Source organism: Paenibacillus jamilae, assembly GCF_050482105.1.
Taxonomy (GTDB): domain Bacteria; phylum Bacillota; class Bacilli; order Paenibacillales; family Paenibacillaceae; genus Paenibacillus; species Paenibacillus jamilae_B.
On record NZ_JBCNHI010000018.1, the window covers coordinates 633,363 to 691,033 of the forward strand.

Sequence of the window (57,671 nt, forward strand, 5' to 3'; positions counted from 1 at the left end):
TACTGAATTACACATGTACTTTACTAATTTGATCTCTCAGCTTGTCCGCAGATTGAATCAACCTTGCACGTTCTTCGTCATTGAGCGGAAGATCCAAAATTTCACGCACTCCATTGTGATCGACGATACTCGGTACACCTAAATAAACGTCAGATACACCGTTATAATCTTCCAGCAGAGTGGACACATTAAGTACCGACCCCTCGTCCCCAAGGATAGCCGCTACGATGCGGTCGAGAGCCAGCCCAATGGCATAAGATGTTGCGCCTTTGGCATCTATAATTTCATAGGCAGCATTTTTTGTATTTTCAAAAATTTCATTTTTCGTTTCTTCGCCAAGTTCCAGTGGTGTTCCAGCAACGTTAGCTGTGCTCCATACAGGTAATTCGGAATCACCGTGTTCACCAATAATGTGAGCGTGGATGCTTCGTGGGTCGATCCCCTTTTCCTTACCGATCAGATAGCGGAAGCGTGCGCTGTCCAGCAATGTACCCGATCCAATAACTCTGCTTGAAGGCCATCCACTGCGTTTCCAAGAGATGTAGGAGAGAATATCCACTGGGTTGGTTGCGATCAACAAAATGCCATGGTTATTAACTTTGACGATATTATCAATAATACTTTCGAAAATTTCGGCATTACGCTTGAGCAGATCGATGCGCGTCTCTCCAGGTTTTTGTGAAGCGCCTGCCGTAACAATGATGATATCTGCATCACGACAGTCTTCATAATCACCCGCCCACACTTTTACACCGCCGAGAAAGGGAAGCCCATGATTCATATCGAGCATTTCCCCCTTCGCCTTCTTGACGTTAACATCAATAAAGACAAGTTCTGACATGCGTTGGCGCAGCAGTAGAGTATAGCCAGTTGTTGTGCCGACCGCTCCCATGCCGACAATAGCCACTCTACTTCGTTTGTAAGGTTTTAAGCTCATTAAATCCTCATCTCCTTCTCGGGTTGTATACCTTTTCATTTTGGCATATTACTTCAAAATTTATCTTTCCAACTTAGTGTACCGTATATAATTACCCACCGTAAAGAAATATGACATTTTTCCTTGACTTCAAAGGCGAGCTCGCTAATAATTAATCGAGCAATAGGAACATGCACTAAAGCGTTGCAGTACCGATATTGACGTAAGAAATTATGGAAAGAGGATTAGAAATATGGACTTATTTCGAAAAAAAACCGGATTGCTCCCACATGAGGAAAGCGGATCTACAGGTCGCTTAAAGAGAACCATGGGACCTTTTGATCTCACCATGCTAGGAGTGGGGTGCATCATCGGAACAGGGATTTTTGTTATTACTGGCAAGGCAGCAGCAGAAAATGCTGGTCCCGGCTTAATGCTTTCTTTTGTTATTGCAGGGATTGCCTGCGTATTGGCAGCCTTGTGTTATGCAGAGCTTTCATCTACAGTTCCCGCAGCTGGGAGCGCTTATGCATATAGTTATATTGTGTTTGGAGAAGTTCTGGCCTGGGTACTGGGGTGGGACTTGATTTTGGAATATGGAGTGGCGGCCGCCTCTGTAAGTAGTGGCTGGTCTGCTTACTTTCAAGGCTTACTGGCCGGATTTGATATACATCTACCGTTAGCTTTAACTGCAGCCTTTGATCAGGCCAAGGGGACCATCATTGATCTACCAGCCGTGTGCATTATCATGCTCATTACACTGCTACTAAGTCTTGGAGCCAAGGAAACAGTCCGATTCAATTTCATCATGGTTTGTGTTAAAGTCGGAGTTGTACTGCTATTTATCGGGATTGGAATCTTTTATGTTAAGCCTGCCAACTGGACACCATTTTTGCCTTATGGATTTTCTGGTGTTTTGAGTGCTGCGGCAATCGTATTTTTCGCTTACCTGGGTTTCGATGCTATCTCAACTGCAGCCGAAGAGGTACGTAATCCGCAGCGGAACATGCCCATCGGTATTATTTCCTCTCTAGCAATCTGTACGATATTGTATATTGCCGTTTCGATTGTGCTGACAGGAATGGTGCCTTATACACAATTGGGCGTTAGTGATCCGGTTGCGTTTGCTCTCCGCTTTATTCATCAGGATTTCGTAGCCGGATTAATTTCAGTCGGTGCGATTGCGGGGATGACGACCGTTTTACTGGTGCTGTTATACGGGCAGACACGATTAATTTTTTCCATGTCACGTGATGGTCTTTTACCCGTTTTTTTATCTAAGGTAAATGCCAAGACTCAAACACCGATTCGAAGCACATGGCTGGTGGGCAGCATTATCGCGTTGGCAAGTGGTTTGTTCCCGTTACATGCACTGACCAACCTGACGAGTATTGGAACCCTGTTCGCTTTTGCTGTAGTTTCGGTTGGGGTCATCGTTTTGCGTAAGACACGCCCAGAATTGAAAAGAGGGTTTACGGTACCATGGGTTCCGTTACTCCCGCTACTGAGTGCTTTGGTTTGCATCGGACTGATGCTTCAGCTTCATATCAGCACATGGATTGGATTTATCGTGTGGCTTTTGCTTGGACTGCTGATTTATTTCTTCTATGGGTATCACAAAAGTTTGTTGAACCATAAAGCCTAAACAATATGAGTATAAAAAAGCCGGTATCCTTCACTTTTGTGAAGGAGCCGGTTTTTTTTGTCATTACGCGAAAAGTGTCACATAGGGGTGTTTATGGTATAATTCTGTTTCAGATAAGCTTTTGGCACGTGATTACCGCATGCCATCGAGGGAGGATTTTGATATGAAACTGCGCTGGCGTGCGCTCTTGGGAGGAGTAGTGCTGTTGACGGGCATCTTGTTAACTGCTTGTACTGCTGAACCCCAAAAAACTGTAACTAAACCTCCGATTGAGGAACCAGATGACCAGGGACAGACGATGACTATTAATCCGCCAGTGGCCCCGAAGGAGGGCGATCCAAACGCCAAATATGTAGTACAGACACGAATTGCGGATTTTCATTTAATCGATAACAATAAAGGGTTGGTTTGGGGAGTTACCCGTAATGAGCTTCGACTGTATTATACTCATGATGGCGGAAAAACATGGAATAATATTTCTCCCTCCGAAAACGTCCAATTTCAAGACAAGCTTGAATATGGCAAGGATATTAGCTTCACGGATTCCCGTCACGGTTGGGTTGTCCGTCAAAATCTCGACCAAACAGCAACAGTCATTCTAAGAACGGCAGATGGCGGACAGAGCTGGGATGTTTCAGCGTTACCAAGCGGAGATCATGTAAGCTCGATTCAATATGTAAATCCAACTACAGGCTGGATTATGGCTTATACAAAACTGAATGAGCAGGATCAACAAAAAATGTTGTATCACACCACGGACGGAGGAGCTACCTGGAATAAAGTTGCGCAAAGTTCCGGTATGACATCCTACAAATCAGGCTCCGGTTTACCCGATCAGGGCAGTGTAGCGGGAATGAGCTTTTCTTCCAACAATCAAGGCTTTGTGGCGATCAATCTGGACAGTAGGGTGAAATTGTATAAAACTCCGAATCAAGGGAAAACGTGGACTCCGGTAGCTAACAGTCTGCAGGGGTGCCCTCAGGCCAAGGCAGAAGCACAGCAGTCCCTTGAAGGTAACAGTTCCTCATATTGGATTCCGATTCTCTGCTATGGGGATAAAGGTACAAAATACAACGGACTGTTTACGAATAATACAGGAACACAATGGAACAATGTGCCTTTGGGTCTGAGTAGCAATAGTAATTCTATAACTCCTGGACGTACCTTTCTCAGTGATAAGGAAGGCTGGGTCATAACCGAAAACGGTATGAGCCGTACAATGGATGGAGGCAAGACGTGGATAAGTCTCAAAGGCAACAAAGTGTTGCCTTCGAAGCTAAAAGACTACCCGCGATCAGTCAAGCTTCGCTTTGCTTCTTCATCGGTAGGTTGGCTGCTTTTGGAACGGCTCGACGACAAGAAATCATTGCTATTAAAGACAACGGATGGCGGATTAAACTGGAAAATTTTATAATTTCAATAAAGGATCTTGCCCTGGGATGGTTCCCAGGGCGTTTTATTTTTAAAAAATTTAAATTTTATACGACAACATGTGAAAAAAATCACAAACTAACAGATGAGCCACTGTTATACTAAACCTGTAAACAACGATAGGAGTGATAATCATGAGAGCGAATCAGGATCATATGTTAACCCAATACTACCTTCAATTTTGCTACACTTGTCAAGATGCCTATGGTTGCACAACTGAAGAGGACTGCAAGCAATGCGCAGAGCGTTACGCCCAAGAAGAAGATCATGAAGTTCTGGATGAAACACAACGTTATCTCCAGCTTGTACATGTGTAAATCAATGAGTTATTCTGATATCGCCATATCTTGAGCCTCCCGGACCTATTCCGTGGAGGCTCTTGGCGTTCTTGAGGGTTGCTATCAAATTTGGGCGGCAACATACATATACTATTATAGAAGGCTTGAAGCAGGTCAGGATGCCTGGTGGTTTCCCTATGGAACCTGGCGGAGAGGAGTGCGGTGCATGGGATTTGAGTCATTATGGATGTTCGATTGGCTGGGTACGGTATTGCCCGTATTTTTCGTAGTTGTGTTGGGTATTGTCGTGTTGTCTGCGGGCAAGGAAGTCATGGAATGGAACCGGAACAAACGGCAGCCAGTTTTGACGGTGGGTTCCCGGATTACAGCCAGAAGGACACATCTCCAGCAGAGGCGCCAGGAGGAACAAGGAACTCGTACTTATACTTTCTATTATGTAACCTTTGAAGTGGAGAGCGGCGACAGGATGGAGTTCAAGGTATCTGGGGAAGAATATGGTCAATGCGCTGAAGGGGATGAGGGACGACTTACTTTTCAAGGTACAAAATATATTGGGTTTCAGCGTCTTAATCGCTATAGCTTGGAGCAGGTTAAAATGTAGCAGTCAAAATGTCAAAGGTCATTTAACAGCCTTCTGCGAGGAACCAGGGTAGGAGGCTGTGAATGTTTCTTGTACGGCACATTTTGGTACATATATACTAAAACAGAGTAGTTCAGAGGAGGAATGAATCGTGTTATTTGAAGGACAAGTTGTTATTGTAACAGGAGCGGCGCATGGCATTGGGAAAGAGGTCGCTTTGACCTACGCTGCTCAGGGTGCCAGAGTCGTGTTTGCTGACCACAATGAGGAAGAGGGCGCCGCAGCTGCTGCAGCAGCCCGGAACGAGGGCTATCAGGCCATTTTTATTCCTTGTGATGTGCGTAAGGAAGAAGACATAGTAGCACTGATCCGTGCTACAGAAGAAGAATACGGTACGATTCATACGTTGATTAACAATGCAGGCGTATCCAAATGGAAATCTCCATATGAGTTAACAGTAGCAGAATGGGATGACATTCTGAATACCAACGTACGCAGCTGTTTTATTGCAACCAGGGAAGCGGCTAAGGTAATGAAGCGAAACGCAGAAGGGGGCTCAGTGGTTAATATGACCTCTACACGAGCTTTCATGTCAGAGCCGGACACGGAAGCCTACGCGGCATCCAAAGGAGCCATAGCCGCCCTTACACACGCGATGGCCATATCGCTAGGAAAGGATCGGATTCAGGTTAATTGTATTAGTCCAGGGTGGATTGAAACCGGAGATTATGAGCAATTGCGTGCGGAAGACCATCAGCAGCATCCGGCTGGAAGAGTAGGGACCCCTAAAGATATCGCACGTGCCTGTTTGTATCTGACACAACCTGGAAATGATTTTGTGACAGGTACGAATTTAGTGGTCGATGGTGGCATGACGCGTAAGATGATCTATGAGCCATGATAAAAGCTTAAATGAGTAGTCCCAATCGGGGGCTACTTTTTTTATTTTCTGGACTGTCACCTATTGGGCATTTGTACCATAAGATAGGGTATGTGAAGGAGAAGCAAGGAGGGGACGCGGTGGCTGTAATCAAGACCAACTCAGAGGATGTAAGGACCCTCGCCCGGCTGATGCGGGCTGAGGCTGAGGGTGAAGGCGAGATGGGGATGCTCATGGTTGGCAATGTCGGAGTGAACCGGATTTTAGCCAATTGCCTGGATTTCCAAGGGATACGCCTCATGAATGACATGGTGTTTCAAAGCCCCGGAGGTTTTGAAGCTACACAGAAAGGGTATTTTTATCAGAGGGCCCGTGATCGGGACATTCGACTTGCCCAGCGTGTAATCAATGGTGAGAAAATACGTCCGGCATCCAATGCATTGTGGTTTTTCAGACCGGCTGGAGATTGTCCGGATACCTGGTATAACCAGACTAATACCGGACGCTTTAAAGCCCACTGCTTTTTTAGCCCGACTGAACAGGACTGTCCTAATGTATATTAGACACCTTTCAGAATGGCTTGAAGAATCAAAATTAAAACCATTTATAGGAGGAATTTAAATGATTTCACAGCAAGCTTACCGTCCCGTATCTTATGCTTCCAGCAATGGATATCCCGAATGGCCAAGAGGGATGGCTCCAAGCGGAACCATGCAACCTATGACTGGCTTTCCGCCTTCAGTAAGTAGTGGCAGCGCCATGACACCAACGGGTACGGTAGTTCAGGTTCAGACTCCGCAATACGAGCAATCATACATCGAAAATATTTTACGCTTGAACTTGGGCAAAACGGGAACTTTCTATATGACCTATGAAAATAACCGCGAATGGAATGCGAAAATATTCAAAGGTATTCTGGAAGCAGCAGGTCGGGATCACATTATTATTAGTGATCCGGCAACAGGCAAGCGGACCATTTTATTGATGCTAAACCTGGACTATGCAACTTTTGATGAGCCGTTGTTGTACCAATATCCCGGCGTCATCGGGAACCCGGGCGGATCCCCGGTTCGCTGATGCCTTCATATATATGATTTTACATCCTCTGCCAGACGGCAGGGGATGTATTTTGTTTATATTCTTTCTCAAATATAGTTGCTTTCTTGGTGGTAAGAGGCGAAAACGAGAGCTTTCTGACCTAAATGATAGGCGAGTTGATTTTTCTGACATTGCTTGTGGTTTGACTGTATAGAGTATAGTTATATAATTAAATATAAGCTGATGAATGATTGAATCATTTATGCGGAATATGGCTTATGAAGGCCGGAAGGGGTGAATGTGTTGGGAAGTTGACGCTGCTTATGATGTGTTATCGTTCTGTCTATGATGAAACTATCCGAAGGAGGTGCGCCTGTCTGCCGTAATGACGGCTGATGGGGAGCATATTGAGTGACCCTTTACCGAGTATGTTTAACTTATTTATTGTTTTTGCATTAGTATTATTGAATGGTTTTTTTGTATCTGCGGAATTTGCCATGGTGAAGGTTAGAGGCAGCCGTATAGAAACTTTGGTGGAGGCGGGCAATAAAAAGGCCGTATACGCCGCCAATATGATACGCAATTTGGACGCTTACTTGTCTGCCTGCCAATTGGGTATTACCTTAGCATCGTTGGGACTGGGATGGATCGGAGAGCCGGCCATCGCACATTTGATCGAACCTGTATTTACAGCCGCTGGCTTAGGAGCGGTATACGTGCACGGTACTGCCGTGGTCATTGCATTTATTGTCATTACGATTTTGCATATTGTGCTGGGTGAATTGGCACCCAAAACGATAGCTATTCGTAAATCTGAGACTATTACGCTGTACTCGGCCATGCTGATGACTTGGTTTTACAAGCTGATGTATCCATTCATATGGGCGTTGAATGGAATGGCGAACAGCCTGCTGCGTTTATTCCGTCTGGAGCCGGTATCTGAATACGATGATTCCGCGCATACAGGGGATGAAATACGCATTCTGATGAAAGAAAGCAATAAGAGCGGACTAATTGATAATACGGAATTGGCGCTTGTTGATAATATATTTGATTTTGCCGACACGACCGCCAGGGAAATCATGATTCCGCGCACGGAGATGATCTGTTTATACAGTAATGAGTCCACAGAAGAAAATCTCGCGATCGCAACGGAAAGCATGAGAACCCGTTATCCAATCTGCGCCGAAGATAAGGACCATATTATTGGCTTTATCCATATTAAAGATCTTCTACGTGCGAACACGCTGGATACCCGTACAATGATACGACCGATTCTTGCTGTTCCTGAATCAACGCAAATTAGTGATCTGCTCAAACGCATGCAACGTAGCAAGACACAAATTGCAATTTTGATTGATGAATACGGTGGTACATCGGGTATGGTAACACTGGAAGATATTATGGAGGAAATCGTCGGTGAAATTCAGGATGAGTTCGATCAGGAACGTCCGAGTTGTGAACAGATTAATGACGAGGAATTTTCCATTGACGGTATGTTATTAATTGATGAAGTGAACGATCGTTTTGGACTGGATCTTGATCATGAGGATTATGACACCGTGGGGGGCTGGCTATACTCGCATGTCGAAGTTATTCCTCCACAACCAGGTCAGTCTGTAGTGTTTGAAGGATGTATGTTCATTGTAGAAGAAGTTGAAAACAAGCGGATTTCACGTATTCGGCTAATTAAACAGCCTATCGTCGTGGAGGAAGCAGGAGTCTCATAATAAAATAAATAGAGCAAGCGACCTTCAATGATGTGGGGTCGCTTTTTATTTTGTCTTCTTTACATAAAGAATATGAATTGATATGATATTCATGTTATTGTCAACCTTATTGAACTTCACCAAGTTGACAATAGATGAAATTTCCTTAAAGCTGATCATCTTGTCTGGTTACATAAACATTTAAATGAGGGAGGATAAAGTATGAATTTATTCAAAAAGGAAGTAGATTGGGGCTTATTAGCTGAGAAAGCGATCCGTTTCAGCAATCTGACGCTGGAAGAAGGCATGGCGATACTGGAAGCGGACGATGTGGAATTATTACCGATTATGCAAGCTGCATTTCAGGTGCGGCACCATTTTTACGGAAAAAAAGTAAAGCTCAATATGATTATGAACGCCAAAAGTGGTCTGTGCCCAGAGGATTGTGGTTATTGCTCGCAATCCATCGTTTCCACGGCACCTGTCAGCAAGTATAGTATGCTGGACAAGGAATCGCTATTGGCTGGAGCGAGGGAAGCCATGGCACGAAAAGCAGGGACATATTGCATTGTTGCTTCTGGCAAAGGTCCGACAGATCGTGAGCTGGATCAGGTAGTCGATGCTGTGCAAGAAATTAGTCGTACCATGCCGCTCAAAATTTGCGCTTGTTTGGGAATTCTCAAGGAAGATCAAGCACGGCGATTAGCAGATGCCGGAGTACACCGTTACAATCATAATTTAAATACAAGCAAGGCTAACTATCCCTCGATTACGACTACACATACATATGACCAACGCATCGAAACTGTGAAAATGGCTCAATCACACGGGATGTCTCCATGCTCTGGCGTTATTATCGGTATGGGGGAGACGAATGAGGAAATCGTTCAAATGGCTTTTGCTCTCCGAGAGTTAGATGCCGACTCGATTCCGGTTAATTTCCTGAATCCAATCCCGGGAACCCCACTAGAAGAAGCACAGCGAATCTCGCCGATTCAAGCTTTGAAGGTGCTGGCACTGTTCCGATTCATCTGTCCATCTAAAGAATTACGCGTCGCAGGCGGAAGGGAATTAAATCTGCGCTCATTACAACCGTTATGCCTGTATGCAGCAAATTCGATTTTTGTAGGAGATTATTTAACGACCGAAGGCCAAGAGGTAACCGCTGATCATCAAATGATAGAAGATCTTGGCTTTGAAATTGAGATGTGTGCCCTTTCAGCGGTATAATAGGGATTGTACAAACATGGAAGGGAGAGTCGAACAATGAGCGAAAAAGTATTTATTAGTCCAGGTAAATATGTGCAAGGGAAAAACGTGATTGATAAAACAGGTGAATATGTTAAGCCTTTAGGCCATATAGCCTTGGTTATTGCGGACAAGCTGGTTTGGGAAATTGCAGCCGATCGAGTAGTCAAAAGTCTGGAACAGGCTGATATTACTGCAGTAAAGGTTGAGTTTCAAGGGGAAGCATCCAAGAATGAAGTCAATCGTATTGCTGATCAGGGACGAAGTGCCCAAGTTGATATTGTCATTGGTGTAGGTGGCGGCAAAACGCTGGATACCGCTAAAGCTGTTAATGAGCTACTTGGCTCCTCAGTTGTGATTGTTCCAACGACCGCCTCTACAGATGCACCCACCAGTGCACTATCTGTTTTGTACACGGATGAGGGTGCATTTGATACGTATTCCTTTTTCAGTAAAAATCCGAGCTTAATCTTGGTTGATACGAAAGTCATATCTCAAGCACCGCCTCTGTTCCTCTCCTCAGGCATTGCAGATGCCATGGCAACGTGGATTGAAGCTCGCGCAGTCATTGAAGCACGTGCTACAACTATGGCCGGCGGCTTGCCAACCTTGGCGGCAGAAGCCATTGCGTCCAAGTGCGAGGAAGTGCTTTTCGATTACGGACTGCAAGCTTATGAATCTGTGAAACGCAAAGTCGTTACACCGGCGCTTAAAGCGGTAGTGGAAGCCAATACGCTACTAAGCGGTCTGGGCTTTGAAAGTGGTGGCTTGGCGGGCGCACATGCCATTCACAATGGCTTTACCGTACTGGAGGGAGACATTCATCATCTGACGCATGGCCAAAAAGTAGCCTTTGGCACCTTAGTACAGCTTGCCTTGGAAAAAAGACCATTGACTGAGGTGGAGCGGTATATTGATTTTTATTTAAAACTGGAACTACCTGTTACGCTGGAAGACATTAAGCTGCAGGAAGCCTCCCGGGAGGATTTGTATCGTGTAGCTCAGGCTGCTACCAAAGAAGGCGAAACCGCTCACAATTTACCATTTGCTGTTACAGCGGATGATGTACTTGATGCCATTTTAGCGGCTGACCAGTACTCAGTTGCCTACAAGGCTAAAATTGGACATAGAAACTAACCTATACAAAGAAATAGTAGATTCTGAGGTCGCTGATTAGCGGCCTTTTTCCCATTATTTAACTTGCGGCTTATGATATGATTTTCATGGTACATAATTAGGAAATGCCGGGAGTAAATTTATGGCTCCCCTAAAATTTGAAAGGGGTTTAGCGATGCCAAAATGGAATGTAGAAGATCAGGGTATTCAATATAGTATTGAGTACAAGCGCGGCTTTACCGGAGGAAAAATCATTGTGAATGGTAGCGAGCAGAAGGTGAAAAGCCAGAACGCATTTTTGAACTTGATCGATTTTCCGATTAGATTGAAGGAGAAAGCTGTAAATGTTGTGGTCATTGGCAATAAAGCAGATTTAGCTGTGGACGGAGTATACCTTGGGTCCAATCAGCCTTATGTTCCAGTAAGTAAAGCTCCGGGCTGGAGCTGGGCCTTTGTCGTAATTAGTTTGGTTATAGGGTGGTTGTTTGCAGGCATCTTTGGTCTGTTTTTGGGGATATTAGGCAGTATGTTTTATGTGAAATCTTCTTTATCCTTACATCAAACCATTAATCGAAGAGTTGTAAGCTGCTTTATTGTCTTCTTCATCATTAGTGTTGTACAAATCGTATTTGGACTTGCAGCGAATTATTGGATTAATACACTGTAAATGTATGTAGCATAACTTAAAAGGAAGAAGCAAGAAGGCTCTCCCGCATAAAGCGACGAGAGCCTTTTTTGCCGTGTTAGATTGCCCAATTACCTTTGCGGAAGATCGGTTCCTCGGTACCGTCTTCGGTAACGCCGTTGATATCCATTTCACCTGAACCAATCATAAAGTCGACGTGAGTCAGACTCGAGTTCAGGCCATTGGCAGCCAACTGCTCCTGATTCATATCCTTACCACCTTTAAGGTTGAATGCATAGGCATTACCGATAGCCAGGTGATTAGAGGCATTTTCATCAAACAATGTATTGTAGAATAAAATATTTTTGTCAGAGATGGGTGACTTGTGAGGCACGAGTGCGACCTCGCCCAGGTAGTGTGAGCCTTCGTCCATTTCTACGAGATGCTGGAGTGTCTCCAAGCCGGTTTCGGCCTGTACATCGACAATACGTCCATTTTCAAAGGTCAGTGAGAAGTTGTCGATAATATTGCCACTGTAGCTGAGTGGCTTAGTGCTGCTGACTTTACCGTTTACTCCTGTTTTAAGTGGAGCAGTAAATACTTCCTCCGTAGGCATATTGGCTACAAAAGTATGTCCCTGTTGGTTGACGCTTTCCGCTGCTACCCACAGATGGTCTTTTGCCAGTTCGATAGTGAGGTCTGTCCCAGGAGCCAGATAATGCAGCTTTTTATAGCGTTTGGAGTTCAAAATATCAGCTTTGCTTGAAAGGGTTTCTAAATGCTCATTCCACGCCTCCACAGGGTTGTCCAGATCCACACGTACAGTGCTGAAAATGGCTTCCCACAGTTTATCCATTTGCTCGGAAGCTGGCAGATTAGGGAACACTTTGGCCGCCCATTCTGCTGAAGGATAAGCAATCAGAGACCAGCTGAATTTGTCAGCCATTTGGTATTCACGGTATTGGCGTAATTCATGTGAACGCACGCGCTGAGCAGCCGTAATTCTGCTGGACGGAATCCCTTGGAGCAAATCTGGATTCTCGGCAATAACATGAAGTACCGCAGCGCCATTTTCGACCTCTTCAGTCATTTCAGCTGCGTACCATTTGGGAGCAATATTAAAAGTTTCATCAGGAGCTAGTTCATACTGTAATCGGGTAACCGTTTCATCACTCCATTTTACTTTAACCAGCTTGGCTCCGACAGTATATGCTGATTTAACGATAAGTCGTACGAGCTCGGCGGACAAGATTGGTGCATGAACGATAAGTGTCTGCCCAGGTTGGACATTGGCGCCCACTCGAACGGCTAACTCCGCATATTTCTGCAATTTTTGTTGAAAATCTGACATGTAACTTTCCTCCATTTCACGAAAAAGCTTCAAATAAGAATAGGGTAACTTGCACAGTTTTTTTGCAAATTCCACACATAGCTTATATATTGTACAATGTAACGAAAAGGTTCACAAATCAGTTTTGGTACTTTTTAGTGAAAATGAAAGGGCGGATAAATAAATGACAGAGGAAAATTCTTCTCAGGAATTGAAGGAAGTACATATTCAGCAGGCACAAATGACAAGAGATGAGAATGGTGCATATTTAGGCCAAGTGGTATTTGGAGTGGACGGACAGAGTTCTATTTATGAAATTACCTTCCACAGTAAAAAGGGAAAGGAATGGGATTATAGTCTCCATTTTGCTGGAGAGCCGCGCTTGGAAGAAGAAATGCTACAGATGGATAGCTGGATTGAAGAGAACGATGATCTTTTCTACTATTTGCTGGATGCGGCATGGAGTAAATTACCCGAGTAATGTAAACATGGTCTATTTTCGTGACAAGCGGATTATATTTAGCAGTGTCCGCATAATCTGCTGACATGGGGGAAGCCTATAGGTCGAGTATAACAGGAAATTCCATGTGAATAGGAGGGTGAAGCTTTTGGCAAATCATCTGTTCACCGAAGGAATGACGGCAAATGAAGAGGCTGCTCCCGATCTCCTGAGCTTACGGACGCTGTTTGTAAATGTGTGTTTTATCGGAGAGCCGGGAAGCCGATCCTGGGTACTGGTGGATACGGGGATGGCAGGATTCACAGACTCGATTATACGCCTGGCTGAGGAACGATTCACGGGTCCTCCGATTGCTATTGTGCTTACTCATGGTCATTTTGACCATGTAGGTTCGGTTATTGAGTTGGTACAGCATTGGGGTACACCGGTTTATGCACACCCTTTGGAACTACCTTATCTGACGGGTATGAAGGATTATCAAAAACCTGACCCTAGTGTGGGGGGAGGTTTGATGTCGGGGATTTCCTTTTTGTACCCCAATGATGCTATAGATCTCGATGATCGCATCACCTCCCTGCCCCAAGATGGCAGTATCCCTGGCGCTCCTGGTTGGAAATGGCTTCATACCCCAGGCCATACGCCTGGTCATGTATCGCTATTTCATGAGCGGAGGCGCCTAATGGTGGCCGGTGACGCTTTTATCACGGTTAAGCAGGAGTCAGCACTGGCTGTGCTTCTACAGGAAAAAGAAATTCACGGACCGCCTGCGTATTTTACAACTGATTGGCAAGCTGCGCATCAGTCAGTGAAAAAGCTAGCGGGTTTAAAACCCGCGATCGCAGTTACAGGGCATGGACATTACATGCAAGGTACCGAGCTAACCGATCAGTTGGAGCGACTAGCAGGAAATTTTGAACACATGGCAGTCCCCAAACAGGGGCGTTATGTGTAGTATGTGTGAAGGACGATGCCTTGCGGGGCATCGTTTTTTTGTGTTGACGTGGAATTTTTTTGCTGGACATGGTATAGTCAAGCCAAAAGCTAAACGCTTTCATTAAACATCGTCATTTCATCAAGGAGGATTTTTGATGACACAACAGCATACTGCAATTGGTGATCTTTATTATGGAATACCGGCGATTCGTCTTAAATTTGGGCGATATGAAGCGGTTGCCCTACCAGGAAACGGTGCAAATCTGATTTCTTTTCGTGACAATGAGACGGGATATTCTTTTCTACGTGAGCCGGATGCTGAGAGCATAGAGGCTTTCAAACAAAGCCCATCCGTTTACGGAATTCCGTTTTTGTTCCCTCCAAACCGTTATGAGGATGGAAAATTCCTGTGGAATGGTGTTACATATGAGCTGCCAATTAATGAAGAGGCTACCCATAACCATTTGCACGGCTTTTTACATACCGTTCGGTGGGAGGTTGAGGACTACGGTTCCGGGGAGCAAGGTAGTTATGTGGTAATGAATCAGCATGTAAAGGAAGGGCATCCTATGTTCCGTTATCTGCCTTTCACCTTTACGATGAAGTTAACGTACAGCCTTGACGAATTTGGCCTGCATCAGCGTTATGTGATCCATAACGAGGGGGATCAACCGATTCCCAACTTGTTTGCCTTTCATACAGCCATTCGGGTACCTTTTGTACCTGATAGCTCGCCTGAGGATTACAAGATTAAGGTTACGATCGGTGAGCGGCGTGAGCTGACGGATCGGTTGTTGGCCACTGGGCAGTTCCAACCGCTATCCCCAGAAGAGGAATTGATGAAGACAACAGGAGTTAGCCCTTATTTTGCCTCTATGGATAATCATTATACGGCGGCTCCGCAAAATGGACGTAACTACATGGAACTCACACACAGTAAGACAGGCGCTACTCTTGTATATGATGTAGGCACTGCTTATAAGCATTGGATGATCTGGAACAACAAAGCGAACCAGGAGTTCATCTGTCCTGAACCGCAAATGAACATGATCAATGCACCGAATCGACCGGACTTGCCTGCGGAAGACATCGGGTTAATTGCACTGGCTCCGGGTCATATTTTTGAAACAACCAGTCGTCTGTACTGTGTTACTCCTAATCAAACGAAATCTTAATATTTCTTTATCTCATAAGCTTGCATCGTGATGAACGGTTCAAGCTTTTTCGATTGCTAAGGCTGTAGTTACAAGACGACTAAGAAGAATTATGAAAAAGGTTGCAGAGAAGCAATGTGCCATAGTATGATACGAAACAGGAGATGATCAGATGAATCATGGAATGATGCCTTTTCAAGCTGTTAAACGCAAGCAAATTGCAGATGAAGTGGCTGAGCAGTTGCAACGAAAAATTGCTGCTGGTGAATGGAATGTAGGCACTAAGATTCCAACCGAGCCTGAGCTCATGAAGCTATTTGGAGTCGGGCGCTCTACAGTTCGTGAGGCGGTTAGCGTTTTGGTGCATGCCGGTCTATTAGAGAAAAAGCAAGGACACGGAACCTTTGTCTGCCAACCGACCACTTCTCAGGAACCATTGGATTACCGACTAAGCCGCGCCGAAATTATTGAGGTTTATGAAGTACGGAGCGTGTTGGAACTGGAGATTGCCAGATTAGCTGCGTTACGTCGTAATGACGAAGATTTACGCTTGATGCGGGAGGCGCTGGACCGTCGAGCTGCGACATTGGCCGCTGGTGATATGAATGGGTACTTGGATGCGGATATCACTTTTCACTTGGCTGTTGCAGCAGCTACAGGCAATAAGGTGCTTACGGATGTATACCGCAGCTTTGTAGAGGCTATCCGCAAGGCGCTGAGCAATCTGATTACCGATCCAGCGATGCAAAATCATTTTACACTTCAGCATGAAAAAATTTATGAAGCGATCTTGGACCAGGATGGCAAGGCTGCCGAGCTATATAGTATTCAGCATTTGGATGGGACCAAGCTGGAGCTGCAAAAGCATATGGGAAGTTCTTAATTTTTTTATTCTTAAACATCAGATGATCATATGAATGAATGTACTGTACAAACCTTCTACTTCGAGCATCTCCTAAAATCAAACCAAAGGTGGTATCTGTATGCGCAAAATATGGGTGTTGGACACAACGTTAAGAGATGGAGAACAGTCACCAGGAGTTAGCTTAACTAGCTCAGAAAAGGTAGAAATCGCTCTTCAGCTGCAAAAGCTAGGCGTAGATCGGATTGAGACTGGCTTTCCAGCAACCTCACCTGGTGAGATCACCAGCATGCAGGAGATTGCCAAACAAGTCACCCAAGCAACACTGGTTGGTTTTGCACGCTCGAAAGAGCAGGACATAGATGCGGTCAGAGAAGCTCTACGGGGAGCGGAGGACGCTTGTCTTCACTTGTTCCTGGCTACCTCGCCTATTCATCGTCAGCATAAGCTGCGAATGGATAAAGCGAAAGTATTAGAGACCGCTGCCGCTGCTATTCGTTATGGACGCAAGTACTTCAGCAAAGTAGAATTTTCAGCAGAGGATGCCAGTCGTACCGAGCTGGAATTTATTTGTGAAGTTGTAGATATGGCAATTCGCGCTGGGGCGACAGTCGTTAATTTACCGGACACGGTGGGATATGCCTCGCCAGAACAGTTTGGAGAAATGTTTAGAATCGTAAAGCAGCAAGTACCTGGTATTGAAAAAATACAGCTGAGCACACACTGTCACGATGATCTTGGTATGGCAACAGCTAATACGCTGGCAGCTATCCGTAACGGTGTAGATCAATTTGAAGGCACCATTAATGGCATCGGTGAGCGAGCGGGAAATACACCTATCGAGGAGGTTGCACTAGCCCTTGACACGAGAGCCGAGCTCTATGGTGCACAAACGAGTCTCGTTTTGGAGGAGCTGTATGCTACCAGTAGACTGGTAAGCAAACGCACTGGAATGCCAGTACCGGGGAACAAGGCCATTGTCGGGGCCAATGCATTTGCACATGAGTCTGGTATACACCAAGACGGAATGCTGAAGGAGCGCACAACATATGAGATCGTATCCCCTGAGCGCATTGGTCTGAAGACGAGTAAGCTTGTATTAGGCAAGCATTCGGGACGTCATGCGTTTAAGGAAAAACTGGCGGACATGGGATTTAATGCTTTGACAGAGGAACAGCTTCAGGATGCGTTTCGCAAATTTAAAGCCTTGGCGGATAAGAAAAAACAGGTGCTGGATGAGGATTTACACGTCCTTATGGATGAAAGCCGCAATGTATCGCCTCAAATTTACACACTAAGCTCCATTCAGGTGTCCTATGGTAATCAGTCGGTCCCAGTCGCCTCCATACGCTTGAATAAACAGGATGGTACAGTAATTGATGAAGTTGCGATGGGGAATGGTTCTGTAGATGCGATTTTTCATGCGATAGACAAGGCTAGTGGTGAAGTGGTGGAGTTGGAGGATTACTCCATTCAGTCTGTAACATATGGCAAAGATGCGTTGGGGGAAGTCCACGCTATTTTGAGGCAAGGTGAGCACACAGCACTGGGAAGAGGTACAAGTACAGATATTTTGGAAGCTAGTGCTAAAGCTTATATCGACGCGCTAAACAAGCTAGTAGGCAGAAAAGAAGTGCATGCCAAAAGCAATATCACGATTAGCTGAGATTAGTAAATCAAGCTTATAGCTGAATTTTCCTTCTCACTCCTCTGACCTTATCATAAAAAAGCGCTTGCAAAATATGTGATAACATTTGAAATTTAATGTATAATAGGCGAGAGAAGATCACCATATTTTGTCTGAATTACATAGGCCAAGAGGAGGAAATGAGTTGAACTACCGCATTGAAAAGGATACGTTGGGCGAAATCAAAGTACCGGCAGATCGTTTGTGGGGAGCACAAACACAGCGCAGTAAGGAAAATTTCCCGATTGGCTCGGAGAAAATGCCATTAGAGGTCATTCAGGCATTCGCGGTACTCAAAAAGAGTGCGGCGATCAGCAATTATAAGTTGGGTAAGCTATCTCAGGAGAAGCAGGACGCCATTATTTATGCAGCGGACGAAATTCTGGCTGGACGAGTGGATGACCATTTCCCGTTGGTTGTATGGCAGACAGGGAGCGGCACGCAATCCAATATGAATGTCAATGAAGTGATTGCTCATCTGGGCAGTGAATGGTTACAAAAACAGGGAAAAGATGCGAAGCTGCATCCAAATGACGATGTGAATATGTCGCAAAGCTCAAATGATACGTTTCCCACAGCGCTTCATGTAGCGGGTGTCATTGCCGTCGAGGACCGCTTGTTGCCTGCTATTGATAAGCTGAAAGAGACTTTTCAACAGAAGTCGGAACAATTCAAGGATATCATCAAAATTGGCCGAACCCATTTACAGGATGCTACACCACTTACACTGGGTCAGGAAATTAGCGGCTGGTATGCCATGCTGGATAAAAGCAAGCGGATGATCGTCGACACGGTTCAATATATGAAGGAGCTGGCGATTGGCGGAACAGCAGTGGGCACAGGAATTAATGCTCATCCAGAGTTTGGTTCCCGAACCTCTGCAGAAATTTCCGGCTTCACTGGAAAAACATTCACATCTGCACCTAATAAATTCCATGCGCTGACCAGTCATGATGAAGTGGTGGCTGTACATGGAGCAATCAAAGCACTAGCTGCAGATTTGATGAAAATCGCCAATGATGTTCGCTGGCTGGCTAGTGGCCCGCGTAGCGGCTTGGGAGAAATCACGATTCCTGCGAACGAGCCGGGAAGCTCCATTATGCCTGGTAAGGTGAATCCGACCCAGAGTGAAGCACTGACGATGGTCGTTACGCAAGTCATGGGTAATGATGCAGCCATCGGCTTTGCAGCAAGTCAAGGTAATTTTGAGCTGAATGTGTTTAAGCCAGTAATCATATACAATTTTTTGCAATCTGTTCATCTGCTGGCTGATTCCATTATTGCTTTTAATGATAACTGTGCTGTTGGCATTGAGCCTGATCTCGCCAAGATTGAGCACAATCTGAATAATTCTCTGATGTTGGTGACGGCATTGAATCCATATATTGGATATGAAAATGCTGCTAAAATTGCTAAACTTGCACATGCAGAAGGGCTGTCTCTAAAGGAAGCGGCACTTCGTAGCGGACTGCTGACGGAAGAGCAGTTCGACCAATATGTTGTGCCAGCACATATGATTCAGCCCAAAGTCTAAGCACGACGAACGGGTACAGCTTGAGAAATTTAAAAAATGTACAAACCAGCTTGTGGAGTGCCGATCCAGCACAGACCATGAGCTGGATTTTTTAATTTTCCCATAATTTTTTTACTTAAGATTAGTATTCTGTGTGATTTGAGGGTATATAGTTAGAAGGCGAAAAAATGAACATTTAATTTCAAGATAGGAGAAGCCGTATGGAACAGACAACCGTGATTAATTTGATTGTGCTTTTGCTGTCCGGCTTGCTGCTGGTCGGTGTGCTGACTACCAAATTTTCCAGCCGTTTTGGTATGCCTGCACTTGTTTTGTTTATTGCTGTAGGCATGGTGCTCAGCCAGTTTATTTATTTTGATAATGCCTTTATCACACAGCTGGTAGGCATTCTCGCGCTTATTGTAATTCTGTTTGAAGGTGGGATGCAGACAAAGTTTACCCATATTAAGCCAGTTATTCGACCTGCATTGTCATTATCAACCCTCGGGGTCATCATAACGACTGTAGTCATTGGCGTGTGCGCCAAGTTTATTTTGGGCGTAGGCTGGATGGAATCGATGTTGTTCGGCGCAATTGTCGGATCGACAGATGCGGCAGCCGTGTTTTCCGTTTTGGGGGGTAAAAACATCAAAAAACGAATTACCTCGACGCTCGAAGCGGAATCCGGCAGTAATGATCCGATGGCTGTATTTCTCACAGTCACATTGATTGAGCTGATACATCACCCTGAGCAATCCATTTGGATACATATTTTATTGTTTTTGTGGGAAATGGGTTTTGGTTTAATCGTTGGTTTTGTACTAGGACGCTTAGGAGTATATGCGATTAATAAAATGAATTTTGATTCATCCGGTTTGTACCCTGTAATGGCATTGGCATTTGCGGTTTTGACGTATGCGGCGGCATCGTTATTAGAGGCGAGCGGATTGCTGGCGGTGTATGTCATGGCCATTGTATTGGGTAATTCCGACTTGACTTACAAGCGATCCATTATTCATTTTAACAATGGTTTCGCCTGGATGGTGCAGATTATGATGTTTGTCCTGCTTGGGCTATTGGTCTTTCCCGATCAATTGCTGGGCATTGCGTGGCAAAGTTTGGCGCTTTCCTTTATCCTCATGCTCGTGGCTCGTCCAATAGGTGTGTTCCTAAGCTTGCTTTTTTCCAGGTACTCTGTTCGAGAGAAGACACTGCTATCCTGGGCAGGGCTGCGTGGGGCGGTACCCATTGTACTAGCAACCTATCCATTGCTGGATGAAATGGATGTAGGACCCTTGTTTTTTAATGTTGTTTTTTTCGTAGTACTTACTTCAGCGATTATTCAAGGTACCACGATCTCTTGGCTAGCAGTGAAGCTTGGCTTGATGGACCCTAACGAGACGTCGTCGCCTTCACTGCTAGAATTAGTTTCTCTGGGAAAAACCACTTCGGAAATCAATCACATTCAGGTACAAAAGGGGATGTCGATCGCGGGCAAGGCGATTCAGGATATACAGCTGCCTGAAGACATTTTATTCACAGCTATTATTCGGAACGAACAAATTATTGCCCCGAGAGGCACAACTGTGATTGAACCTGGCGATACTTTGTACGTGCTTAGTCCCAAACTCAAACGCCAGCAGATGAAAGAGCTGTTCATGCTGCTCGAACCAGAGGCGGCTCCGTAAATGAGTTTTGTTCTTATCGTTACAGTCCTTCGCATTTATTTATGTGAAGGGCTTTTTGTTGCGTTCTTTTTCAGAGTGGATGAATCTGTTAAAAAATTGACACTATCATTCTACAAAATTAGTTTATGATATTGTCGTTAGATGTCGCAGCCTATCGTTACTGATCATTTGATGGGCAATAGTGATGAAATACGATAGAAGCCACCAAACAGGAGAGATGATGAATGAAACCGGAAGTCTTGCCACAGCGTGCAGCAGCTCGCAGGCAGAAAAATAAGAAAAAGAAACGAAAAGGTAGATTTGGTCGCTTTATACTGCGACTTTTTATTGTATTCCTGTTAGCGGGAATTGGGGGTGGTGCATGGTTGTTTTTAACCCCATCCGGCAAGGATATGCGCTATTTGGCTGCGGACACACTGATTACAACTCAGCATCGGCACTGGGCGAAATATTTTATCGGAGAAGCAGAAGCGAAGAAACGCGTGGCTGAATATTCGGCCCGATTCGAGGAGATGGGCGAGGAGAAGGACAGACATACAATCAATTTGCCTGATCTGGTACCAACCAAGGTACAACAAACGCCGTTGGTTGAAGTGGAGGAGGTATCGGGACGCAATTATCATGGCTATGTTATGACAGTGCATGACCCTACTAAAATTAGGCTCGGGGTTCCTGCTAAAGTCGGTCGGGGAGAACGGGTATCTAGTATGGTCGAGCGTTTGGGGGCCGTTGCTGGCGTAAATGGCGGCGGATTCGCTGATCCCAACTGGAACGGAAATGGTTTTAAACCGATTGGTGTTGTCATTTCTCAGGGTCAGATATACTACAACGATATGGGTAAAAATGCCTCTGTTCAAATCGTAGGCATTGATAAACAGGGAAAAATGATAGCCGGTCACTATTCATTGTCTGAATTATCCAAAATGAATGTACAAGAAGCGGTTACCTTTCAGCCACGACTAATCGTGAATGGAAAAGGTCTGATTCGCAATGCAAGCGAGGGGTGGGGCATTGCTCCCCGTACTGCGATGGGACAGAGAGCAGACGGGGCAATTATTTTCGTAACCGTCGACGGTCGCCAGCCTGGGTACAGCATTGGTGCCAACTTGTATGATATGCAAAATATTTTACTTAAACATGGAGCAGTTATCGGTGCTAATCTGGATGGAGGTTCGTCCACGGTGCTCGTCAAGGATAACACTATTGTCAACAAACCTTCTTCTGAATACGGAGAGCGATATTTGCCAACTGCGTTTCTCGTATTTGAGCATCCAGAGACCGTCAGTATCCCGAACATATGGGAAGGGATGAGACCCGTAGATATTGACGCAGCCAAAAAGAGATAGAACGGGAATAAAACAAGTCTATTAAGTGAACGGAGACTCATAATGAAGCTAGATCGAACAGGATTTCAGCGATTGTTTGTCGCCTTGCTGATGCTACCATTGCTCTTGACAACAATGCACCAAGGAGAAGTCGAAGCGGCTGAACAGGGAACCACAGCACCTCAATCAACACAACTAACAGATATTGTTATAGCCGGTCAACCCTTAAACAACAAGACCAAATCTCTATTGATTGACGGTAAGCTCATGGTACCGCTTAAACCTTTGGCTGAAGCTGTAGGTGCAAGCTACCATTGGGATGCTAAAAAAAAGCAGGTCACGCTGCAAAAGTGGGCAGAGCCCTTAGTTCTTAAGGAGCGATTACGAAAGAACAAGCAGCAGCTTACATTTGAGGTTGTAGGTAAAGACGTTTATGTGCCTCTTAGAGATGTATCGCTTGAGTTAGGTTATACGTTGGAGAAGACAAATACACAGATTCAGATCCAGCCACCGATTCACGGTAAACTAAAAGAACAAATATATGAGGGAGATCTCGTGGCAGCACGTGAAGCATTAATCCACTTAGAAAGACGTTCTGTCCATCCTTATATAGAAGAACATCGTCCTAACACTGAGCTGCTGTCCAGTGTCTATATGTTCCCCCAAGGCGAAGCATTGCGGTATTTTACAGTGAACGGGGATGTGCTGAGTCTGGTTGAAGTGAAGGACGGTTTTCCGATTGTTGCCTATGAAGGGTATGTGGGAGCTCCCTTTGATAAAACCTTTACGATGGAATACGATCCACTGGAGCTGTTTTTGGCTAATAAAGCCAAAGATCAGTGGGGAACCTATCCGAAATTAAATAAGCCGCTGATCTACGAGTATACTACAGGATGGGGAGACAGCAGCACTACTTTTTATGGGCGTGTTACTATAGATAAAAAAGAAGAGCTGCTGGGTACGACGGGCGATCCGGTAAGCGGACTCCGAACCGATGCCAAGCAGATCATGAAAACCTTCAAGCTGCCGTGGGAATCGCGTACAGATGCCCAGCAGGCGATGGGATAAGTTTAGTAGAGCAGATACTACAAAAAAGCGTGTATCGTTGAAGTTAATTTAACTTCCCGGTACACGCTTTTTACAATGAAATGGGTAATGAATATTGTGATATGCTCAAATCTTGTTTAGGCGTCATTTTCTGCTTCGAGAAACACGGAGATCAGAATACGCGCGTTGTTTTCTCCAACATTTTTGGCATAGTGGGGGATGGCTGCTCTCCAGCTAAAGGAATCTCCTGCTTCCAGCGTAGCTGAATCCTCACCCTGCTCCACGTATACCGTACCCTCCAAAATAAAATGAATCTCATCCCCTGCATGAGCATGTTCTTCTTCTGTAGATGAGCCTGGCGGCATGTCCACCAGCATCATTTTGACATTACCCTGACCACCCAAATGATCGACCTGGAGTTTGTTTTTACCATACAATGTTTTACGACGCTCGTCCTTACGAATCACTTGCATCCTTTCTTCTTCTTTAAGAAGCAGAAAAGCGAGAGGTACGTTCAGCGCATTAGCGATGCTGTCCAATGTGGCGATGGAAGGGGAGGTTTTATTATTTTCGACTTGACTCATAAATCCTTGAGATAGACCGGTTCGTTCGCAGATTTGCTGGATGGATAAATTTTTACGTTTACGAGCTGCACGAATGTTGCATCCTATACCCATAGAGCGTTCCTCCTTTTAGGGAAATATAATATATACTAATTTATTATTTATCATAACAAATAATTTGTTGACAGACTATAGTTTCTTATGCTAAATTCACATTACAAAATAATTATTACTATTACTAATAATTTAAGTGTAATTCATACTTATGTGTTGCAGTATAGATTCGGACGTCATTATTTTTTTGGCTAAATTATTAGTAATATAAATTAATTATTCATATACGCTTGTATGAGTGTATTAAAACAAACAGAATGGAGAGATAAACATGAGTTCAGCAAGCAGAAACATTTCTACAATTATGCGGGTGGCGCTGGGCATTTTGTTTCTGGCACACGGAATTGCTAAATTCCAAATGGGATTGGGTAATGTAGCAGGCTGGTTTTCCAGTATTGGTGTTCCAGGATTTTTAGGTTATGTCGTTGCGGTGATTGAGTTGGTCGGCGGGATTGCATTAATTCTTGGATTGCTTACTCGCTATGTATCCGGACTTTTAGTTATTGTATTGATCGGCGCTATTTTCACGGCCAAATTGTCCGGCGGGCTGATGGGGAATGGTCAAGGCGCTGGCTATGAGCTGGATATTGCTTTTATTCTGGTAGCTCTTCATCTCGTATTTGCGCCGACAACTCGCTGGTCTCTGGATTCTTTGTTCAGCCGTCGTGGGTCAACAGAACAATAAATTTGATTAAGCCTTAGTCCTCCAATCCATGTAGAAAGAGGGAAATCTCATGATAGCACATATTCATGACAACACTAAAATCGGGCAGGTTTCATTAAAAGTTAGTAACTTGGAGCGCTCTATTCAATTTTACACTGAGGTCATTGGTTTACAGCTTCTACGTCAAACAGCGGATACCGCTGAATTGACTGTTGACGGAAAGCATGCGCTACTGATTCTTAACTATATTGAAAATGCAGTTATTCTGCCGCGCCAGTCTGCAACCGGATTGTATCACTTTGCTATTCTTCTACCAGATCGTATAGCTCTGGGTTTGTCTTTGCGTAATCTGCTGGCTCATGAGATTGAAATCGGACAGGGAGACCATGATGTAAGTGAAGCATTATACATCCATGATCCCGATAATAACGGAATTGAAATCTATGCGGATCGTCCTCGTAATCAATGGAAAAAAGATGCAAATGGATTTTACATGATGGGAACTGGACCTGTGGATGCAGAAGACCTGATTGCCATTTCTGAAAACTTACCTTGGCAGGGACTGCCACAGGGAACGGTAATTGGGCATGTTCACTTCCATGTGTCTAATTTGCTCACAGCACAGCAATTTTATTGCGATGTGCTTGGCTTTGACATTACATGCCGATATGGATCTTCAGCCTTGTTCGTTTCCGCAGGTGGTTACCACCACCATATGGGCTTAAATATATGGGCAGGTGAAGGAGCGCCACCAGCTCCCGAGCAGGCTGCTGGATTGGATTATTTTGAACTGAATGTTCCAGACCAACAAGAATTGGATGCCATTACTGCTCGTTTGACTGCGGCAGGTTATCGATTACAAGAACGTGATGGGGCCTTGTATGTGGCTGACCCGTTCCGTATTCAAATCAAATTGGTTCAGGGTCAAACCATTTAACATAGCAAGAACGTAACAGAAAAGGGTATTCCTATGAGCCGTACTGGCTGGGAATACCCTTTTTTTATATCCTAAAACAAACTCCAATCCAAATCGCGGGACATTGTCTCCAGCAAGTGTACCCCCGCTGTACTGTTGCCCATACGATTCAATGAAGGCCCCACTAACCCGATGCCGTATCGTCCAGGTACCATCGTCATTATACTGCCAGATACGCCGCTTTTGGCAGGGAGTCCGACTTGAATGGCAAATTCACCAGAGGCGTCATACATACCGCATGTTGTCATAAATGTTTTGGCGATCTGTACATAGCGACGGGGGATCAAAGGTATACCTGTGACCGGATCACGGCCGTTGTAGGCTAGTATAAGTCCCATACGTGCTAAATCTGTACAGTTTAATTTGACAGCACAATGTCTGAAATAGACGTCAAGCACATCCTCCACATGACCTCTTAAAATCCCCTTTTCCATTAGAAAATAAGCAAGGGAACGGTTCAAATGGCCTGTGGCTGATTCTGAGTCGTAGACATCCTGATCATATTCCAATGTGTCATTATGAGTAAGCAGACGGAAAAACTGAAGAACACGGGCAAATCTCTCTTCTGGACTGTTTCCCCGAATCAGAGAGGAGACCGCGATTGCTCCGGCATTAATCAGTGGGTTAAATGGAATCCCCGGCTCGACTAGTTCTAGCTTTAGCATGGAATTAAAACGGTCTCCGGTAGGCTCCATACCTACCTTAGAGAAGACAACGTCCTCTCCATTATCCATCAAGGCCAGAATGAGCGTAAATACCTTTGAGATGCTTTGCATCGTAAACTGGATTTCCGTATCTCCGGCTACCACGGTCTCACCCGCACCGTTCATGACCACAATACCCAGCGCGTCGGCCGGGGCCTTGGACAGTTCGGGAATATACGCTGCTACCTTGCCATGAATATACTCATGACGGCTTTGTTCTACCCATTCCGGCAGTTTGGTCTGTAGTCTCTGCCACTCCGATGTCATTTCTTTTCCTCCAGTCGAGTAACCAATCTGTGGTATTTATTGTAGAGCAAGAAGTAGCTATATACTTATTTTAAAGAAATGTTCAGTCGAAAAACAAGCTCTGATGTCATTTCTTTTTCTCCAGTTAAATCCCCAACTATTGTAATATCTGGATTATGGCTTACAGGAGAAGGAGATGAAGTTGAGCATGTTACATGGTATGTTAGCGGATTACCCACGGGAGAAAACGATTCATCAGTTGTTTGAGGAGCAGGTTGAGCGCACACCGGACCATGTGGCGGTTGTACTTGGGGACAAGCACTTGACGTATGCTGATCTGAACAAACAGGCCAATCAGCTTGCACATGCTTTGCGGGTCAAAGGTGTAGATAAGGACGAGCCCGTCGGGATCATGGTCGAATGCTCATTGACTATATCGATATCGAACTTTATGTCGATAACTCAAAATCGTTTTTGCACAGTCTACAAGAGCTTGAAACCGATGACCTTTGGTACAAGTAAAGTGAAGTAAAAAAACTGCCGACAGCGTCGACAGTTTTAGTTTAAAGGCCTTCTGATGATTCAATTGAATTCATCGGAAGGTTATTTTGCTATGTACTTGAAATCAATAGTAGCTGCTGGAATTCAATGAGCTTATGATCGCAGGCAATAGAGCAACAGCCATAATGATATAGATAACAATTACAATAGCGGCCCATAGCAGGCCTGCCTTAGCGTAGTTCGCTTTGCTCGGATTTGTCGAGCCGCTAAAAGCCCACACAAACAGCATAACAATTCCAACTACGGGTATTGCCATCAGGAGTAAGCTGATCATCCACTCCTTGAATGAAACAGGTGGCGGGTAAACAGGGGCTGGTCTGGACGGTGCTCCTTGTTGATTGTATTGCGGATTAAACGGGTTAGACGGGTTAGACAATTGAATCTTCTCCTTACGTGTTTAGTATGTTGTGTTTCCTATATTGTCCAAAACATCATACATGATATGACAATAAGCAACAAGTAAAATTCAGTAAACAGTCTAATAGTACTATCACATGACCAAAAATAGGTCTATACACCCTATTGACGAAGCGCTAATTATATATTAATGTATTGATATTAACATTTTGTTTTTATCATAATGATTTAAATTAAAATTTACATAGAGCATTCGTTGCTTTTGAAGGAAAAGCGATGATGTCCCAAATATGAGCAGGTAGGTGACACAAGTGACAGATAGATCGAGATACAACGACAGTGGCTTGACGGAGGAGCAATTTTTGGCCCTTTATGATGCGAATCAATATGAGCGTCCATCCGTAACGGTAGATATGCTGTTATTTACTGTAATGGATCAGCTCCAGCAGAATTACCGTAAGCTACCGGAGAAAACACTTCAGCTCCTATTGATCCAAAGAGGAGAGCATCCTTTTATAGGGCAATGGGCGTTGCCCGGCGGTTTTGTAGGCATGAATGAAAGCCTGGAAGAGGCTGCACGCCGTGAGCTTAAAACTGAAACCAATGTGGATCAGATTTATATGGAGCAGCTGTACACTTGGGGAGATGTAGCACGTGATCCGCGTATGCGGGTAATTAGCTGCGCTTACATGGCGTTAGTAGACCATGAATCCTTGGAGGTGCAGGCAGGGGATGATGCAGCAGATGCTCAATGGTTCGAACTGGATTACAGTGTGGCTCAGGAGACGCGGACGAATCAACCGGAAGGTTACACATGGGAGCAAAACATTGACATTACATTGAAGCATGCGGACATCCTTCTGTCAGCCAAAGTGAAAGTAACTGAAATTCTTAAGGGTAAAACCATAGAAATCAAGCGAGAAGTTTTGGAGTCACAGGGAATTGCTTTTGATCATGCTAAAATTGTTGCGTACGGTATTGAGCGTCTACGCAGCAAAATTGAATATACCGATATCGCATTTCACCTAATGCCAGCTCTATTTACACTGAGTGAACTTCAGCAGGTGTATGAAATTATTTTAGGTAAAGAACTGTTGGCCGCGGCTTTTCGTCGTAAAATAGCAGATCTTGTGGAAGAAACCAATGAATACAGTAAGGCGGCCGGACATCGTCCGTCCAAGTTATACCGATTTAAGCCACGGTCACGTTTTATATAGCATAAAAGGAAGAAGAAATGAGGATTAGTCATGGAGAAGTTTACATTTTTTTATCGCAGTCATTCACCATTTTCGCAATGGTACCCTTGTGAATTTGTCGTGGATGGATTGGAATTTAACTGTGCTGAGCAATATATGATGCTGAAAAAAGCGCAGCTTTTTGGGGATGAAGAGGCAGCCCTGAAAATTATGCAAGCTCCTACCCCAAGGGAGCAAAAAGCCCGTGGTCGCAGTGTGCGCGGATTTGACCAATCCTTATGGGAAGCAAATTGTCAGCAATTCGTGTATGACGGAAATTATGCCAAGTTCACCCAAAATACGAATTTGCTCAAGCATCTGCTTAAAACGAAAGGAACTACTCTGGTTGAGGCTAGTCCGACCGACACCATCTGGGGTGTAGGTTTAGCTGAAAATGACGCTCGTATACGGCATCGGAAACAATGGCGGGGTACGAACTGGCTCGGGGAAATATTGACGAATTTACGTGAGGATCTATTGCAAAAGGAGGAGTAGTTATCATGAATCACACAATGAATTCCCGGAGTAAGCGGGATGCCAGGTCACATATGGCGCATGAAACATTATCCATTATGGAAAATGGGCATTACACGAATACCAAACAGGTACAAGTAAATATTGCTAAAGAGGTAGGGAATGCGGTCACAGGTTCGAAACTATATAGACCTTCTCAACTGGTAGCTGTAAAGCAAGAGGCAGAGCAAAGAATAAAAAGTATATTAGGAGCTTCTTCCCATGTTGACGAACAGGCGATCATTGGGAAGTTGGAAGTTACGGGAGAAAGTACGTTGCAGGCCGCACATAGACTCCGGGTCGAGGAGAAGCGGGAACACGTAGCATGTTTGAATTTTGCATCAGCCAAAAACCCAGGAGGTGGATTCCTCGGAGGCAGTCAGGCTCAAGAGGAAAGCTTGGCTCGTTCGTCAGCGCTATATCCTTGTATTTCACAAATGGTGGAAATGTACCAACATAATCGGAAGCTGCGAAGCTGTTTTTACTCAGATTATATGATTTATTCTCCTCAAGTTCCTGTTTTTCGGGATGATCAAGGAACATTGCTGGAAAATCCGTATCTAGTCGATTTCCTGACCGCGCCTGCTGTGAATGCTGGAGTCGTACATGAGCGGGAGCCAGAGCAAGTGCACCGGATTGAAGAGGTCATGTTGGAGCGCATCCGTTATGTTTTTGGAATGGCCATGCAAAACGGTGTAGAACATCTTGTGCTTGGTGCTTATGGTTGCGGGGTATTCCGCAATAAACCGGAAGAGGTTGCCGACTGGTTTAGACAAGTGCTTGTAGCTGAAGGATATGGATTGCTGTTTGAACGGATCGCCTTTGCAGTTTTGGACCACAAAGCAGAGCAGCGTACTTTAAACAGCTTTAAAAATGCTCTATCCTAATAACAGAGACATCTTAAACACATTAATATTGATGAAATAGGAGAGTGCTGAATGAACCCATCTTCCAACATTACCTGGCATGTATCAGAAGTGGATAAGCAAGCTCGACAGCTTCTGAACGGACATCAGAGTCCCGTGCTTTGGTTTACAGGGCTATCTGGCTCGGGAAAGTCAACGGTATCCTCCACACTCGAAAAAGCGTTATATGCACGAGGTATACGTACGTTTATTTTGGATGGGGATAATGTTCGGCATGGTTTGAATCGCAATTTGGGTTTCCTGCCCGCTGACCGCAAAGAAAATATTCGTCGTATAGCGGAAGTATCCAAGCTAATGGCACATGCGGGGGTTCTAACGATTTGCGCCACTATTTCACCATATCGTGAGGATCGTGAAATGGTAAAGGATATTTTAGAACAGGAAGGCTGCTACGAGATTTATATACAATGCAGTCTAGAGGAATGTGAGCGTCGTGATCCAAAAGGAATGTACAAAAAAGCACGAGCTGGAGAAATTCATCATTTTACGGGGATTGATGCTCCTTATGAAGTACCGCTGCAACCTGATTTAATCGTCTCCACGGAAGGCCGGGAGGTAAATCAATCGGTACAGGATATTCTGGATTTTCTCGATAGCAAGCAGCTCTTATTATGATTTTATGATGAATTCCATATGAATATTGTCTGAAAGTCTCCATAACAAAACCTGGGAATTGATCAATGTAATTGTTACAGAACATAAAAAATTGAAATCATTTTATTGTAAATAAATACAGCACTATATTACGGCAAGCCTTATGGGGCTTGCTTTTTTATTTGTGATTTTAAACTAATTCTAAATCCTAAATTGTAATAATTATAAAAAAGTATTGATTTTTATTTGTGCACAATTTATAGTGAAAGGCACATAGTCAACCAATTCATTTAAGAGGTGATTTCAATTATGAGTAACCAACCAACGAACCTGACTACAAGCTGGGGCGCTCCTGTTGGAGATAATCAGAATTCGATTACAGCAGGCTCACGTGGTCCCACATTAATTCAGGATGTGCATCTGCTGGAGAAGCTGGCGCATTTTAACCGGGAGCGTGTGCCGGAACGCGTTGTTCATGCCAAAGGCGCGGGGGCGCACGGATATTTTGAAGTCACTCATGACTTGTCTTCATATACCAAAGCAAACTTCTTGTCCGAAGTGGGCAAGCGTACACCGATGTTTATTCGTTTTTCTACTGTGGCAGGTGAGCTAGGCTCGTCCGATACTGTACGCGATCCACGTGGATTTGCGGTAAAGTTTTATACAGAAGAAGGAAACTATGATCTCGTAGGGAATAATACACCTGTCTTTTTTATTCGGGATGCCATTAAATTTCCTGACTTTATTCATACGCAAAAACGTCATCCTCAAACGCATCTGAAAAACCCGAATGCGGTCTGGGATTTCTGGTCCTTGTCTCCTGAATCGCTGCATCAGGTAAGTATTCTCATGTCTGACCGCGGTATTCCAGCTACACTTAGACATATGCATGGTTTCGGTAGCCACACGTTCAAGTGGGTAAACGCCGAGGGGCAGGCTGTATGGGTAAAATACCATTTTAAAACGGAACAAGGTATACAAAATCTCGATGTGGATTTAGCTGCGAAAATTGCCGGTGAAAACCCGGATTATCATATACAAGATTTGTTTAATGCGATTAAAAAGGGTGATTTCCCGGCATGGAAGCTTTATGTGCAGATTATGCCTGTAGAAGATGCGGATACGTACCGTTTTGATCCGTTCGATGTGACCAAAGTATGGTCTCAAAAGGATTATCCGCTGATTGAGGTAGGGCGCATGGTGTTGAATCGCAATCCTGAGAACTACTTCGCTGAGGTGGAGCAGGCAACATTCTCGCCGGGTTCATTTGTTCCTGGTATTGAGGCTTCCCCGGATAAGATGCTGCAAGGTCGTCTGTTTGCCTATGGTGACGCACATCGCTACCGTGTTGGTGCAAATCATAATGCGTTGCCCATCAACCGGCCGCATGCGGAAGTACACAACTACCAACGCGACGGCGCATTGCGCAGTGACGGTAATGGCGGAGGATCTGTCTATTACGAGCCGAATAGTCTTGGTGGACCGAAAGAATCACCAGCTCACAAAATCGCTCCTTTTGAGATATCGGGCGAAGCACAAAGTGTAGCCTACGACCATAACGATCACTACACACAACCAGGGGACCTGTATCGCTTGCTGAGTGAAGAAGAGCGCTCACGTCTGGTCCGAAACATTGTAAATGCTATGAAGCCTGTAGAAAGTGATGAAATCAAACTGCGTCAGATCGGTCATTTCTATAAAGCTGATCCTGAATACGGACGTCGTGTAGCAGATGGTCTGGGTTTGACCGTTCCACAAGGTGAGTAGAAGGATTAGCAAACTCATAACCTGAAAGCCGTATGAATAAATAATAAAAGGATGTCCCCACACCACGTACATGGTGAATGGGACATCCTTTGTTTTTGAGAGCAATGTAAAGCAGGGGCTGCTAAATCCTCTTCAACCGAGGTAAGTAGACCACCAGAAACAGTGACCGTCCCAGGGCAAAGATGATAAAGGATAACCAAAGTCCATGATTCCCATAATAGGGAACGCACCAGAAGAGAGCGATCAAAAAGCAGACCAGTGAAATCAGCATCGAATTACGGATGGGATACGTTACCGTCATCCCTGTAAACACACCATAGAATACCAATCCCAGTCCAGCTGCTAGGGGAAAGACCACGAGCCACCCATTGTAAGGTGTTGTCAGACTAACTACAGTAGCATTTCCCGTAAATAGCGAGATCAGTGGCTCTTTCAGGGCGAAATACAATCCTCCCGTCACTACGCTGGTAACCAGTGTCCAGAACCAGGACAAGCGAATAACTCTTTGCAACATTTTACGATTTCCAGCACCACGAGCTTGACCCGTCATGATGCTACTGGCGTTGGCGAACCCGTCAAAAAAGTAAGCCATAATGTAATGGATCTGCAACAAAATAGCATTTGCCGCCAACTGATCGGTTCCAAAACTCGCACTGCGCGCCGTAAACAGATTAAACATCGTCAACAGGCAGGCTGTACGAATCATAAGATCAAGGTTTGTTGTCATGACACTTTTCAACTCTGAGGCACCAAACCATTCTCGCCAATTTATCTGTTCGCTGCGCTTCCATTCTCTCCAAATCGATGAGCGGAACACTAGCACAAGACCCAATACACACGCAAGAGCTTCTGCAATTAGAGTAGCGCTTGCCACCCCGGCGACATTCCAATGCATGATCTGTGTAAATACAATAGCTAATAGCATATTAATCACATTCATGGATATTTGTAAAAATAATGTGGCCTTCACACGGGACAATCCCATCAGCCACCCGAGCAGTACATAGTTTACTAATGTAAGAGGAGCTCCCCAAATACGAATGTTAAAATAAATAGCTGCTTGCTCTGCCACATCCTGAGCTGGATGAATAAGCTGGAGAGAAGCTAGCAGAATGGGCTTTTGCAATACAATAAATACTGCACCAATGAGTAGAGCTATGGCCAGTGGGCGCATAAGAGCAGCTATGCCTTGATCGTTATTTTGTGCGCCCGCGGCTTGTGCTGTGAAAGCTGAAGTACTGACTCGCAGAAAACCAAATAGCCAATATAAAGTGTTGAAAATAAGAGTACCGACTGCCACGCCGCCTAAATAGGCAGAGTGGCTCAAATGACCGATTACTGCTGTATCCACCGCACCGAGTAGCGGGGTCGTAATCGTCGAAATAATTAAAGGGATCGCTAACGCAAGATAGGCTCGGTGGGAAGGCAGCATGTTGAAAAAACCTCCAGTAACGATTGTGTATAGGGATGCCGATCCGAATGAAATAATGCTTCCTTAGAAAAATGCTCAAGCACACGGCCCTCTTTCATCACCATGATCCGGTCACTCATAAAGTGCACAGATGCCAAATCATGCGAGATAAACAGATAAGCCAGTTCAAACTCATCCTGCAAATCTTTGAGCAGATTCAAAATGATGGCTTGTGTGGTTACATCCAAACTTGCAGTCGGCTCGTCCAATACGATAAAATCCGGCTCTGTGCTGATAGCACGTGCGATGGTTACACGCTGCTTTTCCCCACCACTGAGCTGATGTGGAAACTTATCCAGATAACTCGCCGGAAGCTTCACCATACCTAGCAGTTGTTCTGCTATATTCCGACGTCCAGAGGGCATACCCGCCATAAAGGAAGGAATATAGCATTTGAGCTGATCCAGTGGCTCCAGTAGGGATTGCAGAATGGTTAGCCTAGGGTTCAAAGCTGCGGACGGATGCTGAAATACCGCCCCCAGTCTGCTGCGAATCCGATTTAATTCACTTCGCTTTAATCCTCGAGTGGACTGTCCATGCAGTGTAAGCTCACCTTGATCAAATGGGTCCAATGTTAAAATACAGCGAGCGAGTGTGCTTTTCCCACTGCCGCTTTCTCCGACAACCCCCAGACATTCTCCGGACGAGACCGACAGAGCAACATCATGCAGCACAGTTTTGCCTCCAGTGTAAGCCTTCGTCAACCCGGAGACGGTAACAACAGGATTGGGGCTGTCTTGCCACTGAGCGAAGGCGGCCTGATTATCCATGTAATATGCTCCTTTCCGGTGCAAACTGCTCATCGGTGTTATTGCATGGCAAACGTGAAGGAGCGCCTGGAGACAGCGGCGGAATAGCCGCCAGTAAGCGACGTGTATATGGATGGGCTGGATGGTCCAGCACCGCTTGCGTTTGGCCAGTTTCTACCAAAACACCTGTACGCATTATTGCGATTCGATCCGCATACTTCCGTACATGCCGTAGATCATGAGTAATCCACAAGATGGAGATTCCTGTTTCCATCCGGATTTGGTCAATGAGCTGGAGGACTCGATGTGCAGTGAGCGTATCCAGCGCAGTTGTGGGCTCGTCGGCAATAAGCAGCTTCGGCTCTAGAAGCAGTGCAGCTGCAATAGCCGCTCGCTGTAATTGACCACCACTGAGCTCGAATGGATAGCTACGGTATACTCGCTCGGCGGGAAGCTGGACGTGCTCCAGCACTTCGATACAGCGCTGCTTACGCGCTTTACGGTCTTGTTTACTGTGAGCACGCATCAGCTCGTCGAGTTGGCTGCCCACACGCAAAAAAGGGGTAAAAGCCCCATGATAATCTTGAAAAATGTAAGATATTTCACTGCCAAGCAAGGAACGTCTTCGTTTAGCAGATAGGGCAAGCAAATTCTCGCCATTCCACATGATGATTCCTTCAGCGCTAACAGAAGCGGGGAGGAGACCGCCAATAGCGAACGCAGTCATGCTTTTGCCGCTGCCGCTTTCGCCTGCCAGAGCACACCACTCTCCCGGACGAATGGCAAGCTCCAGTTGCTCTACAATCGTTTTTGCTTTCGTCCGAATCGTTAAGCCTTCAATAGTCAGCATGTAGTTCACTCCTCTGTCCGGGTTTTAACATCATAACGGTCGCGCAGTTTGTCTCCACACACGTTTGCTAGTAGCACCGTGAGCACGACAGCTATGCCGGGACCCAGCATTAAATGGGGAGCCATTTGAAAATATGCACGCCCTTCATTCAACATCGTGCCCCATTCGGGAATGGGCGGCTGAGGGCCTAAGCCCAAAAAAGATAGAGAGGCGATCATTAAAATGATTTTGCCGATATCCAGCGTAGACAGCACCAGTACATTCCCAATGGCATGGGGCAGAATATGCCGCATGACAATTCGCAGGGAGGAGGTACCTGCCAAGATGGACAGCGCAATGTAATCCTTTTGCTTTTCAGCGAGAACGGTACTGCGTACCAGTCGGGCATAACCAACCCATTTTACTGCAGACACCGCGAATATAAGATTCCCTAAGCCTGGTCCAAGCAGGCCGCTTAGTACAATGGCAAACATATAATCCGGCAAAGTCATGAAGGCATCGACCACACGTTGGAATACACGATCCACCCAGCCTCCAATAAATCCTGACAGCAGACCGAGGGGGACCCCGACAACCAGTGAAACGATCAAAATCAACAAACTGGTTCCGACTGTCGTCCGTAGTCCTGCTATGACTCTCGACAACACATCTCTACCCAAATGATCAGTTCCCAGCCAGTGCATCGTGCTGATCGGTTGAAGTCGACTTCCCATCTGAATATGATACGGGTCTTGCGGAGCTAGGAAGGGTATGACTGTAATGGCTGTAAAAATGAACAGGATGGAGAGTGATCCGATCCACGCTTTGGACAATTGCGTCCTGGTAAACGGCCTGTTTTCCGCATGTACGGATTTTATCATGATAAACGTTTCTCCTTCAAAGCAATTTCAGGGTTGACCCAACGGTAGGACAGCTCTACTAAGATATTGAGACATATAATGAATATGGCCATAAAGATTGTATAGCCCTGTATGATGGGATAGTCTCTTGCGGCAATCGCATCCACAATCCATTTGCCAAGCCCCGGATAGGCGAATAGCACTTCGATCACCACCGTACCTCCCAGTAGGCTGCCTATGCTCTCGCTGAATACCGTAATGAGTGGAACTAAGCTGTGGCGGAACATGTGTCTGAAAAAAATGCGAACCGGACTGATTCCACGGGCTTGCGCCGCCTTGATAAAATCCTGTCCTGAGCTTTCAATCAGACTTGCGCGAATCATTCGTACATAAACAGCCGCCATTGCCAATCCGAGGGTAAGGGAAGGGAGCACTAGATGAAAGACGGTTCCATTACCCATAGACGGCAAAATACGCAATTTAACCGCAAACCATTCGATAAACAAAAGCCCTAACCAAAAGCTGGGAATGGATGAGCCGACTAAGGCAAACACACGACTGGCACTGTCGATCCAGCGGTTACGGTACAGCGCGGACATGGTTCCCAGCGGGAGAGCTATTAGCAACATAATGAACAGGGAGCCTCCAGTCAGGAGGAGTGTGTAGGGCAGTTTTTCTATAAACTCTGTCAGGACCGGACGATGGGTTAAATAAGATTGTCCAAAATCCAACTGTAGCAACTGAACCAGCCACTTACCATATTGCACAGGTAATGGCTGATCCAGTCCCAGCTGGCTCCGCATATCCGTAATTTGTTGATTGGACACAGCTACGTCATCTACTCGAAGAATGCTCCGGACGGGATCACCCGGTACAAGCTTAAGCAGACAGAAGCTCACAAAGGAAAGAATAAGAAAAAACAACATAAGCTTCAGAAACTTTTTGGCAATGGATTGAAACATGCTAGTTCACATCCAGATCCTGGGTCAGCAGATAGTATTCACTTTGGCTAGTTACCCAGTTATGTACGTAACTACGATAGGCCACTACGTTGTTTGGATGAACGAGAAAGGATTGCAAATTTTCTTGATCAATTAGCGTGATAGCCTTTAGCGCCAACTTGTTGCGCTGCTCTTCATTGACGGTTGTGTTCAATTGCGTAATCATACGCTCCAGTTCTGGTACATGCACACGACCGTAATTCAGTGCTCCCTCCGGCATATAAGCCGCATTCAGGAAATAGCTTGCATCGCCACGCGGAGCTGTAATGTTGCTGTAAGTCGCCAAATCCCAATCCTGATGAGCGGCCAGATATTCATCGATATTATCAACCTGACGGATATCAATCGTGATGCCAAGCTCTTTAGCGTTAGCCTGAATTAGCTGTGAAATGAGTGGGAGCTCCGCTCTGGACTGGTAGGTTAACAATGTAAAATGAAGGGGTGAACCATCAGGATTCGTAACTTTTCCGTTCTGTACTGCATATCCAGCCTCTTTAAAGCCTTCTCGCGCCGCATTCAAATCGAACTTTTTCGTGATATATTCCGGTGAAAAAGGAAAGTCCGGCAAGAACGGACCTTGAGCAGGGGTTCCCTGACCAGACATGATACCGTTCGCAATCTCATCCCGGTTGATTAGATTATCGAATGCTTTACGCACAGCTGTTTTTTTCAGATCATGATTGTCCATATTGAAAATAAGCTGGTGCGTTCGCAGGCTAGGAAGAGAGTCAACCTTAACGGTAGCATCAGCTTTCAAGAGCTTCAAACTTTCAATAGGCGGACGATACACAATATCTGCTGTTTGAGCTTGAAAAGCAAGCTGACGTGCATTGGCGTCTTCGTTAAACATGAACTTGGCATGTTTCAGCTTTACTTCACCGTTCCAATAGTGGTCGTTGCGCTCCAAATCCAGTTCACTTCCGGCACGGAAACTGGCAACCTGGAACGGCCCCGTTCCCGATGGGAAGTCACCTGTGGCTGCGGTGTCCATAATTGCGGTATTCGGATGAACCAGCTCAGATACAAATTCCGGGAAGGGCTTGTCCGTCGTAATGCTCAAGGTCTGCCCTTCTGCATGAATATCACGGATATGTAGTGCATTTTTGACCGATGGATTGAGCTTTATCGCTCTTTCCAGAGAGGCTTTGACAGCTGCGGCATCTACGGCTTTACCGCTATGGAATTTCACGCCTGGTCGGATGCTAAAGGTCCAGTGTCGCCCGTCCTTACTATCCCATTTCTCTGCAAGCCAAGCTTCCAGCTTGAGATCCTTATTCACTTTGATCAGTGTTTCATTTACTCCAGCACGAACGGCTGTGTAATTAATATCTGTATGAGGATCAATAGAAGGGCTTTGCACGTTGAACAATAAGGTGACACTTTTATCTTGTGGTGCCGTAGAGGATGTGGATGTAGTGGATGGAGATGAAGCACAGGCTGTCATCATCACCGCCATTACCGCAGGGATACATAGTTTGAAATATGAACGTTTAAACAACAGGGAGTCCTCCTTAATAGTAATCGTAATTTTTACGCTTTACTCCGTGAGTCATATCGTAACCAAATGAGGAGGATTTGTAAATATGTAATTATATGAATACCTATCTAGATTCGTAAAAAAAGGCTGCTTAACCATAAATGAGATGGTTAGCAGCCTTTAAATTTATTCAGCTATTATATTTGGAATAAAAATAATGGTTAATTAGTGCATGGGTGCTTTAGCAGTGCCATGCTCAACATGAACTCTGCGAATGAAAAACGCAAGGATCAGACCGATCACGCTGATGACCATTGCAAAGAAAAATGAATTCTGAGATCCGATTACCATGGCTTTAGCCATTTCATTAACGGATTGAGGCATGCTGGATTGGCTCAAATAGCTGTCCATGCCTTTGGAGAGAATACTTACCGCTACGGCAGTACCGATTGCACCAGCGACTTGCTGGAGTGTACTCATAATAGCCGTTCCATCTGGATATAGATCCATAGGCAGCTGATTTAGGCCGTTTGTTTGAGCTGGCATCATAATCATAGAAATACCGATCATCAAGCAACTATGAAGCACAATAATGAGTACGAGAGTGGATGTCGTTGTAATGCCTGACAGGAAAAACAACACAGCAGCTACGATTACAAGTCCTGGAATCACAAGCCATTTGGGACCGAATTTATCGAATAAGGAGCCCATAATAGGCGACAAGAGACCGTTGATAATCCCACCGGGCAGAAGCACCAAACCTGCTGTTAAAGCGGACAAGGCCAGCCCTTTTTGCAAGAACAGTGGAAGAATCAGCATCGTAGAAAGGATCGTCATCATACATAAGAACACCATGATAACGCCGATCACAAACATTGGATATTTAAATACACGCAAATTTAGCATAGGTGCCTTCATTTTCAACTGTCGTACAGAGAACAAAATCAACGATACCACACCGACAATCACAGGAAGCAAAACAACCAAGCTGGTCCAGCCTTCGCCACCTTCTCCGGATTTACTGAAACCAAACACGACACCGCCGAAACCAATGGAAGATAGGATAATAGATAAAAGATCAATCTTGGGCTTGGTCGGTTCTGAGACGTTCTGCATAAACAAAATACCGCAGATCAGCGAGAGTACCAGGAACGGAAGAGAGATCCAGAAGATCCAGTGCCAAGATAAATTTTGCAGTACCAACCCTGCAATCGTAGGCCCTACTGCAGGTGCAAACATAATAACCAATCCGATAATTCCCATAGCCGCGCCTCTTTTTTCAGCAGGGAAGATAATTAAGATGGTGTTAAACATTAACGGCAATAACAGTGCTGTACCAATGGCCTGCAAAATGCGTGCGATCAATAACACTGAAAAGGTAGGGGCAAGCGCCGCAACGAGACAACCAGCTATTGAGAACAGCAACGATGCCACAAACAGCTGTCTTGTAGTAAAGGTTTGAAGCAGCAATCCCGATACAGGCACCAAAATACCAAGTGTCAGCAGATAAGCGGTAGTCAGCCATTGAGCTGTTGCTGTTGTAATATGCAAAATCTGCATCAAATCATTCAACGCAATGTTAAGTGCCGTTTCACTGAACATTCCAATAAAGCCACTAAGGAGCAGGGCAATCATAATAGGTAGCACCTTGAACGTTTTGGGTTCAGAGGGTGAACTTGTTTGACTCATTGTACTCATGTTGTTTTTGTTCCTCCAATAAATTAATGGGTATTGAATTATAGCGATCGGTCTATATATAATAAACATGTTATTATTTTTTTGTCAAAGTAAAAGTTTAAATATTATATAATGAAGGATGCTGTGTATGGCTGCTAAACCCGAATCATATGAAAATATCGTACAAACGGCGTCGAGGCTCTTTTTTCACCAAGGGTATCATGCGACCGGTCTGAGTCAGATTCTTGCGGAGAGTGGATCACCGAAGGGATCACTTTATTATTATTTTCCACACGGTAAAGAAGAGTTGGCTTTGGAGTGCATAAGAAGAGGGAATGAGCATATTAAGCAAAAATTAAAAGAGGCACTGTGCGGAAACGAAAATCCTGTAGTAGCCATTCAGGATTTTATTCGTCATACAGCTGAGGAGGCAGACCGTCTCGGCTTTGACAGCTTCATGCCAATTGGCTTCTGGGCTGCTGCGGAAACTTCCTGTATTAGTGAATCACTACGTCATGCCTGTGTGAATACATTTACAGATTGGCAGCACATCTATATGGAACGCCTTCAGGAATCAGGCTTGGATGAGGAGAAGGCACACAGTCTGGCGGTACTGATCATTTCGATGCTTGAAGGTGCATTAATTTTGGCCGTTACGCAACAGAGTAGTGCTCCTATTTATAACATTGTGGATTACATTCCGCAGTTGGTCAAATGACTTAGCTGTTCAATTTTCAAGCGCCCAAACGAGCTCCAACAAGTGACTTTATAGAGTCGATGTTTTCATTATTGAGAACTCGGCTTTTTGGTGCATCTTGGTACTTAATTTTACTCACATTACCAGTACCAAATGATGAAAAGTATGGTAAAATGGAATGAATTTTGATTTTTCACGAAAGGAAGAGTGATAGCAAGTGGCGAAAGCGAAGGTACCCAAACGACCTACTCGGGATGAATTCGTATTAGAAGAAATCGGGAATCAACTTGTCGAAGCACAACAAGAGCAATCCGAGGTTGTATTGACTGTATGGGGACGCGAGGAAACAACCCGCGGACAAATCGTTAAAATGGACCCGAGAACAGGCAAGGTTCATGTAGAGAGCAATGGAGAAACGGATAAAGTTCCTTTTATGGATATCATGAGTGTAAATTACCCGAGAGATTAGTTGTGATTACATAAATATAGCAGAAAGGGATGAAAGAATGTCAAAGTTAGGCGTCTCCCTTACAATCGGTATTTTTATGATCATCTTTTCAATGATTTTCGGTTTTAAAGTATATATAGTTGTTTCTGCTGCTATGTTCGGACTTTTTGCTTATCTAGCTATAGCAGGATATCTCAAACGTAATAACCAGGATGATCCGTCAAATGATGGCTATTATGAATTTTTGGAAAATGTCAGGAACTAATAATTATTATTCATGAATAAAAAAACAACCGAGTGGTTTACAGCCATCGGTTGTTTTTTTATATTCTGCTATATAAGTGGTAAAGAGAACACCGCATGGCTGCGTTGACCTAGGCCTCGTAAATGTTTATGTAGCTTTTACCGGGCTGGCATGACTGGTACGGGCTTCGGCTTTCTTAAGCACCTTACGATCGAAAATGAAAGGGCCGAACGGCAACAGCGAGGCAATCAAGGCTGCAAGCCCTTGCAGCAGCGTAATTTTACGAAAAATCAGCATGACTACAGTTGCAACCACATAAGCCACAAACAGTACCCCATGGATCATTCCCACCCAGCTGACCATTTGTGGCATTCCAGCTGCGTATTTAAGTGGCATAGCAATACATACAAGCAGCAGATAAGAAATCGCTTCAATATTACCAACGACACCAAATATCTTAAAAGCATTTTTGAACATAATACATCTCCTTTTTCTATTACTTAAAATTTAATATATCCTAAAATGCAAAGCGATTAAACGGTAGAAAGTTACGATATATCGAATATTTACAGCTAGCTCTTAATATTTCCTGTGATTCCCGGGTTACAACGCCCGAACTGTTAGACTGAGGGCAAGAAAAAACTGAGGTCTAAACATTTGGTATGGAAATTCCGATAACAGTTAAATGAACGTCTGTACGTTATGGTGTATATTTCAAAAGCTGGATTACAGCAGAAGGGTTTGTAAGTTTACTAATTCGTTTTGACAAATAAAATTTCCATACTGGTATCAAGGAGAGTATAGCTATGAATAAAAAACGTTTGCGTCAATGGATGGCTCCGTTCGCAACCGCCACACTGATTTTGAATACGGGATACGGCATTTTGGGACCCGATGCAGTGGCTAGCGCGTTGCCGGCTGAAAGGCATAACTCAAATCTGACAGGTTTGAATAGTGCACAGTCACATACCAAATTAGCAACCGTTCAAGGGCGCCAAATGCCGATCACTTCTGGCACGAAATTGACTTCGTTAACTGGTCAGAAGACCAATCTTAACCAAATGATAAAAGTAATGTCGAGCCAATTGGTTGCTTCGAATATTGCGCCAGCAGATGTAAGCAATCTGGCTGCGACTCCTACCGAAACAACAAAAGTAAATTTGACCTGGTCTAATCCCACGGACATTAATTTTGACCACATAAAAGTAGTTAATGTCACTAACGATGTATATGTGGATAACATTCGAAGCAACTCGTATATGATGAGCGGTTTACAGCCGAATACGACATATACCTTTCGCGTGAAAACGGTGAACAAGAGTGGAGACGAATCTCTAGGTACGACAATACAGGCTAAAACGGCTTCCGTTGATGGGCCTGTGGATAAGACACCCCCAGGAGAAGTAAGCGGGCTGACAGCGACGAATATAGGATATAATGGATTTACCATCAATTACATATTGCCTAAGGATGCTGATTTAAGCCAAGCGATTATTTATTTAAATGGTACTGAAATTCAGAAAACCACAGGCACGTCTTACACGTTTAATGTCTTAAATGCTGCTACAGCCTACAATGTAACGGTCAAAACGATAGACAAATCCGGAAACCTGTCTCAGGGAGTTAGTATTCCCGTTACAACGTCTTCAGTTTCTACCGATATCGTGCCCGATGTGACAGGTGCTTCAGTGACATCAGTCAATAACTATAGTGTTACTGTTTCCTGGACAAGACCCAGCGGAATTAGTACGGTTAGTCTGTATAAGGATGGGCAACTGATTACGGATTCAACAGGATCATCCTATACATTTAACAATCTTTCGGCAAGCCAGACATACACGTTTACGATAAAATCTAAGCGAAGCACAGGTACGTTGTCTTCCGGTGTAAAACTGACTGCCACAACGGACAGTACGTCCTCCAATTCGTCAGAAGTGTCCAATCTTGAAGTCGATAGCAAAAGTGACACTTGGATCAAAATCACCTACGATATGCCGAGCAGAGCAGAGAAGGTGAAGATATATGTTGATGGCGATTATAAGGGAACTACATCCTCAGAATCCTATAAAATTACGGATTTACGAGAGGGACGCTGGTATGAGATTAAGGTCATAACCGTAAATAGTAGTGGAAGGGAATCTAGTGGTGTAAAGATATCCGAACGCACGAATTCGGATGGTTACTATTCTTCGTCTTCAAGTTCATCAAACTATGAGAAAGCGAGAGATTTGATGCGAATTGCGGAGAACAGTCTCAATGCGTCCGACTGGCGTTCTGCAAGAGATGCGATTAGTGATCTGCCAACCGGTACACGTAAAAGCGATCTGCTGGATCGACTAGAGGCTATTCGCAATAGGGCACTAGGCACCAGCAGTTCATCGTCTGGCACTAGCTCTACTACAACCACTTCCGGTACTACGACGAGTTACACGAACAATGCGGTTGCTTCATATTCAACATCGTTCACCCTAACACCAGGAGCTAAAACAGCTTATGTTGATGGTCGGGCTACAACGATAGCTCAGGCGCCAAAAATCATAAATGGGGTAACGATGGTCCCGTTACGCTTTATCAGTGAACGGGTGGGTTACGATGTAAACTATGAAAAAGGCACCAAAAAGATCATTCTGAATCGTCCTACAGACGGCAAACAAATAGTACTTCAAGTCAAGAATTCCACACTTGCTGTATATGAGTTAAACAACTCCCGGAATTATTCGACGAACATCACTGCTCCGGTTATTGTTAACGGCTACACGCTGGTTCCATTACGAGTCATCAGCGAGCTTTCGGGTTATCAGGTAAACTATAATGCTACATCCAAACAAATTACGATTGCCAAATAAATACTTCTGCAAAAAGAGTTCTAAAGTAAAAAGCTTTAGAACTTTTTTTATTAGGAAATGTATATGGACATGCGAAAAAGGCGCTTTTAGACGCCCGTAAGATCTACGCATTACTGAATATTCGAACAGGCATGAAAGCGAAATTCATGAGGGGTTAATCCACATCGTTCCTTGAAGATTCGATAGAAATATTTCATATCATGAATACCAACTTCAAGTGCGATCGTTTGAACGCTCCAATGAGTATCTAATAGTAAGCTACAACTCTCGTGAATACGAATATCCTGCAGCATTTTGGTGTAGGTCATTCCGCTGGCTTGTTTAAATTTGCGTTGAAATTGCCGTGAGCTAATTAAGAATTGCTTGCAAATTTGGTCAACAGACAACGGATTTTTATAATTTCTGGTTATATCATCAATCGCATATTGAATGGGATCGATTATGGTTGGCTTGGAAACATGAGCTACTTGTTGCATGGCATGGCTGATATGTTCTAATAAATCAATTAAGTATAAATAAAGTTTATATCTAAATCCGGTGGATTTACATTTTTGCTCCATTTCAATAGTGTACATAATTTTAGCAAATTCTTTTGCGTTTTCTCGAACTTGAATATAGTCAGTACATTCCCGAAAAAGAAGAGCCAAACGATAGAAATCCTCTTGAATTTGGCTATCAGCAGGCTCTCCGGGCAATGTTAGTATTTGCTTGTCAAAAAGACAGTTCATAACCTCAAGCGGTGTATGATCTGTTGTATTACTCTGAACAAAGAGATGTTCTTTTCCATAAGGGATAAAAATAATATCTCCCTTGGAGACGGGCAACGTTTGTGTAGAAAATTTTAGTGTGCCGATACCTTCCTTGATATAAGATATTTCGTAAAAATCATGAGCGTGTTTTTGAATATTTCCCTCTATTTGAATAGGACAAAGAGAAATTGGAGTCCCATTTGTGAAATTATGGTCTAGATAATATGCCTCTTCGCTAACCAATGCGATCCCCTCCTTTGTTGGTAGAAAGCACACCATTTTTTAGTCATAAATTTTATTATATCAATTTTTAAGATGTATTCAATTGGTACAGGTCGTAATTGCCCATAAGCTGTCGCTCATGACCATTTAAGTGAAAAATCGAAACCATTAAAATTTTAAATATAAATACAAAGGAGGATAACATGATGAGTGTTAGTTTAATTACAGAGCTTCCAGAAGAAAAAATGCCATATTTGCTGCGTAGCGGGGATGGAAGAAAGTATGTATTTGGTCAACAGGTAGCTACTGTTATTGCCGATTTTAAAAGCACTGGGGATGTACTCGAATTAACGACGATTTCAGGTGGGAAAGGAGAGACCTTTCCGCTACACAGACATAAAGATGCTTTTGAATCTATCTATGTAATGGAAGGTAAAATTGAATTTATGCTCGATGGAGTGAACTATTTGTTGACTGCCGGAGACTATGTTCATATCCCTCCTGGAATCGCACATGCGTATCGAATGGCTGGACATCGAAATCGCTTTGCTTCCTATTCGATTAAAGGTAATCTCACAGCAATCTATGAGCTTTTAGGAGAGCCGTATCCTTACTTTGAACATCCAACCACAGCGATGAATTCGTATTCTGAGAATCAATTGACGGAAGCTTCCAATAGAGCAGACATTGTATTCCTTCAAGATGCTGTTCAATGGGGGGAGTATAACTCGCCTGAAGAAAGCCATAATCCAAGAAGCGTAGCTCCTTATGTTCTGGAAAATGGAGAGGGAGACCGGTTGCTCACAGGAGACCAGCTTCACAGGATTCTAGCTACTCAAGAAAATACGAACGGGGAATACATTTTTGTAGCTTCTGATGGCCCGAAAGGAGACCCCATTGTTGAACATTTTCATAACCACCATACGGAAACTTTCTTCTGTGTGCAGGGACAAATGACGATGTGGGCAAACGGAGAAGAAGTAAAACTATTCCCTGGAGATTTTCTTCATGTACCTGCAGGAACACTTCATTCGTATAGACTGGACTCTCATTATACGAAAGTCGTAGGTATGTTGGTGTCTGGATTGTTCGAACCTTTCTTCCGGGCATTGGGTGAACCGCACGAAACATACACCTTTCCAACAGAACCAGGCCCGCTCCGTATGGATCGTGTGATGGCTATTATCGACGAACTTGATCTGAACGTGGTGGCTAAATCTCCGCTCGATCGTAAGTAGGGAGGACGCAGTGTCAGTTAACAATCGCACCAAACAATCTGAGTCCTATGCTATTATCTGGATACTCGCATTTGCAATGGTGATTTCAGTGATGAATTCTACCATGTTTAATGTTGCGCTACCTTCACTACGCGAAGAATTTCAATTATCCTCTTCCCAAGTAAGCTGGGTTGTAACAGCATATATCATTATTTATGCTATTGGATCAGTGGCTTACGGAAAATTGGCGGACATGTTTAGGTTGAAGAACCTAATTACCTTTGGATTATGTTGCTTTGCGCTAGGATCTATAGTTGGCTTCTTTTCTTCTAATTATTGGATGGTTATTGTAAGCAGAATTTTCCAATCCATTGGAGCATCTGTTGTTCCGGCCTCATCCATGTTGATCCCGATTCGCTATATATCTATCGCAAATCGTGGCAAGGCTTTGGGGATTACTTCTGCCGGAATGGCTTTAGGGACGGCAATAGGTCCAATTATTGCTGGTTTTGTTATTGGATTCGCAAGCTGGCGTTACCTATTTTTAATCTCATTTTTAATAATTGTTATCATTCCTTTTTTCAGAAGGTATTTAATCAATGAAGCACCTTCAAAAGGAAAAGCTGACCTCATAGGAGGTATTTTGCTTGCCGCTTCCATTACGCTGCTGCTGCTCTCCATTACTGGTCACAGCTGGAGCTATTTCGCGGCTACGATCCTCATATTCGTATTGTTCATTATTCGTATTAACAAAACAGATGAACCCTTTATTGAACCGACACTCTTTAAAAATACAAGATATACGATAGGGTTGATTATCGCTTGTATGGTTCTTACCCTTAATTTATGTGTTCCGTATTTGATACCGCAGGTGCTGAGTTCATTACATCACTTGTCCTCTATAAACATAGGGCTCGTAATGTTTCCCGGTGCTTTGATTGCTGCATTGCTTGGGCTGGTAGGTGGGAAAATCGCGGATGCAAAGGGCAACCGCTTTGTATTCTCGTTGGCTTTCCTATTCCAAGTGATAGCATATCTTATATTAGGTATTTTTACAGAGGCGGCCCCAGCAGTTATTGCGATCATTTTAATCCTAGCGAATACTGGGTTAACGTTCGCTCAGATTACAATGGCAAACACCATTTCTCGAACATTAAGCGGTAAGCAAACCGGAGTTGGTATGGGTATCTATATGATGGGAAGCTTTATGGCGGGGGCTATCGGGACGTCTATTTTAGGATCCGTACTTGATCAAGGAGCACAAAGTCAAAGTGTGTTCAGCTCTATTTTTTGGATTATGGGCATATGGATCATAGGATTTGCCATTCTTTATTTTTCAGTTTTCCGTAAAAAAGCAACATTCGTTTAGCAACACATACAGTAATCCAATAACCACGTTCCTTATAATAATCGCCATAGCCTGTGCCAGGAGTGTTTTCATTCCGATGGCAAAATGATAAAACGCTACTGACCTTCGTATGTCAGTAGCGTTTTATATCGTTTCAATAACAAACGAGGAAGAGGGGGGAACTTAGGAAATCGATCCAACCTAATAGCTACTACTTATTTGGGTGGTTTTAACTTTAGGTCATCAATGCACCGATGGTATCTCAATGCTTACTTGTCCGCCGCCTGTCTGGGTAGAGTTGGCGATGATCAACTGTCCGCCATGTAGGTTCACAATGGATTTTGTTATATATAGGCCCATACCGTAATGTCCACTTAATCTTCTGGACGAATCACCCATATAAAATTGCTCCGCTGCTTGTTTGAGGCCTTCAGGAGAGAAGCCCGGGCCTTCGTCTACGATGCTGAACCGCATACATTCTTCCACAGACTCTACAGTCAGCCGGATTTCGCTATTTTCTGGTGCTTGATCTACCGCATTAGAAGCAACATTCATGATGGCCCGATCAAGCAGAACTGGGTCTATATACAACGTCTTTGGAAGGTTAAATGCAGCTAATGCTACAGATATTTTTTTGACAGCAGCCAGAGCCATTACCTGATCTTTCATCTTCGATAGATAGAAGTCAGTATCCATTGTTTCCGCTTGTAGGGTGGCTACAGTTTCTGCTTTTGACATTTCAATAAGCGTCTTTATATACTGCTCCATTTGCCTGATGCTCTCCGATATATAATCGGTATAGTTCTTTTGCTCCTCAGATTGCTCGGTTTCGGACAAAAGCTCTACGTTTCCGCGAACGATAGTGAGAGGTGTTTTGATATCGTGTGCTAGGGCGGATATTTGCTCACGACGTGATCTTTCGAGATTCCATTGTTTCTGAAGCGAAGTCTTTAACGTTTCTTTCATTGTATCCATAGAATGGAGGACCTGATCGATCTCCATCACACCACTGAGCTGAATTGAGAAGTCCAGGTCCTGTGCTTGAATTTGCTTTGTAGCTTGCTGCAATCCACTCATTTTGCGTGTAAGCTTTCGTCCGAAGGAGGAAGCCAGTAAGGTGCCTCCTCCCAGAAAGGCGATGCAGAACACGGCAAAAAAAGTCAATTCTGCATTCGGCAAATACTGACGCAGGATAGGAGGTTCAAACTGAGCCGAGACAGAATAGCGCATCACAGTAACTTTATTATGATGTGAGACTTTTACATAGTTATAGGGAAATTGATAAGCCGTATCGTTCTGCTGCGTAACACTCCAAGCGGCTTGAGCCTGCTTTTCAGAAAGGTTTCCTTCAATGAGGAGGCCTTCCGAGGTGAATAATGCGTATTTATACAGTTTCTGCCGAGAATCCGACTGTAGGGTCTTGCCAGCTTCGATGATTGTCTTGTCCTCCCGTACCTGGTTCTCAGCATAGTTCGCGGGAAGAATGGCCCCACAAGACATCAGGATATAGAAGATGAGGACGAGAAACAGAGCAAGCGCAATCGTTCCGATACAGAACATAACTAAATAACCCAGGAAAATGGTTCGTAGTTTGGTTGTCTTGCGTGCTCGCTGTACTTTTGCTACTTCCATCGGTACCCGATCCCCCAAACTGTCTCCACTGGCGAAACCTCTACTTTGCCAAGCTTGGCCCGGATATTTTTGATATGCTCCACAATGGTGGAGGAATCGCTGTCCCCATCAAAGCCGAAGACGGATTCGTAAATCTGTTCTTTAGAGAATACCTGGCCCCAGTTCAGAGCTAGAAACTTACATATCTCATATTCACTTTTGGTAAATGGGATTACAGCATTTTGAACAGTGATTTCCTTACCCGACAGATTGAAATGAACTTCCCCAATGCAGAATACATTCCGGCGTTCACGATGCTCCCGTCTAAGATGAGCGTTGATTCGAGCGCGCAGCTCTCCAGCCCCAAACGGCTTGACAATATAATCGTCAGCTCCTTCCCCAAGACCCAACATTACATCGTTCTCCATGGATTTTGCTGTGAGGAACAGGATCGGACAATCTACCTTGCTGCGAATTTCCCGACAGAGTGCGAACCCGTCCATGTTAGGCATCATCACGTCAAGCAGGATGAGATCAAAAGCTCCAAGCTGCATGGTGAGAACCTGTGGGGAGGCGGAGACCACCGTGACAACATGGCCATCTTTCTGCAAAATATTTTGAAGGAGTGCCAAAACGGCAGGTTCATCATCAACGGCCAACAAGTTTGCCATGCTTAATTCACTTCCCTTTGCTTTCTTTACTCTAATCTTTACTCCGATGAGTTTTGTCCTTCCCAACGACAAATCCATAACCCTAATAATACCATGATGACGAAGGTCCCTACTACGCAATATCTGATTCCCCAATCAAGCTGTATAGTTTCAGGGATAGAATCTGCCGGGCTTACGCCGTATTGCACCCAGATGGTGATGAACCGGGCCGCCCAAGCAGGGGGGATGAATATCCAATTATGATCACCCAGCCCTGTGAGGAGCAAAGCAGACAATAGACTCTCCATGATGCCCAGACCGATAGAAGCCCCCTTGCCGAACCGCAAACTAATGAAAAAATGCAGAAAATAAAGGAACACACAAGACATAAACAGGATGCAGGCAGCCAACACATAGAACTTCAAGCCATACGGGGACTCTTTCATAAGATATATATAGGCAGCCCCAAAGCCACCTGAGGCAAGCAGCACACTGCCAAATCCCAAGCATAGGAGCAGGCTAAGCTTGCTCAAAAAAGGCAACAGTTTCACTGGCGAGGTTAAGAGGTGCTGGAAATTTCCAGCGACTGATTCCTGCTCAACAGCAATCGAGCAGACAATACCAATCATGATAGGAAGAGCCACGGCCAGGACCTGCAAATAGCCGTCCACCTTCGAAGTCGGTGAGTACGGAGTGAAGGAATAATAGGCTAGAAAGATTGCTATGCCCAGGAGTGGCACAAGCAGCTGTACTAGCAATAAGGGTTGCCTTCTAAGTTTAAGCGCATCAGATTTCAGATTGCGAAGAAAAGATGTCATCTTACTTAGCCTCCCGCTTGCGGAAAGATAGGGCCGTCAGTACGGACAGAATCATGAATAGACTAACTGTGATCCCTAGGCCAGGCACAATTACACCTCGATCCAAAAGCGGATCTCCTGAAGGAACCGCAAGCCCATTAGGCAGCACTTGAATGACGGCGCACATCAATCGCGCTGGAATAGCATAGGGTACCGCCCACCATATAGAAGACGTTGCGAACAAGATGGTGCAGGCTACATTGCCCAGCATGTTGATGATTAGGGTGGCAAACATGCCTATTCGGTCCGTTAGGAACAGACAAAGTGGGATTTGCCACAAAAAGGTAATGAAAAGTATCAGCGTTGCAGCGACGCTTCCTGCTAGTATCACGGAAGTTGAGAATATGAAACCGCCAAGAGTTATTCCTATAAATAGAATAATAGAGGAAATTATTAAGAGCCTTACACAAACCCCGATTTTACCGTACCATACCTGAGCCGAATCCACAGACATGCCGAGGATAGCACGGTATTTCAGTTTTTTGCCATCCTTTTGGATCACTCCTGAACACATTAAGGTGAGAGCGCCTGGAAGCAGCATGACATACCACCAATTGTAGCTGGCGCTTTGGAACATATGTCCTCCCATAAGTCCGGTACATAGAAGAAGAGTAACGATGGGGGCCAGCCAGATCAGTTTTTTCGTGAAGGTGCGCTTTAATTTTAAATATTCTGCTGTTATGTATTGCTGCATCTTACTCATCTCCCTTCCGATGTTCCTGAGCAATCTGCATGAACAACGATTCCAGGTTTTGTCCTGGGATGACCGCCTCTTGATAAGCTAATACGCCGCCGGCAATGATACCGACATGGTCAACGATTTGTTCGACTTCGGATAGGATATGACTGGATAGAATGACGGTAATTCCTTGCTTCGGGAAGGAACGAATCAGCTCGCGTTGCTCCTGAATACCAATGGGGTCTAGTCCGTTGGTGGGTTCATCTAAAATTAATAGCTTAGGATGGTTGAGGAGTGCAAGGGCAATGCCCAGCCGTTGTTTCATACCCATCGAGAATTGACCGGAGCGCTTTTTCCCGGTATGGGTCAAATCAACAATGTTTAATACTTCATCAATCCGCGAATCAGGTAGCCCTAGCAACGTTGTACGAACCTTCAGGTTCTCTCTAGCTGTCAAATTCTCATAGAGTGGAGGGGATTCGATCAGTGCGCCGATCTGAGCGAGATCTTTTCGCGACCATGGTTTTCCTTGAAACAAAATCTCACCTGATGTCGGCCGTAGCATGCCAGTTAACATTTTTAAAGTAGTTGATTTTCCTGCCCCATTCGGGCCAAGCAGTCCATACACGGAATTCTCATGAATAGACAACGCGACGTTGTTCACTGCCTGCTGTCGTCCAAAGGTTTTGCAGAGATTTTTAGTCTGTACAATAATGTTATCCATATCAATTCATCCTTTTCATTCGTTCTGACAATTACTTTACAGATCAATTCTAAGAACTTTATAAGGATTGAAATATTAATGTTTCAAACTTTATGCATTCATACAGTATTCGCTATAATGGATACAGTGATTTAGGAAAGGGATGTATTCATGAAGAAGGTTATCGTAATCGGAGCAGGAATTCTGGGGGCATCGACAGCATACCAGTTAGCAAAAATGGGCGCTGATGTCATTCTTGTAGACCGCAAAGATAAAGGACAGGCTACGGATGCAGCTGCTGGCATTATCTGTCCCTGGCTATCACAGCGACGCAATCAAGCTTGGTACCAGCTAGCCAAAGCGGGCGCACGTTTTTACCCCGGGTTGGTTGAGGAACTTAAGAGCGAGGGGGAAACAGAAACTGGCTATGCTCAGGTTGGAGCTCTTAGTATTCATGATGATTTGGAGAAAATCAAAAAAATGCAGGAACGGGCACACTTGCGGCATACAGATGCACCGGAGATTGGTGAAATTACGCAATTAAATGAAAAGGAAACCCATGAACGTTTTCCTTTGCTAGTAGATCGTTATCATTCTGTTCATATTAGCGGTGCCGCCCGTATAGATGGTCGTGCGCTACGCGATGCGTTGATCCGATCAGCCCAAAGAAATGGGGCAACCCTTATCCATGGGGATGCTGTGATTATGCATGATGCCGACCATGTAACCGGAGTAACGGTCGGCGCAAGCAGCTACTCATCTGATAAAGTCATTGTTTGTGCAGGTGCATGGGCCAATCAACTGATGCTGCCTTTGGGCATTTGCTTTAAGGTTAGTTTTCAAAAAGCACAAATCATGCATTTGCAGGTTCCTACTGAGCAAGATACAGGCACCTGGCCTGTAATTATGCCGCCTTCTGATCAATATTTGTTGGCGTTCGATCAACAGAAGATCGTAATAGGTGCGACTCACGAAAATGAAATCGAAGGCTACGATACAAGAATAACAGCAGGCGGGATGCAGGAAATTCTAAATAAAGGTTTAGAATTAGCACCTGGTTTAGCAAACAGCACTTTTCAGGAGGTAAGAGTCGGTTTCCGTCCGTTTACGCCCGGTTTTCTACCGGTGATCGGAGCTGTCCCTGGCTGGAACGGCCTTATAGCTGCCAATGGGCTTGGAGCATCCGGGCTGACCATGGGTCCCTTTATTGGAGATCAACTGGCAAAGTTGGCACTTGGGATGACTTTGGATATTAACATCGATGATTATGATATTCGAAATGCAATTGATGAAAGTTGATCCTTGATTGTGGACAATAGTTGAAAAGCAATAGTAGAAAAGCATAAGAAGCCGCCATACTGGCGGCTTTTTAGCAAACGATGAAAAATAAAGGTCTAGTTAGCAAAACACTAACTAGAGCTTAGTTGTCGAAGGACAACTATATATACTTATAAGTTACCTTTTATTTTGCAGTTAGAGAGAAGCAAATCTCTCTATACGTCATTCATTCATCATGTCATTGAGATGCGAATTCTCCAACGATTGTGTTAGGGTTTGCATATTTTTCAAGTAGTCGATTTTATAGATACAGGAGTAGATCACGTTTAATACATAGTCAAAGGCAATTTGTGATGAAAATGTACCAATCTTGGCATGTTTTACCTCGTCATTCGGTACCTGAATACAGATATTGCTTAGTTTGGCCAATTCACTTTGATTGGTAGCTGTAATGGTGATAAAAGGGATATTCTCACGTGTAAAATGTCGTGCTGCTTTTAAAAAAATAGGCGACTTACCGTGGTAAGTTAAGAAAATAGCGCAATCCTGCGACGTTAGATTAGCCGTATGATAAGCCCATTCAGACAGCTCCGTGGCTATAACCACGTATTTGTTGATTTTTACTAATTTATTCTGAAAACTTTTCGCTCGGATTTGTGAATCTCCTAATGCATATATAAAGATCCTGTTCGCTTGATCCAGCAACTGGGCCGTTTGTGACAGCAAGTTATCATCCATGAACGTAAAGTTTTTTTCAATCGTTTCCTTCATTAATTCAGCAATTTCCTTGGCCACTTGAAGTGGGGGTTCATCGAAACCGAATGGATAATTGGGGTCCACATTGGAAATGTTCTGGGTATTCTGTTGAAATTCCCGAGCAAGTTTAATTGTAAACTCCTTGAAGCCAGATAGCCCCAGCTTGTGAATTAATCGGTTAATGGCAGAATGCGAAGTATACGTAGCTTTGGCAAGCTCCTGAATATTAAAGTGCAGGATTTTTTCCTTATGGACCAAAATATAGGAAGCAATGCTTTTTTCATTTGGTGTAAAGTTGTGCATTTCTGATAATTGTATCAATATTTTCAACAGGTTCCCCCCGGTTCAATGAAAATAACATCAAATAAAAGACGTAAAATAAACATTTTGTTTAAAAACTAACCGTCTTGCTTACAAATATTCGGTTGAATGTACCATTTTGATGGCAAATTCTTTACGAGCGACGTCCTTTTACTATAATAAATGAAAAAGAGCCTAGGGGGAATTAATATGCTTACCATCGGTTATATTGGGAATGGCAAAAGCACCAATCGATATCATCTTCCTTTTTCATTGACCAGAGATCATTTGAACGTAAAGAAGATCTATGCCCGTAATCCAGATAAAGCAGAGTGGGACAAAATCGCTGGCGTGCAGTATACAGATCATCTTGAATCTGTAATGAACGATAAGGAAATTCAGTTGATTGTAATCTGTACACCTGTAGAATCCCACTACACCTATGCAAAAATGGCACTCGATCACGGAAAAAATGTTCTTGTTGAGAAACCCTTTATGTTAACGAAAGAAGAAGCTGTCTCCATCTTTCAATATGCCAAAGAGAAAAATCTGATAATACAGTGCTATCAAAATAGACGTTACGATTCGGATTTCCTTACGACCAAGAAGGTTATTGAATCAGGAAAACTCGGGGATTTGTTGGAGGTGGAGATGCATTTCGATTATTATCGCCCTGAAACTCCCAACGCCACCTCTCATTTTTCCAAATATAACAGTTACCTCTATGGACATGGCTCTCATACCATTGACCAGGCTCTTTCCTATTTTGGGAAGCCTGACACGATCCATTATGATGTGCGCCAATTGCTCGGTTCTGGAAGAATGAATGACTATTTTGATCTGGATTTTTATTATCCCTCACTTAAGGTATCCATCAAATCCAGCTTTTTTCGTTTAAAGGAGCGGCCGAGTTTTGTTGTATACGGCAAAAAGGGCGTTTTTATAAAGCAGACAAAGGATCGCCAGGAAGAGCATCTCAAATTATACTATCTGCCCAAGGGGCACCCTAATTTCGGCATGGATCAGCCTGAGCATTATGGCATTTTAACGTACCTAGACGATGATGGTCAGTATCATGAAGAAAAAGTCGTTTCTGAAAAAGGAGATTATGCCCGGGTGTATGACGATCTCTATCATACGATCATACACGGCAAAGAAAAGATGATCACAGATGAAGAAACAATAACTTCAATGGAAATACTTGAGAAGGGTATAGAGGGGTGTAACTAAATGAAATTAGGAATTGTCGGAGCAGGAATGATCGTAGGGGATCTGTTGAGCTTTATTCAGGAAATCCCGACCATTTTATTAAAGGCCATTTGTTCTAGACCTAGTCATGAAGAGAAGTTACTGGATTGGCAACGTAGATATGGCATCTCTCAAATTTATTCGGATTACAGCACAATGCTGATGAATAATGACGTGGATACTGTCTACATTGGGTTGCCTAATCACCTTCATTATTCATATGCCAAAGAAGCGTTATTGAGCGGTAAACATGTCATTTGTGAGAAACCGTTTACATCCAATGTGCATGAATTTCTAGAGCTAAAAGAAATTGCTCAGCAAAGAAAATTGGTATTGGTGGAAGCCATCACAAATCAATATTTGAAAAACTATTTGTCCATGAAGGAGTATCTGCCTAAACTTGGTGAGATTAAAATAGTTGAATGCAACTATTCTCAATATTCATCCCGGTATGAGGCTTTTAAATCAGGAGTAATCCAGCCTGCGTTTAATCCGGAAATGTCTGGCGGAGCCTTGATGGATATCAATTTGTACAATATTCATTTTGTTGTTGGCCTCTTCGGGAGCCCTAAGAAGACAGAATATTTGGCGAACATGGAACGTGGAATTGACACTTCAGGCATACTGCTGCTCGATTACGGCGATTTCAAGTGTGTTTGCATAGGTTCAAAAGACAGTACGGCACCCAATGCAGTGAACATTCAAGGCAACAAAGGCTATATACACATGGCCAGCTCAGCTAATATATGCGACTATTTTGAATACACGCCTAATAAGGAAACGCCCATCCACGTGGATCTGAAGGATCATTCGCATCGTATGTATGATGAATTCGTTGAGTTTGACCGTATCATCCGAGACAACGATTTGGAAAAAGTTTGGGATATGCTTGAACATAGTGAAAAGGTCATGAATGTCATTGAGGAGGCCAAACAGTCGGCGAATCTTGTGTTTGGTCCTGATAAACATAATCTTTAAAATACTTGTACCTAAAATTGAAGAAGCAACTCGCTTGAGCTGCTTCTGACTCATTGATGTGAGAGTAGCA

At 44.2% G+C, this 57,671-nt stretch carries 57 protein-coding genes; 37 read left to right on the forward strand and 20 right to left on the reverse strand.

The window, feature by feature from the left end:
- Positions 1 to 7 precede the first annotated feature (7 nt).
- Complete coding sequence (locus ABEW32_RS18140) at positions 8 to 937, reverse strand: L-lactate dehydrogenase (protein WP_430190143.1); 930 nt, start codon at positions 935 to 937, stop codon at positions 8 to 10.
- Positions 938 to 1,169: 232 nt separating this feature from the next.
- Here ABEW32_RS18140 and bcaP point away from each other — a divergent pair, with 232 nt between their 5' ends.
- The 11 genes from bcaP (at position 1,170) to ABEW32_RS18195 (ending at position 11,529) form a co-directional block, all read left to right on the forward strand.
- The gene (gene bcaP, locus ABEW32_RS18145) at positions 1,170 to 2,561 is read left to right on the forward strand and encodes a branched-chain amino acid transporter BcaP (protein WP_430190146.1); all 1,392 of its coding nucleotides are present in this window, start codon (positions 1,170 to 1,172) and stop codon (positions 2,559 to 2,561) included.
- Between the two features lie 163 nt (positions 2,562 to 2,724).
- On the forward strand, positions 2,725 to 3,975 hold the full coding sequence (locus ABEW32_RS18150; protein ID WP_430190149.1) for a WD40/YVTN/BNR-like repeat-containing protein: 1,251 nt from the start codon (positions 2,725 to 2,727) through the stop codon (positions 3,973 to 3,975).
- Between the two features lie 151 nt (positions 3,976 to 4,126).
- Positions 4,127 to 4,309 carry a hypothetical protein gene (locus ABEW32_RS18155; RefSeq protein WP_430190152.1) on the forward strand — a complete coding sequence of 61 codons (183 nt, stop codon included), beginning with the start codon at positions 4,127 to 4,129 and terminating at the stop codon, positions 4,307 to 4,309.
- A 187-nt stretch (positions 4,310 to 4,496) separates the two neighbouring features.
- Positions 4,497 to 4,892 (forward strand): DUF2500 domain-containing protein, encoded by a 396-nt coding sequence (locus ABEW32_RS18160; protein ID WP_430190155.1) that lies wholly within the window; start codon positions 4,497 to 4,499, stop codon positions 4,890 to 4,892.
- A gap of 130 nt (positions 4,893 to 5,022) precedes the next feature.
- Positions 5,023 to 5,772, forward strand: coding sequence for an SDR family NAD(P)-dependent oxidoreductase (locus tag ABEW32_RS18165; RefSeq protein WP_430190158.1), 750 nt, complete (start codon positions 5,023 to 5,025; stop codon positions 5,770 to 5,772).
- A gap of 119 nt (positions 5,773 to 5,891) precedes the next feature.
- A complete protein-coding gene (locus tag ABEW32_RS18170; protein ID WP_430190161.1) occupies positions 5,892 to 6,314 on the forward strand; it encodes a cell wall hydrolase in 423 nt (140 codons plus the stop codon).
- Between the two features lie 58 nt (positions 6,315 to 6,372).
- Positions 6,373 to 6,828 carry a spore coat protein GerQ gene (gene gerQ / locus ABEW32_RS18175; protein WP_430190164.1) on the forward strand — a complete coding sequence of 152 codons (456 nt, stop codon included), beginning with the start codon at positions 6,373 to 6,375 and terminating at the stop codon, positions 6,826 to 6,828.
- 356 nt (positions 6,829 to 7,184) lie between these two features.
- Positions 7,185 to 8,519, forward strand: a complete 1,335-nt coding sequence (locus ABEW32_RS18180; RefSeq protein WP_430190167.1) for a hemolysin family protein — start codon at positions 7,185 to 7,187, stop codon at positions 8,517 to 8,519.
- A gap of 201 nt (positions 8,520 to 8,720) precedes the next feature.
- A complete protein-coding gene (bioB, locus tag ABEW32_RS18185) occupies positions 8,721 to 9,728 on the forward strand; it encodes a biotin synthase BioB (RefSeq protein WP_430190171.1) in 1,008 nt (335 codons plus the stop codon).
- A gap of 36 nt (positions 9,729 to 9,764) precedes the next feature.
- Positions 9,765 to 10,883 (forward strand): glycerol dehydrogenase, encoded by a 1,119-nt coding sequence (locus ABEW32_RS18190; RefSeq protein ID WP_430190174.1) that lies wholly within the window; start codon positions 9,765 to 9,767, stop codon positions 10,881 to 10,883.
- Positions 10,884 to 11,037: 154 nt separating this feature from the next.
- Complete coding sequence (locus ABEW32_RS18195; protein WP_430190177.1) at positions 11,038 to 11,529, forward strand: hypothetical protein; 492 nt, start codon at positions 11,038 to 11,040, stop codon at positions 11,527 to 11,529.
- A 76-nt stretch (positions 11,530 to 11,605) separates the two neighbouring features.
- Here the strand turns inward: ABEW32_RS18195 and ABEW32_RS18200 are convergent, their stop codons facing one another.
- Positions 11,606 to 12,838 (reverse strand): aminopeptidase, encoded by a 1,233-nt coding sequence (locus ABEW32_RS18200; RefSeq protein ID WP_430190180.1) that lies wholly within the window; start codon positions 12,836 to 12,838, stop codon positions 11,606 to 11,608.
- A 163-nt stretch (positions 12,839 to 13,001) separates the two neighbouring features.
- On the opposite strand from ABEW32_RS18200, the gene ABEW32_RS18205 reads away from it, so the two are divergent.
- The 9 genes from ABEW32_RS18205 to ABEW32_RS18245 all read left to right on the forward strand — a co-directional run bounded on the left by ABEW32_RS18205 (position 13,002) and on the right by ABEW32_RS18245 (position 23,507).
- Positions 13,002 to 13,298: a hypothetical protein gene (locus tag ABEW32_RS18205; RefSeq protein WP_430190184.1), complete on the forward strand. Its 297-nt coding sequence runs from the start codon at positions 13,002 to 13,004 to the stop codon at positions 13,296 to 13,298.
- Between the two features lie 127 nt (positions 13,299 to 13,425).
- On the forward strand, positions 13,426 to 14,229 hold the full coding sequence (locus ABEW32_RS18210; RefSeq protein WP_430190187.1) for an MBL fold metallo-hydrolase: 804 nt from the start codon (positions 13,426 to 13,428) through the stop codon (positions 14,227 to 14,229).
- 136 nt (positions 14,230 to 14,365) lie between these two features.
- Positions 14,366 to 15,385, forward strand: a complete 1,020-nt coding sequence (locus ABEW32_RS18215) for an aldose 1-epimerase (RefSeq protein ID WP_430190190.1) — start codon at positions 14,366 to 14,368, stop codon at positions 15,383 to 15,385.
- A gap of 151 nt (positions 15,386 to 15,536) precedes the next feature.
- A complete protein-coding gene (locus ABEW32_RS18220; protein ID WP_430190193.1) occupies positions 15,537 to 16,247 on the forward strand; it encodes a FadR/GntR family transcriptional regulator in 711 nt (236 codons plus the stop codon).
- 100 nt (positions 16,248 to 16,347) lie between these two features.
- Positions 16,348 to 17,892, forward strand: coding sequence for a 2-isopropylmalate synthase (locus tag ABEW32_RS18225; protein ID WP_430190196.1), 1,545 nt, complete (start codon positions 16,348 to 16,350; stop codon positions 17,890 to 17,892).
- Between the two features lie 166 nt (positions 17,893 to 18,058).
- A complete protein-coding gene (gene fumC, locus ABEW32_RS18230; protein ID WP_430190199.1) occupies positions 18,059 to 19,447 on the forward strand; it encodes a class II fumarate hydratase in 1,389 nt (462 codons plus the stop codon).
- 200 nt (positions 19,448 to 19,647) lie between these two features.
- Entirely contained in the window at positions 19,648 to 21,114 is a 1,467-nt protein-coding gene (locus ABEW32_RS18235) for a potassium/proton antiporter (protein ID WP_430190202.1), read from the forward strand.
- Positions 21,115 to 21,338: 224 nt separating this feature from the next.
- Positions 21,339 to 22,460, forward strand: a complete 1,122-nt coding sequence (locus ABEW32_RS18240) for a phosphodiester glycosidase family protein (RefSeq protein WP_430190204.1) — start codon at positions 21,339 to 21,341, stop codon at positions 22,458 to 22,460.
- A 42-nt stretch (positions 22,461 to 22,502) separates the two neighbouring features.
- A complete protein-coding gene (locus ABEW32_RS18245) occupies positions 22,503 to 23,507 on the forward strand; it encodes a stalk domain-containing protein (protein WP_430190206.1) in 1,005 nt (334 codons plus the stop codon).
- Positions 23,508 to 23,623: 116 nt separating this feature from the next.
- Here ABEW32_RS18245 and ABEW32_RS18250 read toward each other — a convergent pair whose 3' ends face one another.
- Positions 23,624 to 24,163 (reverse strand): helix-turn-helix domain-containing protein, encoded by a 540-nt coding sequence (locus tag ABEW32_RS18250; protein ID WP_016820789.1) that lies wholly within the window; start codon positions 24,161 to 24,163, stop codon positions 23,624 to 23,626.
- A 271-nt stretch (positions 24,164 to 24,434) separates the two neighbouring features.
- On the opposite strand from ABEW32_RS18250, the gene ABEW32_RS18255 reads away from it, so the two are divergent.
- Entirely contained in the window at positions 24,435 to 24,848 is a 414-nt protein-coding gene (locus tag ABEW32_RS18255) for a DoxX family protein (protein ID WP_430190209.1), read from the forward strand.
- Between the two features lie 49 nt (positions 24,849 to 24,897).
- On the forward strand, positions 24,898 to 25,764 hold the full coding sequence (locus tag ABEW32_RS18260) for a VOC family protein (RefSeq protein ID WP_430190212.1): 867 nt from the start codon (positions 24,898 to 24,900) through the stop codon (positions 25,762 to 25,764).
- Between the two features lie 71 nt (positions 25,765 to 25,835).
- On the opposite strand, the gene glsA is transcribed toward ABEW32_RS18260, so the two are convergent.
- Positions 25,836 to 26,774 (reverse strand): glutaminase A, encoded by a 939-nt coding sequence (gene glsA / locus ABEW32_RS18265; RefSeq protein ID WP_013371363.1) that lies wholly within the window; start codon positions 26,772 to 26,774, stop codon positions 25,836 to 25,838.
- A gap of 175 nt (positions 26,775 to 26,949) precedes the next feature.
- On the opposite strand from glsA, the gene ABEW32_RS18270 reads away from it, so the two are divergent.
- A complete protein-coding gene (locus ABEW32_RS18270; RefSeq protein ID WP_430190215.1) occupies positions 26,950 to 27,285 on the forward strand; it encodes an AMP-binding protein in 336 nt (111 codons plus the stop codon).
- Positions 27,286 to 27,378: 93 nt separating this feature from the next.
- Here ABEW32_RS18270 and ABEW32_RS18275 read toward each other — a convergent pair whose 3' ends face one another.
- Positions 27,379 to 27,690 carry a hypothetical protein gene (locus ABEW32_RS18275; RefSeq protein ID WP_017427018.1) on the reverse strand — a complete coding sequence of 104 codons (312 nt, stop codon included), beginning with the start codon at positions 27,688 to 27,690 and terminating at the stop codon, positions 27,379 to 27,381.
- 292 nt (positions 27,691 to 27,982) lie between these two features.
- On the opposite strand from ABEW32_RS18275, the gene ABEW32_RS18280 reads away from it, so the two are divergent.
- The 5 genes from ABEW32_RS18280 (at position 27,983) to katA (ending at position 32,706) form a co-directional block, all read left to right on the forward strand.
- Entirely contained in the window at positions 27,983 to 28,888 is a 906-nt protein-coding gene (locus tag ABEW32_RS18280; RefSeq protein WP_430190218.1) for an NUDIX hydrolase, read from the forward strand.
- Between the two features lie 30 nt (positions 28,889 to 28,918).
- Entirely contained in the window at positions 28,919 to 29,401 is a 483-nt protein-coding gene (gene ybiA, locus ABEW32_RS18285) for a riboflavin biosynthesis intermediates N-glycosidase (protein ID WP_430190221.1), read from the forward strand.
- Between the two features lie 5 nt (positions 29,402 to 29,406).
- Entirely contained in the window at positions 29,407 to 30,306 is a 900-nt protein-coding gene (locus ABEW32_RS18290) for a TIGR02452 family protein (RefSeq protein ID WP_430190224.1), read from the forward strand.
- Between the two features lie 51 nt (positions 30,307 to 30,357).
- Positions 30,358 to 30,960 (forward strand): adenylyl-sulfate kinase, encoded by a 603-nt coding sequence (cysC, locus tag ABEW32_RS18295; RefSeq protein WP_430190227.1) that lies wholly within the window; start codon positions 30,358 to 30,360, stop codon positions 30,958 to 30,960.
- Positions 30,961 to 31,248: 288 nt separating this feature from the next.
- The gene (katA, locus tag ABEW32_RS18300; RefSeq protein ID WP_430190230.1) at positions 31,249 to 32,706 is read left to right on the forward strand and encodes a catalase KatA; all 1,458 of its coding nucleotides are present in this window, start codon (positions 31,249 to 31,251) and stop codon (positions 32,704 to 32,706) included.
- 121 nt (positions 32,707 to 32,827) lie between these two features.
- Here katA and ABEW32_RS18305 read toward each other — a convergent pair whose 3' ends face one another.
- The 7 genes from ABEW32_RS18305 to ABEW32_RS18335 all read right to left on the reverse strand — a co-directional run bounded on the left by ABEW32_RS18305 (position 32,828) and on the right by ABEW32_RS18335 (position 40,782).
- Entirely contained in the window at positions 32,828 to 34,138 is a 1,311-nt protein-coding gene (locus ABEW32_RS18305; protein ID WP_430190233.1) for an MATE family efflux transporter, read from the reverse strand.
- Complete coding sequence (locus ABEW32_RS18310; protein ID WP_430190236.1) at positions 34,105 to 34,947, reverse strand: ABC transporter ATP-binding protein; 843 nt, start codon at positions 34,945 to 34,947, stop codon at positions 34,105 to 34,107. The genes ABEW32_RS18305 and ABEW32_RS18310 overlap by 34 nt, the downstream gene beginning before the upstream one ends.
- Positions 34,940 to 35,776, reverse strand: a complete 837-nt coding sequence (locus ABEW32_RS18315) for an ABC transporter ATP-binding protein (protein ID WP_430190239.1) — start codon at positions 35,774 to 35,776, stop codon at positions 34,940 to 34,942. The genes ABEW32_RS18310 and ABEW32_RS18315 overlap by 8 nt, the downstream gene beginning before the upstream one ends.
- Before the next feature lie 5 nt (positions 35,777 to 35,781).
- Positions 35,782 to 36,636, reverse strand: a complete 855-nt coding sequence (gene nikC / locus ABEW32_RS18320) for a nickel transporter permease (protein ID WP_430190242.1) — start codon at positions 36,634 to 36,636, stop codon at positions 35,782 to 35,784.
- Positions 36,633 to 37,577, reverse strand: a complete 945-nt coding sequence (gene nikB, locus ABEW32_RS18325) for a nickel ABC transporter permease (RefSeq protein WP_430190245.1) — start codon at positions 37,575 to 37,577, stop codon at positions 36,633 to 36,635. The genes nikC and nikB overlap by 4 nt, the downstream gene beginning before the upstream one ends.
- A 1-nt stretch (position 37,578) precedes the next feature.
- Positions 37,579 to 39,114, reverse strand: a complete 1,536-nt coding sequence (gene nikA / locus ABEW32_RS18330) for a nickel ABC transporter substrate-binding protein (protein ID WP_430190248.1) — start codon at positions 39,112 to 39,114, stop codon at positions 37,579 to 37,581.
- 204 nt (positions 39,115 to 39,318) lie between these two features.
- Positions 39,319 to 40,782 (reverse strand): DHA2 family efflux MFS transporter permease subunit, encoded by a 1,464-nt coding sequence (locus ABEW32_RS18335; RefSeq protein WP_180361628.1) that lies wholly within the window; start codon positions 40,780 to 40,782, stop codon positions 39,319 to 39,321.
- Positions 40,783 to 40,918: 136 nt separating this feature from the next.
- On the opposite strand from ABEW32_RS18335, the gene ABEW32_RS18340 reads away from it, so the two are divergent.
- The 3 genes from ABEW32_RS18340 (at position 40,919) to ABEW32_RS18350 (ending at position 42,180) form a co-directional block, all read left to right on the forward strand.
- Positions 40,919 to 41,488: a TetR/AcrR family transcriptional regulator gene (locus ABEW32_RS18340; protein ID WP_430190251.1), complete on the forward strand. Its 570-nt coding sequence runs from the start codon at positions 40,919 to 40,921 to the stop codon at positions 41,486 to 41,488.
- Between the two features lie 196 nt (positions 41,489 to 41,684).
- Positions 41,685 to 41,936 (forward strand): YolD-like family protein, encoded by a 252-nt coding sequence (locus ABEW32_RS18345; protein ID WP_063210480.1) that lies wholly within the window; start codon positions 41,685 to 41,687, stop codon positions 41,934 to 41,936.
- 37 nt (positions 41,937 to 41,973) lie between these two features.
- Entirely contained in the window at positions 41,974 to 42,180 is a 207-nt protein-coding gene (locus ABEW32_RS18350; RefSeq protein ID WP_017427005.1) for a hypothetical protein, read from the forward strand.
- A 126-nt stretch (positions 42,181 to 42,306) separates the two neighbouring features.
- On the opposite strand, the gene ABEW32_RS18355 is transcribed toward ABEW32_RS18350, so the two are convergent.
- A complete protein-coding gene (locus tag ABEW32_RS18355) occupies positions 42,307 to 42,636 on the reverse strand; it encodes a DUF3817 domain-containing protein (RefSeq protein ID WP_430190254.1) in 330 nt (109 codons plus the stop codon).
- 329 nt (positions 42,637 to 42,965) lie between these two features.
- Between ABEW32_RS18355 and ABEW32_RS18360 the strand changes: the two genes are divergently transcribed.
- The gene (locus ABEW32_RS18360; protein ID WP_430190257.1) at positions 42,966 to 45,005 is read left to right on the forward strand and encodes a fibronectin type III domain-containing protein; all 2,040 of its coding nucleotides are present in this window, start codon (positions 42,966 to 42,968) and stop codon (positions 45,003 to 45,005) included.
- A gap of 110 nt (positions 45,006 to 45,115) precedes the next feature.
- Here the strand turns inward: ABEW32_RS18360 and ABEW32_RS18365 are convergent, their stop codons facing one another.
- Positions 45,116 to 45,997, reverse strand: coding sequence for a helix-turn-helix domain-containing protein (locus ABEW32_RS18365; protein ID WP_430190260.1), 882 nt, complete (start codon positions 45,995 to 45,997; stop codon positions 45,116 to 45,118).
- Positions 45,998 to 46,182: 185 nt separating this feature from the next.
- Between ABEW32_RS18365 and ABEW32_RS18370 the strand changes: the two genes are divergently transcribed.
- Together ABEW32_RS18370 and ABEW32_RS18375 are read left to right on the forward strand one after the other, a co-directional pair.
- Positions 46,183 to 47,214 (forward strand): quercetin 2,3-dioxygenase, encoded by a 1,032-nt coding sequence (locus ABEW32_RS18370; protein WP_290409959.1) that lies wholly within the window; start codon positions 46,183 to 46,185, stop codon positions 47,212 to 47,214.
- Between the two features lie 10 nt (positions 47,215 to 47,224).
- Complete coding sequence (locus tag ABEW32_RS18375) at positions 47,225 to 48,562, forward strand: MFS transporter (protein ID WP_430190263.1); 1,338 nt, start codon at positions 47,225 to 47,227, stop codon at positions 48,560 to 48,562.
- A gap of 222 nt (positions 48,563 to 48,784) precedes the next feature.
- On the opposite strand, the gene ABEW32_RS18380 is transcribed toward ABEW32_RS18375, so the two are convergent.
- The 5 genes from ABEW32_RS18380 to ABEW32_RS18400 are packed head-to-tail and all read right to left on the reverse strand — an operon-like array spanning position 48,785 to position 53,062.
- Positions 48,785 to 50,173 (reverse strand): HAMP domain-containing sensor histidine kinase, encoded by a 1,389-nt coding sequence (locus tag ABEW32_RS18380; RefSeq protein WP_430190266.1) that lies wholly within the window; start codon positions 50,171 to 50,173, stop codon positions 48,785 to 48,787.
- Positions 50,164 to 50,823 (reverse strand): response regulator transcription factor, encoded by a 660-nt coding sequence (locus ABEW32_RS18385; RefSeq protein ID WP_430190269.1) that lies wholly within the window; start codon positions 50,821 to 50,823, stop codon positions 50,164 to 50,166. The genes ABEW32_RS18380 and ABEW32_RS18385 overlap by 10 nt, the downstream gene beginning before the upstream one ends.
- A 38-nt stretch (positions 50,824 to 50,861) precedes the next feature.
- Positions 50,862 to 51,620, reverse strand: coding sequence for a lantibiotic immunity ABC transporter MutG family permease subunit (locus ABEW32_RS18390; RefSeq protein ID WP_430190273.1), 759 nt, complete (start codon positions 51,618 to 51,620; stop codon positions 50,862 to 50,864).
- A gap of 1 nt (position 51,621) precedes the next feature.
- A complete protein-coding gene (locus ABEW32_RS18395; protein WP_430190276.1) occupies positions 51,622 to 52,353 on the reverse strand; it encodes a lantibiotic immunity ABC transporter MutE/EpiE family permease subunit in 732 nt (243 codons plus the stop codon).
- 1 nt (position 52,354) lies between these two features.
- Positions 52,355 to 53,062 carry a lantibiotic protection ABC transporter ATP-binding protein gene (locus tag ABEW32_RS18400; RefSeq protein WP_430190279.1) on the reverse strand — a complete coding sequence of 236 codons (708 nt, stop codon included), beginning with the start codon at positions 53,060 to 53,062 and terminating at the stop codon, positions 52,355 to 52,357.
- Between the two features lie 150 nt (positions 53,063 to 53,212).
- On the opposite strand from ABEW32_RS18400, the gene ABEW32_RS18405 reads away from it, so the two are divergent.
- Positions 53,213 to 54,340, forward strand: a complete 1,128-nt coding sequence (locus ABEW32_RS18405) for an NAD(P)/FAD-dependent oxidoreductase (protein ID WP_430190282.1) — start codon at positions 53,213 to 53,215, stop codon at positions 54,338 to 54,340.
- A 201-nt stretch (positions 54,341 to 54,541) separates the two neighbouring features.
- On the opposite strand, the gene ABEW32_RS18410 is transcribed toward ABEW32_RS18405, so the two are convergent.
- Positions 54,542 to 55,405, reverse strand: a complete 864-nt coding sequence (locus tag ABEW32_RS18410; RefSeq protein ID WP_430190285.1) for a MurR/RpiR family transcriptional regulator — start codon at positions 55,403 to 55,405, stop codon at positions 54,542 to 54,544.
- 180 nt (positions 55,406 to 55,585) lie between these two features.
- Here ABEW32_RS18410 and ABEW32_RS18415 point away from each other — a divergent pair, with 180 nt between their 5' ends.
- Both ABEW32_RS18415 and ABEW32_RS18420 read left to right on the forward strand, forming a co-directional pair.
- On the forward strand, positions 55,586 to 56,605 hold the full coding sequence (locus tag ABEW32_RS18415) for a Gfo/Idh/MocA family oxidoreductase (protein WP_430190288.1): 1,020 nt from the start codon (positions 55,586 to 55,588) through the stop codon (positions 56,603 to 56,605).
- Positions 56,606 to 57,601: a Gfo/Idh/MocA family protein gene (locus tag ABEW32_RS18420; protein WP_430190291.1), complete on the forward strand. Its 996-nt coding sequence runs from the start codon at positions 56,606 to 56,608 to the stop codon at positions 57,599 to 57,601. It begins immediately after the preceding gene.
- The last annotated feature ends 70 nt before the right edge of the window (positions 57,602 to 57,671 follow it).

What these genes read in the sequence shown, in the direction of transcription:
- ABEW32_RS18360 (WP_430190257.1), top strand. Translation starts at nt 42,966, where the DNA reads ATGAATAAAAAACGTTTGCGTCAATGGATGGCTCCGTTCGCAACCGCC.
- ABEW32_RS18225 (WP_430190196.1), top strand. Translation starts at nt 16,348, where the DNA reads ATGCGCAAAATATGGGTGTTGGACACAACGTTAAGAGATGGAGAACAG.
- nikB (WP_430190245.1), bottom strand. Translation starts at nt 37,577, where the DNA reads ATGTTTCAATCCATTGCCAAAAAGTTTCTGAAGCTTATGTTGTTTTTT.
- bioB (WP_430190171.1), top strand. Translation starts at nt 8,721, where the DNA reads ATGAATTTATTCAAAAAGGAAGTAGATTGGGGCTTATTAGCTGAGAAA.
- ABEW32_RS18315 (WP_430190239.1), bottom strand. Translation starts at nt 35,776, where the DNA reads ATGCTGACTATTGAAGGCTTAACGATTCGGACGAAAGCAAAAACGATT.
- ABEW32_RS18160 (WP_430190155.1), top strand. Translation starts at nt 4,497, where the DNA reads ATGGGATTTGAGTCATTATGGATGTTCGATTGGCTGGGTACGGTATTG.
- katA (WP_430190230.1), top strand. Translation starts at nt 31,249, where the DNA reads ATGAGTAACCAACCAACGAACCTGACTACAAGCTGGGGCGCTCCTGTT.
- ABEW32_RS18250 (WP_016820789.1), bottom strand. Translation starts at nt 24,163, where the DNA reads ATGGGTATAGGATGCAACATTCGTGCAGCTCGTAAACGTAAAAATTTA.
- ABEW32_RS18420 (WP_430190291.1), top strand. Translation starts at nt 56,606, where the DNA reads ATGAAATTAGGAATTGTCGGAGCAGGAATGATCGTAGGGGATCTGTTG.
- ABEW32_RS18415 (WP_430190288.1), top strand. Translation starts at nt 55,586, where the DNA reads ATGCTTACCATCGGTTATATTGGGAATGGCAAAAGCACCAATCGATAT.
- ABEW32_RS18390 (WP_430190273.1), bottom strand. Translation starts at nt 51,620, where the DNA reads ATGACATCTTTTCTTCGCAATCTGAAATCTGATGCGCTTAAACTTAGA.
- ABEW32_RS18195 (WP_430190177.1), top strand. Translation starts at nt 11,038, where the DNA reads ATGCCAAAATGGAATGTAGAAGATCAGGGTATTCAATATAGTATTGAG.
- ABEW32_RS18405 (WP_430190282.1), top strand. Translation starts at nt 53,213, where the DNA reads ATGAAGAAGGTTATCGTAATCGGAGCAGGAATTCTGGGGGCATCGACA.
- ABEW32_RS18350 (WP_017427005.1), top strand. Translation starts at nt 41,974, where the DNA reads ATGTCAAAGTTAGGCGTCTCCCTTACAATCGGTATTTTTATGATCATC.
- cysC (WP_430190227.1), top strand. Translation starts at nt 30,358, where the DNA reads ATGAACCCATCTTCCAACATTACCTGGCATGTATCAGAAGTGGATAAG.
- ABEW32_RS18150 (WP_430190149.1), top strand. Translation starts at nt 2,725, where the DNA reads ATGAAACTGCGCTGGCGTGCGCTCTTGGGAGGAGTAGTGCTGTTGACG.
- ABEW32_RS18355 (WP_430190254.1), bottom strand. Translation starts at nt 42,636, where the DNA reads ATGTTCAAAAATGCTTTTAAGATATTTGGTGTCGTTGGTAATATTGAA.
- glsA (WP_013371363.1), bottom strand. Translation starts at nt 26,774, where the DNA reads ATGACATCGGAGTGGCAGAGACTACAGACCAAACTGCCGGAATGGGTA.
- bcaP (WP_430190146.1), top strand. Translation starts at nt 1,170, where the DNA reads ATGGACTTATTTCGAAAAAAAACCGGATTGCTCCCACATGAGGAAAGC.
- ABEW32_RS18385 (WP_430190269.1), bottom strand. Translation starts at nt 50,823, where the DNA reads ATGGCAAACTTGTTGGCCGTTGATGATGAACCTGCCGTTTTGGCACTC.
- ABEW32_RS18140 (WP_430190143.1), bottom strand. Translation starts at nt 937, where the DNA reads ATGAGCTTAAAACCTTACAAACGAAGTAGAGTGGCTATTGTCGGCATG.
- gerQ (WP_430190164.1), top strand. Translation starts at nt 6,373, where the DNA reads ATGATTTCACAGCAAGCTTACCGTCCCGTATCTTATGCTTCCAGCAAT.
- ABEW32_RS18370 (WP_290409959.1), top strand. Translation starts at nt 46,183, where the DNA reads ATGAGTGTTAGTTTAATTACAGAGCTTCCAGAAGAAAAAATGCCATAT.
- ybiA (WP_430190221.1), top strand. Translation starts at nt 28,919, where the DNA reads ATGGAGAAGTTTACATTTTTTTATCGCAGTCATTCACCATTTTCGCAA.
- ABEW32_RS18205 (WP_430190184.1), top strand. Translation starts at nt 13,002, where the DNA reads ATGACAGAGGAAAATTCTTCTCAGGAATTGAAGGAAGTACATATTCAG.
- ABEW32_RS18215 (WP_430190190.1), top strand. Translation starts at nt 14,366, where the DNA reads ATGACACAACAGCATACTGCAATTGGTGATCTTTATTATGGAATACCG.
- ABEW32_RS18200 (WP_430190180.1), bottom strand. Translation starts at nt 12,838, where the DNA reads ATGTCAGATTTTCAACAAAAATTGCAGAAATATGCGGAGTTAGCCGTT.
- ABEW32_RS18245 (WP_430190206.1), top strand. Translation starts at nt 22,503, where the DNA reads ATGAAGCTAGATCGAACAGGATTTCAGCGATTGTTTGTCGCCTTGCTG.
- ABEW32_RS18305 (WP_430190233.1), bottom strand. Translation starts at nt 34,138, where the DNA reads ATGCTGCCTTCCCACCGAGCCTATCTTGCGTTAGCGATCCCTTTAATT.
- ABEW32_RS18290 (WP_430190224.1), top strand. Translation starts at nt 29,407, where the DNA reads ATGAATCACACAATGAATTCCCGGAGTAAGCGGGATGCCAGGTCACAT.
- ABEW32_RS18395 (WP_430190276.1), bottom strand. Translation starts at nt 52,353, where the DNA reads ATGCAGCAATACATAACAGCAGAATATTTAAAATTAAAGCGCACCTTC.
- ABEW32_RS18335 (WP_180361628.1), bottom strand. Translation starts at nt 40,782, where the DNA reads ATGAGTCAAACAAGTTCACCCTCTGAACCCAAAACGTTCAAGGTGCTA.
- ABEW32_RS18180 (WP_430190167.1), top strand. Translation starts at nt 7,185, where the DNA reads ATGGGGAGCATATTGAGTGACCCTTTACCGAGTATGTTTAACTTATTT.
- ABEW32_RS18240 (WP_430190204.1), top strand. Translation starts at nt 21,339, where the DNA reads ATGAAACCGGAAGTCTTGCCACAGCGTGCAGCAGCTCGCAGGCAGAAA.
- ABEW32_RS18155 (WP_430190152.1), top strand. Translation starts at nt 4,127, where the DNA reads ATGAGAGCGAATCAGGATCATATGTTAACCCAATACTACCTTCAATTT.
- ABEW32_RS18270 (WP_430190215.1), top strand. Translation starts at nt 26,950, where the DNA reads ATGAAGTTGAGCATGTTACATGGTATGTTAGCGGATTACCCACGGGAG.
- ABEW32_RS18340 (WP_430190251.1), top strand. Translation starts at nt 40,919, where the DNA reads ATGGCTGCTAAACCCGAATCATATGAAAATATCGTACAAACGGCGTCG.
- ABEW32_RS18220 (WP_430190193.1), top strand. Translation starts at nt 15,537, where the DNA reads ATGAATCATGGAATGATGCCTTTTCAAGCTGTTAAACGCAAGCAAATT.
- ABEW32_RS18310 (WP_430190236.1), bottom strand. Translation starts at nt 34,947, where the DNA reads ATGGATAATCAGGCCGCCTTCGCTCAGTGGCAAGACAGCCCCAATCCT.
- nikC (WP_430190242.1), bottom strand. Translation starts at nt 36,636, where the DNA reads ATGATAAAATCCGTACATGCGGAAAACAGGCCGTTTACCAGGACGCAA.
- ABEW32_RS18235 (WP_430190202.1), top strand. Translation starts at nt 19,648, where the DNA reads ATGGAACAGACAACCGTGATTAATTTGATTGTGCTTTTGCTGTCCGGC.
- ABEW32_RS18255 (WP_430190209.1), top strand. Translation starts at nt 24,435, where the DNA reads ATGAGTTCAGCAAGCAGAAACATTTCTACAATTATGCGGGTGGCGCTG.
- ABEW32_RS18400 (WP_430190279.1), bottom strand. Translation starts at nt 53,062, where the DNA reads ATGGATAACATTATTGTACAGACTAAAAATCTCTGCAAAACCTTTGGA.
- ABEW32_RS18380 (WP_430190266.1), bottom strand. Translation starts at nt 50,173, where the DNA reads ATGGAAGTAGCAAAAGTACAGCGAGCACGCAAGACAACCAAACTACGA.
- ABEW32_RS18260 (WP_430190212.1), top strand. Translation starts at nt 24,898, where the DNA reads ATGATAGCACATATTCATGACAACACTAAAATCGGGCAGGTTTCATTA.
- ABEW32_RS18190 (WP_430190174.1), top strand. Translation starts at nt 9,765, where the DNA reads ATGAGCGAAAAAGTATTTATTAGTCCAGGTAAATATGTGCAAGGGAAA.